Below are 57,671 nucleotides of genomic sequence, written 5' to 3'. Positions count from 1 at the left end.
GCGCCGGGCCGGTGTTCGGGGTGTCGACGGAGCCGCTGATGGCGAGCATCGCGGCACCGGAGCCGTCCGGGGCGGACCTGAGGACCTGACCGAACGCGCGCACACCGTAGGTGTAGCCCTTCTCCTCGCGCAGGACGCGGTCCAGACGCGAGGTGAGGGTGCCGCCGAGGCAGTACGTGCCGAGCACCTGGGCGGGCCACACGCGGTCGTGCCGGTCGGCGCCGACCCGGCCGATGAGCAGCTGTGTCTGCACGGCGCCGGGACGGTCGACGATGATCACGCGCCCGGTGTCGTCGGCGGTCACCGGCGGCACGGGGCGGGGTTCGGCCTTGGAGCCGGTCCAGGCGCCCAGGGTGTCGCCGAGCAGCGCGTCCAGGTCGATGCCGGTCAGGTCGCCGACGATGACCGCGGTGGCCGTGGCGGGCCGGACATGGCGGTCGTAGAAGGCGCGTACGGCCGCCGCGTCGATCTTCTCGACCGTCTCCTCGGTGCCCTGGCGCGGGCGCGACATGCGCGAGGTCGCCGGGAACAGCTCCTTGGAGAGTTCCTTGGCGGCACGGCGGGAGGGGTTGGCCAGCTCGTGCGGGATCTCGTCCAGGCGGTTGCGGACCAGCCGCTCGACCTCGCTGTCGGCGAACGCGGGCGCCCTGAGGGCGTCGGCGAGCAGACCGAGCGCCTTGGGGAGACGGGAGGCCGGGACCTCCAGGCTCAGTCGCACGCCCGGGTGGTCGGCGTGCGAGTCGAGCGTGGCGCCGCAGCGCTCCAGCTCGGCGGCGAACTCCTCGGCGGAGTGCTTGTCGGTGCCCTCGGAGAAAGCCCGCGCCATGATCGTGGCGACGCCTTCGAAACCGGCCGGCTCGGCCTCCAGGGGCGCGTCCAGGAGCACCTCGACGGCGACGACCTGCTGGCCGGGGCGGTGGCAGCGCAGGACGGTCAGGCCGTTGTCGAGCGCGCCGCGCTCGGGGGACGGGAAAGCCCACGGCTTGGCCTCGCCCGCCCGGGGCTGCGGGTGGAACTGCATCGTGGCGAGCTCGGTCACTTGGCCGCCTCCTCGTTCTGGTCGGTGGCTTCCACCGTGGCTTCGGACTCGGGGTCTTCGGGGAAGTCCTCGTCCTGGGTGTGCTCCGCGGACTCGGGCGAGAGCGGCTCGTAGACGAGCACCGCGCGGTTGTCGGGGCGCAGGCGGGCCTTGGCGACCTCCTGGACCTCCTCGGCCGTCACCTCCAGGACGCGCTGGACGGCGGTGAGGGCGAGCTGCGGGTCGCCGAAGAGGACGGCGTACCGGCACAGTTCGTCGGCGCGGCCCGCGACCGTGCCGAGCCGGTCCAGCCACTCGCGCTCCAACTGGGCCTGGGCGCGCTCCATTTCCTCGGCCGTGGGGCCCTCCGCGGCGAACCGGGCGAGCTCCTCGTCGATGGCGGCCTCGATGACCGGCACCTCGACGTCACCGGAGGTCTTCACGTCCAGCCAGCCCAGGGAGGGCGCTCCGGCCAGCCGGAGCAGGCCGAATCCGGCCGCGACGGCCGTACGGTCGCGCCGTACGAGCCGGTTGTAGAGGCGGGAGGACTCGCCGCCGCCGAGGACGGTGAGCGCCAGGTCGGCGGCGTCCGCCTCGCGCGTGCCGTCCTGCGGCAGCCGGTAGGCCGCCATCAGGGCGCGCGCCGGCACCTCCTCCTCGATGACCTCGCGCAACTGCTCACCGATGATCTCGGGCAGCGAGCCGTCGCGGGGCTCCGGCTTCCCGTCGTGCGGGGCGATGGACCCGAAGTACTTCTCGATCCAGGCGAGCGTCTGCTCCGGGTCGATGTCGCCGACGACCGAGAGGACGGCGTTGTTGGGCGCGTAGTACGTGCGGAAGAACGCGCGCGCGTCCTCCAGGGTCGCCGCGTCCAGGTCGGCCATCGAGCCGATCGGCGTGTGGTGGTAGGGGTGGCCCTCCGGGTAGGCGAGGGCGGTCAGCCTCTCGAAGGCCGTGCCGTACGGCACGTTGTCGTAGCGCTGCCTGCGCTCGTTCTTGACGACGTCCCGCTGGTTCTCCATGGACTCGTCGTCGAGGGCGGCGAGCAGGGAGCCCATCCGGTCGGCCTCCAGCCAGAGGGCGAGTTCCAACTGGTGCGCGGGCATGGTCTCGAAGTAGTTGGTGCGCTCGAAGCTGGTGGTGCCGTTCAGCGAGCCGCCGGCGCCCTGCACCAGCTCGAAGTGCCCGTTGCCCCTGACCTGACCGGAGCCCTGGAACATCAGGTGCTCGAAAAGGTGAGCCAGGCCGGTACGTCCCTTGACTTCGTGGCGCGAGCCGACGTCGTACCAGAGGCACACCGCCGCGACCGGGGTCAGGTGATCCTCTGAGAGCACCACGCGCAGGCCGTTGGCCAGGCGGTGCTCGGTCGCTGTCAGGCCCCCGGTGCCTGCCTGGTCTGTGGCCGTGTGACCCATGGGCATGTACGTCCCTTCGCCTCGCGGATGCGGTGCTTCGAACCGCGGTTTTCCTGCCGGTCCTGCCACTGTATGCAAGCGTGCAGATCGTCGGCGAAGTTCCCGGGCGACGTACGCCCACAGCGGATCGCGTAGCCTTCCGCCACGCCGGGAACCTACTTCGACGCCAGGTCCTCGTCCGCGTTGTCAGTGCCGCGGTCCACAATGGTCGCGTCAGAACCCGTTCACGCTTCAGCGCGAGCAGCCAGAAAAGAGGAGCCGGCAGCGATGGCCCGCCGCAGCACGAAGACCCCGCCGCCCGACGACTCGTTCGAGGAGCGCATCCTCGACATCGACGTCGTCGACGAGATGCAGGGCTCCTTCCTCGAGTACGCGTACTCGGTCATCTACTCCCGAGCCCTGCCCGACGCCCGCGACGGCCTCAAGCCGGTCCACCGCCGCATCGTCTACCAGATGAACGAGATGGGGCTGCGCCCCGACCGCGGCTATGTGAAGTGTGCGCGCGTGGTCGGCGAGGTCATGGGCAAGCTGCACCCGCACGGCGACGCGTCGATCTACGACGCCCTGGTACGCATGGCCCAGCCCTTCTCCATGCGCGTGCCGCTCGTCGACGGCCACGGCAACTTCGGCTCGCTGGGCAACGACGACCCGCCGGCCGCCATGCGGTACACCGAGTGCCGGCAGGCCCAGGCGACGAGCCTGATGACGGAGTCGATCGACGAGGACACGGTCGACTTCGCACCCAATTACGACGGCCAGGAGCAGGAGCCGGTCGCTCTGCCCGCGGCCTTCCCGAACCTGCTGGTGAACGGCTCGTCGGGCATCGCGGTCGGCATGGCGACGAACATGCCGCCGCACAACCTCGCCGAGGTCATCGCGGCCGCCCGGCACCTGATCCGCTACCCGGGCGCGGACCTCGACGCCCTGATGAAGCACGTTCCCGGCCCGGACCTGCCCACCGGCGGCCGCATCGTGGGCCTCTCCGGCATCCGGGACGCGTACGAGACGGGCCGCGGCACCTTCAAGATTCGTGCCACGGTCGAGATCGAGACCGTCACCGCCCGCCGCAAGGGCCTGGTCGTCACCGAACTGCCCTTCACGGTCGGCCCGGAGAAGGTGATCGCCAAGATCAAGGACCTGGTCGGTTCGAAGAAGATCCAGGGCATCGCCGACGTCAAGGACCTCACCGACCGCGAGCACGGCCTGCGCCTGGTCATCGAGATCAAGAACGGCTTCGTGCCGGAGGCCGTCCTGGAGCAGCTGTACAAGCTGACGCCGATGGAGGAGTCCTTCGGCATCAACAACGTCGCACTGGTGGACGGCCAGCCGCTCACCCTGGGCCTCAAGGAGCTCCTGGAGGTCTACCTCGACCACCGCTTCGAGGTCGTGCGCCGCCGCAGCGAGTTCCGCCGCACCAAGCGCCGCGACCGGCTGCACCTGGTGGAGGGCCTGCTCACCGCGCTCGTCGACATCGACGAGGTCATCCGGCTGATCCGCTCCAGCGAGAACAGCGCGCAGGCGAAGGAACGCCTGATGGAGCGCTTCTCGCTCTCGGAGATCCAGACCCAGTACATCCTCGACACGCCGCTGCGCCGTCTCACCAAGTACGACCGCATCGAGCTGGAGTCGGAGAAGGAGAAGCTGAACGCGGAGATCGCGGAGCTGACCCGGATCCTGGAGTCGGACGCGGAGCTGCGCAAGCTGGTCTCCTCCGAACTGGCCGCGGTGGCCAAGAAGTTCGGCACCGAGCGGCGTACGGTCCTGCTGGAGGCCTCGGGTGCCCCGGCGGCCGCCGTACCGCTGCAGGTCGCGGACGACCCGTGCCGGGTACTGCTCTCCTCCACTGGCCTGCTGGCCCGCACGTCGAACGGCGAGCCCTTCCCGGAGGACGCCGACGCCCGGCGCACCAAGCACGACGTGATCGTCTCGGCGGTCCCGGCGACGGCACGCGGCGAGATCGGCGCGGTGACCTCCTCCGGCCGCCTCCTGCGGATCAACGTCGTCGACCTTCCCCAGCTGCCGGAGACGGCGTCGGCGCCGAACCTCTCCGGCGGTGCGCCCCTGTCGGAGTTCCTCTCCCTGGAGGACGACGAGACGGTGGTCTGCCTGACCACGCTGGACGAGTCCTCCCCCGGCCTGGCCCTCGGCACCGAACAGGGCGTCGTCAAGCGTGTGGTCCCCGACTACCCGTCCAACAAGGAGGAGTTGGAGGTCATCACGCTGAAGGAGGGCGACCGGATCGTCGGCGCGGTCGAGCTGCGCACCGGTGAGGAGGACCTGGTCTTCATCACGGACGACGCGCAGCTGCTGCGCTACCAGGCCTCGCAGGTCCGGCCCCAGGGCCGACCGGCGGGCGGTATGGCGGGCATCAAGCTCACCGAGGGCGCGAAGGTGATCTCCTTCACCGCGGTGGACCCGGCGGCGGATGCGGTCGTGTTCACGGTCGCGGGCTCGCGCGGCACGCTCGACGACTCGGTCCAGACGACGGCCAAGCTCACCCCGTTCGACCAGTACCCGCGCAAGGGCCGCGCCACCGGCGGCGTGCGCTGCCAGCGGTTCCTGAAGGGCGAGGACTGCCTCTCCCTGGCCTGGGCGGGTGCCGTCCCGGCCAAGGCGGCCCAGAAGAACGGCACCCCGGCCGACCTCCCCGAGATCGACCCGCGCCGCGACGGCTCGGGCGTGTCCCTGCCGAAGACGGTGGCGGTGGTGGCGGGCCCCGTCTAGGCCGGCGGCTCCACGAGATCCTCTTCCGGATCCTGTACGTAGCGCAGGACGCCCCACATACCGTGCTCGTCGGCGGTGTGCGGGGCGTCGCTGTTGCACGCCTCGAGTTCCTTGCCGAGGGCGGGCGCGTCGATGCCGGAGCCGATGAGGACCAGCTGGGTGAGGCGGGCGTCGCCCGGCGCCCAGGGCTCCGGGTAGAACCGGAGGAAGCGCCCCACCGCGTGCACGGCGTAGCGGTTGTGGACGTCGTACGCCCCGAAGTCGACGTACCCCTTGATCCGGTACAGCCCCTCGGGCCTGCTGTCGAGGAACTCCATCAACCGGCGTGGGTCCAGGGGCACTTCGGAGCTGAAGGACAGGCTGTCGTAGGCCGCGTGCAGATGATCGGCGTGGCCGTGCTCGCCATATTCCTCATGTTCACCGTCTTCGCCGTGTTCGTGCAGGTCGTCGAAGGACAGCTGCCCGATGCGCTCCTCGCTGGGCCTGCAGTCGAAGAGGAACTCGGGGTCGATGCGGCCGTAGGCGGCCGGGACGACGGCTGCGCGGTCCACGAGGGAGCGGACGACCCGGAGGACGCGCTCTGCGTCCGGCACCCGGTCGATCTTGTTGACGACGGCGAGGTCGGCAAGGGCGAGATGCCGGTCGACCTCGGGGTGCTTCACACGCGTGTCGTCGAACTCGGCGGCGTCGACGACCTCGACGAGGCCGCCGTAGACGATCCCCGGTTGCTCGCTGGCGAGCACCATGCGCACGAGTTCCTGGGGCTCGGCGAGGCCGCTGGCCTCGATCACGATGACGTCGATGCCGGCGGAGGGCCGGGCGAGCCGCTCGAGGTAGAGGTCGAGCTCGCTGACGTCCACGGCACAGCACAGACAGCCGTTTCCGAGCGAGACGGTGGAATCGCCGAGCGCTCCGGCCACCGCCATGGCGTCGATCTCGATGGCGCCGAAGTCATTGACGACGGCTCCGATACGGCTGCCGCCGCTGTGATGGAGGAGGTGGTTGAGGAGGGTGGTCTTGCCGGAGCCCAGGAATCCGGCGAGTACGACGACCGGGATCTGCCGGGGGCTGTGGCTCGGCTGACTCAACGTGCGACCTCTCTGACACCGACGCGTGCACCGGATCGCGCTCCCGGCGCACGAACGAGAATTGAATGCCGGACCAGGATACGAGCCGGAATAATCACCGCGAAGTGAACGATTGTTAGCAGCACTTGCGGGGCAGACGTTGGGCAAGGCGCCGGAGCGTGCGACCCTCGCTTCCCTCCGTGCGCCTCCTCTCCGCCTCCCTGCCGACCAGAGCCGCTCGGCACCCTGGGAGACGGCAAGCGCCGCCCACCGCTCGCCGGTCCCCATCAGTCGACCCGCACCCCGACGACCGGCGGACGGCCGCCTGACTCGGGGGTTGACATGGCCACACAGAAGCGTGGAGCACGATGGGGGGCGATCGCCGCGGCAGGCATGGGCCTGGCGTCGGGAGCGCTGGGGACCCTGGCCGTGCAGCGACAGGTCATCGAGTCGCTGCGGGCACGCGTGGAGCATCTGGAGCAGTCTGCGCAGGCCCAACGTGACGTCAACGTCGCTCAGCAGCAGCGCCTCCACTGGGAACTACTGAGCAAGGCCATGGACGACCCCGAACTCGCCGAAGTGCTCGACACCTACGACACACCGGTCTCCGCCAAGAGGCAGCGTCAGTTCCTCTTCGCCAACGCCCTCTACACCAATGCTCTCTGCTACTACCGCATCGGCAACATCAGCCGTGCTGAATTCTTCGGATTTGTCCGAGGCGCCCTGCAGAATCCAATCTTCAGGGAGTACTGGTACGCGACTCGACCTCACCGGGCCACACTGCTCGACACATCCGAGGAGGCGGAACTCGGACGCATGGTCGATGACCTCCTGCAGCAACTCGAGGAGACGGACAGCGAGGAGTGGTGGGTGGTCGGCGAACCCCCTGCCGACTAGCACCGGCCGGACTCGCCATCGGACGGAAAGTTTCGTCCGCCGATACACCTTTCCGGATGCATCACACAGTCGGGCGATAACGAACTGGCAAATTCACGCGTTTCCCCTGGTGCCAACAGGGTTGACTGCTCCGCGATCGCGTCAAGGGTCGACCCCCATTGAACCGTCGCTCCATGCCGCTCGTTCGTCGAGGCAGCAGCCCCACAGGGTCGCATCGCACCGCGCAGCGCGCAGGCGCCCAGGCCTTGAGACCAAGGGGAAATTGAACAGTGAGTCAGATCATCCGTCGGCTAGGCACTCCTCCGAAAGCTCGGGGGAGTGTGACCGGACAGAATTGCCCGGACATCTTCGAGTTGGCCGACGGCAACTTCGCCGTCATCGGAACCGATGCCACGAACGGACTGGATGCCCAGCTTCCAGCCGGTACACCTCTCACCAAGGACGACCGCATCGTCGTGGTCACGCGCGAAACTCTGATTCACGCCAAAACCGACATTCCCGTTGGCGTGGGAAGCTCTCGTATGTCCAGTGCACGTATTCACACCGGGCATTCGCAGGCCGACGACGCCAGGCCGGCGCCCACACCTGTAAACAGGAGAGGCCAGGACCAGGTGGAAATCGTACGACGACTCGGCACGCCGCCCCGGCAACGCCAGTCAGCACCGAGCATGAGCGCAGGAACCTGCCCGGACATCTTCGAACTCAGCAACGGCGACTTCGCCGTCATCGGCGAGGAGGCCACCGAAAGGCTCGACAGGGAACTACCCGCCGACGCCTCCCGGGCCGACTACGAGCGCATCGTCGTCATCAGCCGTGAAACCTTGATCGAGGCGAAGAAGGACATCCCCGACGCCTGATCACGTCATCCGCCACGTCTACTTGGGCTCGGTGCGCGACATCGCCGAGCCCTTTGCACGTCAGGGGATGGACGGATCCCTCAGGGCACCCGGGCCTTTCAGCCTTCAGACCATCACGGGCACCGCCACCGGCGCCTCCGCCCCCACATACCGCGCCACCGGCCGGATGATCTTCGAGTCCTCCGCCTGTTCCAGGATGTTCGCGCTCCAGCCCACCACCCGCGCCGCCGCGAACGTCGGGGTGAACATCTCGCGGGGCAGGCCGCACAGTTCCATGACCACGCCCGCGTAGAACTCGACGTTCGTGTGGAGTTCGCGGCCGGGCTTCAGTTCCGCCAGGATGCTCTCCACGTGACGCTCGACCTCCACGGCGAACTCCACTCGCGGGCCGCCGAAGCTCTGGGCCACCTCGCGGAGCATCCGGGAACGAGGATCCTCGGTACGGTACACGGGGTGGCCGAAGCCCATGATGCGGTCGCCGGCGAGGACGCGTTCACGGATCCAGGGGTCGATGCGGTCCGGGCTGCCGATCGCGTCCAGAGTGTCCAGCGCGCGGCTGGGCGCACCACCGTGCAGCGGACCGGAGAGCGCCCCCACGGCTCCGACCAGGCACGCCGCGACGTCCGCTCCCGTCGACGCGATGACCCGCGCCGTGAAGGTTGATGCATTGAAGCCGTGATCAATGGTTGAGATCAAGTACTGCTCGACCGCCCTGGCCTGCTTCGACTCCGGCACCGAACCCGTCAGCATGTAGAGGTAGTTGGCCGCATAGGAGAGGTCGTCCCGGGGCTCCACCGGTGCGAGACCGCGGCTCAGCCGGTGCAGCGCCGTGAGCAGGGTCGGCACGGCCGCGGCCGCCACGAGGGTGTCCTGACGGCGGGCGGCCGCGTCGACGTCGTACACCGGCCGGAAGCCCTTCGCCGCACCGAGCAGCGACAGCGCGGTGCGCATACCGGCCAGCGGGCCCGACCGCCCGCTCGCCGCCGCAATGGCGGGCAGGGCGGCCCGCACCTCGTCGGGCAGCCGCCGCAGGGCGGCCGTTTCGGAGATGAACGCCGCACGCTGCGCCTCGTCCGGCAGTTCGCCGTGGACCAGGAGATGCCAGACGTCCTCGAAGCCGCGGGTCTGCGCGAGTTCGACGGCCGAGTACTGGCGGTAGTGGTAGAAGCCCTCGAGCCCCCGGACGTCCCCGATCTCGGTGTCGGTGACGACGACGCCGGCGAGCCCCCGCGGCACGTCGACGGTGGCGGCGGATGACCTGTTGACGGACATGATTCCTCCCTGGACTTGATTCAACTGTCGATGATTGACTAAATCTCTGTCAATATTGATTGAATCAATGCTTTCGATCCATGCGTCGTGATGCGGATACGGTGACCCCATGCGCGATCAAGACCCCTCTGCCGGTCACGCCGAACGCCGGCTGACCACCAAGGAAGCCGCCGAACTGCTGGGCGTGAAGCCCGAGACCGTGTACGCGTACGTGAGCCGCGGCCAGCTCAGCAGCCGCCGCGTCCCCGGCGGCCGGGGCAGCACCTTCGACGCCAAGGAGGTGGAGGCACTCGCCCGGCGCAACAGACGGGAGAGCAGCGGGACTTCACCGTCGGGCGGCGAACTCTCCGTGCGCACGCGCATCACCCTCATCGAGACGGACCGCTACTTCTTCCGTGGCGTCGACGCCACGGAACTCGCCACGCGCCACTCCTACGAAGAGGTCGCCGAGTGGCTGTGGACCGGCCGGCTGCGCCCCGGCACGGTGTTCACCGCACCCGAGGCCCCCGTCGCCCTGGCCCGCCGCGCCGTCGACACGCTGCCCGAACACACCGGACCGACCGACCGGCTGCGGGTTGCGGCGATCGCCGCCGCGGTGGCGGACCCGCTGCGCTTCGACCTCTCCGAGGACTCCGTGCTCGGCACTGCGCGCACGCTCATCCCCACCCTGGTCGCGGCCCTGCCGCCGGCCCGGCGCGGCCACCGTGACGAGGGCCCGCTGGCGCACCGCCTGTGGGCTCGGCTGACCGGAGTCGACCCCGACGAGGCCTCGCTGCGTGTGCTGGACACCGCGCTCGCCCTGCTCGTCGACCATGACCTCGCCGCCTCGACGCTCGCCGTGCGCGTCGCCGCCTCGGCCCGCGCCCACGCCTACGCGGCCGTCTCCGCCGGGCTCGGCGTGCTGGAAGGCCCCCTGCACGGAGCGGCCAGCGGCCTCGCCCACCGGCTGCTGCTCGACGTGCTCGACGAGGGCAATGCGGCCCCCGTCATCGCGGAAGAGCTGCGCGCGGGCCGCCGTATCCCGGGGCTCGGTCACCGGCTCTACCCCGGCGAGGACCCACGCGCGCGTGTCCTGTTCGGCCTCCTGGAGGAGATCCCCCGCGCCGCACCCGCCCTGGCCGCGGCCCGCGACATCGTGGCCACCACCGCCCGCCACACTCCGCTGCACGCCAATGTCGATCTGGCCCTGGCCGTGCTCACCGCGTCCTCGGGCATGCCCTCCACCGCGGGCGAGACCGTCTTCGCCGTGGCGCGTACGGCGGGCTGGATCGCTCATGCGCTCGAGGAGTACGGGGAACGCCCGCTGCGCATGCGGCCCAGTGGCCACTACGTCGGCCCGAAGCCGCCCCAGCCGCTGCCGTAGCTGGATCGGCGCCTGTCGGCGCGCCGGACACGGATGCGCCCGGAAGTCGCGGTGAGCCAAGTCAGGTTAGGCTCACCTCTGTGAGTACGTGCTCAACCGTCTCCCGGGAGCTCGACGAGCCCCTCTCGGGAACCGCGGCCACCGCGAGGACCTGGCTGCTGCTGGAGCAGCCGGGTCCCTGGGGCGCCGAGGCGCTCACTTCGAGCCACCTCGATCCGGCACTCGGACGCGCCCTGGAGGCGGCCGCCGAGGGCACGGGCGTACGTATCGCGCTGATCCGACGCCCGGGACGGCACGCCGACTGCGGCACTCCCACCATGCGGCAGGTGTACGCGGCCCACACCGCACCCGGCCACGCATGGCTGCGCTCCGCAACGGTCCGCGATCCGCGGGCCCTGCTCGACCTCGACTTCACCGCGCTCGGCAGAGGCGCGCACCACACCTTCGACACGGCGCTCGATGCCCGACCGCACGCCGGTGCTCCGCTCGCCCTCGTCTGCACCAACGGCAAGCGCGACCGCTGCTGCGCGCTGCTCGGTCGCCCGCTCGCCGCCGAGCTCGCCGCCACCGAGGTGGAGGGCGTCTGGGAGGTCACCCATCTGGGTGGCCATCGCTTCTCGCCCACACTGCTCGTCCTTCCATACGGCTACGCGTACGGACGTGCAGAGGCCCACGCGGTCAGGGAGGTCCTGCACGGCGTCCAGGAGGGACGGATCGTCGTGGAGGGCTGCCGCGGACGGTCCGCCTGGGAACGTCCCGGTCAGGCGGCGGAGCTGGCCGTGCGCTCGGCCGTACGGGAGTACGCGGCGGACGCCCTGAGCGTCGTACGAACGGACGGGGCCGCGCCGCGCTGGCAGGTGACCGTCGCTCACGTGGACGGACGCCGGTGGCGCGTCGAGGTGGCCCAGGGTGCGGCCCTGCCGCCCCGCCCGGAGAGCTGTGGGACGTCGATTCTCGGTTCACCTGCGCGGATGGAGGTCTTGGCGGTGCACGAGCTGAGCGTGACCGCGCTCGCGAGTTGACCGTCCGCTCCATACGTCGGCCGCTCGGCTCAGCATTGATCAAGAGATGCATGTCACGCCCCCTACGGCGGCTCCGGCACGTCCACGTACCGTCGTGGGTATGAGCCCCACTCCCCCCGCCCGCCGCCTGCGCCTCGGTCTGCCGAAGCGGGTGTTCTCGCAGGTGCTGCTGATGCAGGTGGCGATCGCCGCGGGAGTCGCGGTGCTCGCGACCGGACTGTTCCTGGCTCCGCTGAGCAAACAGCTCGACCAGGAGGCGATGCGCCGGGCGCTGGCCATCGCCGAGACCACCGCGCAGGACCGGCATATCGCCGAGGGAGTCCTCCACACCCCGCCGACCAGGAACGGCCCGGTGCAGAAGGAGGCGGAGCGCATCCGGCGGGCCACACATGCCGAGTACATCGTGGTGCTGGACCGGAACAAGGTGCGCTGGTCGCACCCCACGGCATCGGAGATAGGCAACATTGTCTCCACCGACCCGCGGGACGCCCTGGCCGGCAAAGAGGTCATGGAGATCGACAACGGCACCCTGGGCCGCTCGGCCCGCGGCAAAGTGCCCCTGCGCGACGGCCACGGCAAGATCATCGGAGCGGTCTCGGTCGGGATCAAGTACGACAGCGTGCGGGCCGACCTCATCGGCGCGATCCCTGGACTGCTCGCCTACGCCGGCGGTGCACTGGCCGTCGGTGCGCTGGCCGCCTGGCTGATCTCGCGGCGGGTCCAGCGGCAGACCCGTGACCTGGCCTTCTCGGACATCTCGGCGCTGCTCGCGGAACGCGAGGCGATGCTGCACGGCATCCGGGAGGGCGTCGTCGCCCTGGACCGGGCCGGTCGGATACGCCTCCTGAACGACGAGGCGCACCGGCTGCTGGGCATCGATGCAGAGGCCGTCGGCCGGTCCCCCGACGAGGCGCTCGGCGAGGGACGTACGGCCGACATCCTGGCCGGCCGGGTGGCGGGCACCGACCTGCTCACCGTGCGCGGCCAGCGCGTCCTGGTCGCCAACCGCATGCCCACCGACGACGGCGGCGCCGTGGCCACCCTGCGCGACCGGACCGAACTGGAGCAGCTCGGCCGGGAACTCGACTCGACCCGCGGCCTGATCGACGCCCTGCGCGCCCAGGACCACGAGCACGCCAACCGCATGCACACGCTCCTGGGGCTGCTCGAACTGGAGATGTACGACGACGCCGTGGAATTCGTCGGAGAGGTGGTCGGAGACCACCGGGTCACGGCGGAACAGGTCACCGAGAAGATCCAGGACCCGCTGATCGCCGCTCTGCTGGTCGGCAAGGCGACCGTCGCGGCCGAACGCGGTGTCGCCCTGTGGGTCTCGGACCGGACGCGGCTCCCGGACCGGCTGATCGACCCCAGGGGGCTCGTCACGATCGTAGGGAACCTGGTGGACAACGCGCTCGACGCGGTCGCGGGCACCCTCCACGCGCGCGTGGAGGTCGAGTTGCGCACCGAGGGCCGTACCGCCGTCCTCAGGGTGCGCGACACCGGGCCCGGAATCCCGGCGGAACAACACGAGTTGATCTTCACTGACGGGTGGTCCACGAAGGAGCCGCCCGCACACCGCAAGCGCGGCATCGGCCTGTCCATGGTGCGCAGGCTCGCGCAGCGGCAGGGCGGCAGCGCGACGGTGGGCGAAGCGGACGGCGGCGGGGCGGAGTTCACCGTCGTCCTCCCGGAAGCGCTGACCGAGCCGGCACCGGAGCCGGCCCTCACGGCAACCGCGGACACGACCGTCAAGGAGGAGCCGCGATGATCGAGGTCCTGGTCGTGGACGACGACACCAGGGTCGCCCAGGTCAACGCCGCCTACGTCGAGAAGGTGCCGGGCTTCCACGTGGCCGGTGAGGCGCACAGCGCCGCCGAGGCACTCCGTCAGCTGGAGACGCTGCCCCGTCTGGACCTGGTTCTCATGGACCACTACCTGCCCGACGACACGGGTCTCGCGGTCGTCCAGGAGATGCGCCGGCGTGGCCACCAGACCGACGTGATCATGGTGACGGCGGCCCGTGACGTGTCGACCGTGCAGGCCGCGATGCGGCACGGCGCGCTGCAGTACCTGGTCAAGCCGTTCGCCTTCGCGGGCCTGCGCGCCAAGCTGGAGGCTTACGCGGAGCTGCGTCGCACACTCGACGGCGGCGGCGAGGCGGAGCAGGCCGAGGTGGACCGCATCTTCGGTGCCCTGTCGGCCTCTTCGGAGCCGGGGCTGCCCAAGGGCCACTCCCCCACCACCGCGGAGCTCGTACGTCAGTCCCTGATGAGCGCCGAAGGCCCGCTGTCGGCCCAGGAGATCGCCGACCGGACGGGAGTGAGCCGCCAGACCGCCCAGCGCTATCTGAAGCTCCTGGAGCGTACGGGACGGGCCCGGCTCACCCTGAAATACGGCGACGCGGGCCGCCCTGAACACCGTTACGTGTGGGCGACCCGCGCCTGAGGGCACGGCCGGTGGGGGCGGGGAAGGGGCCGTGCCCCTTCTCTGCATACGGATTCAGCCCGCGCCTTCTCTACCTTCTCCACGAACTCGGTGGTGAACGTCTTGCCCAGACCAGGCCGCCGAGCCTCTCCGGGGAACCCTCCGGGGTCCGCATGCCGAGGAGGGTAAGGTCGGTCCCGCGCCGGTGGCGACGGCGTGAGGTCGCTGCTTTTTGCTGCTGGAGGCGTTGCCGACCGTGTCGTCGGCGCAGGCTGCGAGCGAGGACAGCGTGAGCACGTCGACGGCGGGTCGTGAACGAGGAGTCTGCCCTACGACGATAAGGGCGGCGCTCCCTACGCGGCCCCCGCCCCCGTCAGCGCCCGCACCTCGGTCTCCGCGTGTTTGGCCTCGTCGGGGGCCTCGTCGGAGGTGACCGTGCCGAGCCAGCCGGCGAGAAAGCCCATCGGGATCGACACGAGGCCGGGGTTCTGCAGCGGGAAGTACTGGAAGTCGACGGCCGGGAACAGCGATTCCGGACTGCCCGAGACCACGGGCGACAGCACGACCAGGGCGAGCGCGGGGACCAGCCCGCCGTACACGGCCCACACGGCGCCGCGAGTGGTGAAGCCGCGCCAGAACAGCGAGTAGAGCAGCACCGGGAGGTTCGCGGACGCGGCGACTGCAAAGGCGAGGCCCACCAGGAAGGCGACATTGAGGTCACGGGCCAGCAGACCGAGGGCGATCGCGACCACGCCGATACCGATCGAGGCGACGCGCGCCACGGCCACTTCCCTGCGCGGCTCGGCACGGCTGCGCCGCAGTGACGCGTACAGGTCGTGGGCCACGGACGCCGAGGAGGCGAGCGTGAGTCCGGCGACCACCGCAAGGATCGTGGCGAAGGCGACGGCGGCGACGACCGCGAAGAGAACCGTTCCTGCGGTGGAGTTCGCGCCGCCGCCCAGAGCGAGCGCCAGGAGCGGAACGGCTGTGTTCCCGGCCGCGTTCGACTCCCGTACCGCATCCGGTCCCACGATCGCGGCCGCCCCGAAGCCGAGGACGATCGTCATCAGGTAGAAGCCGCCGATGAGCCCGATCGACCAGAGCGCCGAGCACCGCGCCGCCCGGGCGGTGGGCACCGTGTAGAAGCGGGACAGAATGTGCGGCAGCCCTGCCGTGCCCAGCACCAGGGCCAGCCCCAGGCTGATGAAGTCCAGGCGGGCGGTCCAGTCCCCGCCGTACTTCAGCCCCGGAGCCAGGAACGCATCGCCGTGACCACTGCGCGCGGCCGCCGTCAGCAGCAGCCGGTCGAAGTCGCCGTGGAACCGCAGCAGGACGAGTACGGTCAACGCGACCGTACCGGCGAGCAGCAGTACCGCCTTGACGATCTGGATCCAGGTGGTGGCCCGCATCCCTCCCAGCGACACGTAGATCACCATGAGCGCGCCGACACCGATGACGGTCCAGGCCCGCGCCGCCGTGCTCGAGTCCCCGAGCAGCAGCGCGACCAGGCTGCCCGCCCCGACCATCTGCGCCACCAGATACAGGACGGACACGGTGACCGAGGAAGTTCCCGCCGCGATCCGCACGGGCCGCTCGCTCATGCGTGCCGCGACCACATCGGCGAGCGTGAACCGCCCGCAGTTGCGCACGAGTTCGGCGACGAGGAAGAGCACCACCAGCAAGGCGACGAGGAAGCCGACCACGTACAGCAGTCCGTCGTATCCGAACAGCGCGATGAGCCCTGTGACGCCCAGGAAGGAAGCAGCCGACATGTAGTCGCCCGCGATGGCAAAACCATTCTCCATGGGAGAGAAAAGACGCCCGCCCGCGTAGAACTCCTCCGCCGAGCCCTGCCGGTTGCGGCTCACCCACGTCGTGATCGCCAGCGTGATGGCGACGAACACGCTGAACAGAAACAGCGCAAGCGTCTGATGGCCCCCCGTCACAACGCACCACCTCCCACTCCCCGCGTCAACTCCTGTGTGTTCCAGCGCAGTTCGAGCGCGGCCCGGTCGCGGCGCAGCCGAGCATGCCGGGCGTAGGCCCATGCGAACAGGAAGGTGCTGAGGAACTGCCCGAGCCCGGCGAGCATCGCCACGTTCATGGCGCCGGCCACGGGATGCGCCATCAGCCCGGGCGCGGTGGTGGCGGTCACGAGGTATGCCACGTACCAGACCAGGAAGACAGCGACTCCCGGCACGACGAACCTGAGGTATCTGCTGCGCACTTCCCGGAACGCCGCGCTGCGCTGCACCTCGAGATACACGTCGGCCGCAGCGGCAGTCCCGTCCTCGCTCGGCGGACTTACAGGCCCGGCCTCGGGTACGGCACCTCCGACGCCGTCCGACTCGCCCCATCCGGAGGCAAGCGCGTCGTACCACGGGTCGTACCTCGCACCTCCGGAAGCCTCTGCAGGGGACGAGTCGTGATCGCGGTGCCCGCCCGAACCATCGGCGCCACCCCCGCCTCCGCAGGGACGGCCATTGCTTGACTGCATGCCCAAGGATGGACAGAACGGATAGATCCCCGACTCTGCTTCTCCGCGCTCTTCACCCCATCAGGTGACTCATCCCGCCGGTGGCCGCGCGAGCCCCTTCGCATACGCGTAACGCACCGCCTGGGCACGGTCCTTTAGCCCCGTCTTGGCGAAGAGGTTGTTGATGTGAGTCTTCACGGTCGCGGTGGAGACATGCAGCTTACGGGCGATCTCCTGGTTGCTGAGGCCGTCGGCGATCAGCAGCAGCACCTCGGTCTCGCGCGCGGTGAGCCCGTCCGGCGCTTCCGGCACAGCCGGCGGCTGCGGCTCCGGGCCGGACAGCCGCTCCAGCAGCCGCCGCTGGATGCTCGGCGACAGCCCGGCATCCCCGGACAGGACGCTCTGCACGGCCCGTACGATCTCGTCCCCGCCCGCGTCCTTGGTGAGATAGCCCCGCGCCCCGGCCCGCAACGCCGGGAACAGGGACTCGTCATCCGCGTACGTCGTGAGCACCACGACCTGCGTCCCGGGATACTCCGCGCGAATGCGCCGGGTCGCCTCCACACCGTCGCAACGCGGCATGCGCAGATCCATCAGCACCACGTCCGGGGCGAGTTCCGCCACGAGTTGCACGGCCTCGTCCCCGTCCCCCGCGGCCCCGACGACCTCGACCCCGGGCAACAGGCCCAGCAGCATCACGATGCCCTCACGCACCACGGTCTGGTCGTCCGCGACCACCACGCGCGCGGGCCGCTGCTCCGCCCCTTCCGTCATACGGGCACCTTCAGCGTCACCGCGAACCCCTCCTCGTCCGGCCCGGCCTCCAGCGAGCCGCCCAACAGCTCGGCACGCTCGCGCATGCCCAGCAGACCGTACCCGGCGCCCGCCCCGGCGAGTTCGCCCGGCGTGCCGCCGGAGTCCCGTACATCCAGCGTCACTTGATGGTCGCTGTAATCCAGCCGCACCCGCACCTTGGCCCCCGGCGCGTGCTTGCGCGCGTTCGTCAGGGCTTCCTGCGCGACCCTGCGCACGGCCTGGGACGCCTCTGCGGGCAGCTGTCTGCGCTCACCCGTAATGGTGACCTCGGCACCGGCCGACGTACCGACCAGCTGGGAGAGGAAGTCCTCCAGCGGAGTCAGCTCCCCGCGCAGCGCCGAGAGCGCCTGCCGTGTCTCGTCGAGTCCGTCACGGGCCATCCCCCTTGCCGCCACCACCCGCTCCAGGATCTGGTCCCGGCCGGCGCCTCGCTCGATGAGCAGCCGGGCTGCCTCCAGGTGCACGAGTTGGGCCGAGAGGCTGTGCGCCAGCACGTCATGGATCTCCCGTGCGATCCGGGCCCGCTCCGCGAGCGCCGCCGACTCTGCCTCCGCGGCCCGGGCGGCACGCTCCTGGGCGAGCAGGCGCTGAGCGCTGCCACGGGCTTCGGCGTCGAGGCGCAGGACGTAGCCGGCCAGGGCCAGGCCCGCCGTCGTGGCCGCCGTGGTCAGCCACACGTCGTTGCTGACCGCGGCGTAGGACGCGAGGGCCACGGACGCCGTCGGCAGGGCGGCCGCCAGCGGCAGCCGTTCCAGCGCGGTGACGGCGCAGCCGCACCACAGGACGAGGGCCGGCCCCCGGAAGCCCAGGGCCTGCGCTCCGACGGCCAGTCCCAGGAGCGCCAAGAGGATGCTGAGAGAGGGCCAGAGCCGGTGCTGGAACGTGGTGCGGTACAGGGCCCAGGCGAGCACCCCCGCCACCACCACGCCGAGACCACCCACGACCGTCACCCAGCCGTGGACCCGGCTGCTGTTGAAGGCGCCCCACAGCAGGATGGCGAGGGCGAACAACCTCACGGCCCAGGCGAGCATGCGCCGAGGCCGCGAGATACCTGCCCGCCCGAGCGCCTCCCGGGAGGGCCAGCGCATCCAGGCGTTCTGCGTCACACGCGCTCCTTCCGCACAGGGCGGACCATGAAGTCACCGTACGCCGTGCCCCGACCGTCCGCGGTCGCCACGGACTGCGCCCGCCAGACCAGGATCCCGGAGCGGACCAGCAGGGTGGCCGCGAGGGCGACGAGCAGGGCGGAGCTGTCCTGATGGACTCCGAAGAGCATGCCGAGCGCGAAGAGGCCGACACGCAGGGCGATACCGGCGATCCAGACCATCACGCTCGCCTTGGTGCTCTTGCTCCACACGGTGCCGTCCGGCTCCGCCCATATTCGGGTCGTCCAGGCCCATCCGGCCCCGGTGCCAAGGCCGACGAGCAGCTCGGCGCCGAGCAGGACGACCGACTCCGTGCGGTGGTGGGCGTCGAGGATGCCGGGTTCACGCAGGGCCACGAAGGCAAGGATCACGGGCAGCAGCCACCAGCGCCTGCCGGCGCCGATCTGCTGCGCGCGGAACTGCCGCACGACTACGAGAACGACGACAGCCGCGATCGCCAGCGCGTTGACGAACCCGGACATCAGAGCCTCCGTGAGCGAAGAGGGGAGTCGCCAGCGAGTGCTGTCGACGCCTTCGACGCTACGGAAGTTCGCAGGTCAGCAGATCGGAGCAGGGGTGGATCGTGGGTGGATCCGTACACGGCTGTCGGCTCCACCCACGGGTGGAGCCGACGTACGACGACCGTGGCCGACCCGGGCAAGGGTCCGCCCCGGACCAGGCCCAGCGGCTACGCGTCGATGCGCGACCGGTCCAGCGTCGCCGCCGAGCTGGAGATGAACTCCTTGCGCGGTGCCACGTCGTTGCCCATCAGCAGATCGAAGACCGTCTCTGCGGAGTCGAGGTCGGAGAGGTTGATCCGGCGCAGGGTGCGGTGTCGCGGGTCCATGGTGGTCTCGGCCAGCTGGTCGGCGTCCATCTCACCGAGGCCCTTGTACCGCTGGATGGAGTCCTTGTAGCGGATCCCCTTGCTCTGGAACTCCAGCAGCTTGTCGCGCAGTTCACGGTCCGAGTAGGTGTAGACGTACTTGTCCTGGCCCTTCTTCGGCTGGACGATCTCGATGCGGTGCAGCGGCGGCACCGCGGCGAAGACCCGGCCCGCCTCGACCATGGGGCGCATGTAGCGGTGGAACAGCGTCAGCAGCAGGGTCCGGATGTGCGAGCCGTCCACATCGGCGTCGGTCATCATGATGATCTTGCCGTAGCGGGCCGCGTCGATGTCGAACGTCCGGCCCGAGCCGGCTCCTATGACCTGGATGATCGCGCCGCACTCGGCGTTCTTGAGCATGTCGGTCACGGACGACTTCTGGACGTTGAGGATCTTGCCGCGGATCGGCAGCAGCGCCTGGAACTCGGAGTTCCGCGCCAGCTTGGCGGTGCCGAGCGCGGAGTCCCCCTCGACGATGAACAGCTCGCTGCGGTCCACGTCGTCACTGCGGCAGTCGGCCAGCTTCGCAGGCAGCGACGAGGACTCCAGGGCCGTCTTCCGGCGCTGGGCGTCCTTGTGCTGGCGGGCAGCGATGCGCGTCCGGGCGGCGGCGACGGCCTTCTCCATGACCACACGGGCCTGCGCGGCGGCATCCCGCTTCGTGGAGGTCAGGAACGCCTTGAGTTCCTTGGAGATCACCGTGTTCACGATGCGCCGGGCCGCGGAGGTGCCGAGGACCTCCTTGGTCTGGCCCTCGAACTGGGGCTCGGCGAGGCGGACGGTGACCACCGCGGTGAGGCCCTCGAGGGCGTCGTCCTTGACGATGTCGTCCTCGGCGACGCGCAGCAGCTTCTTCGCGCGCAGCACCTCGTTCATCGTCTTGGTGACCGCCTGCTCGAAGCCGGCGACGTGGGTGCCTCCCTTGGGGGTGGCGATGATGTTGACGAACGACTTCAGGGTCGTGTCGTAGCCGGTGCCCCAGCGCATCGCGACGTCCACGCCGAGTTCGCGGGTGACCTCGGTGGGCGTCATCTGGCCGTGGTCGTCCAGGACCGGGACGGTCTCCTTGAAGGTGCCCTGGCCGGAGAAGCGGAGGACGTCGTTGACCGGCTTGTCGCTCGCCAGGTACTCGCAGAACTCGCTGATGCCGCCGTCGAAGCGGAAGGACTCCTCACCCTTGCTGCCGCCCTCGCCGAGCCCGAACTCGTCCCGGACGACGATGGTCAGGCCGGGCACCAGGAACGCCGTCTGACGCGCACGCTGGTGGAGGTTCTCCAGGGAGAGCTTGGCGTCCTTGAGGAAGATCTGGCGGTCGGCCCAGTAACGCACGCGCGTACCGCTGCGGGTCTTGGGGATCCGCTTGGCCTTGCGCAGCCCACTGGTCGCCTCGAACTTGGCCTCGGGGCCGTTCCCGGCGAAGGCACCCGGCACGCCGCGGCGGAAGCTGATCGCGTGAGTGTGGCCGCCGCGGTCCACCTCGACGTCCAGGCGGGCCGACAGGGCGTTCACCACGGAGGCGCCCACACCGTGCAGACCGCCGGAGGCCGCGTAGGAGCCGCCGCCGAACTTGCCGCCGGCGTGCAGCTTGGTCATGACGACCTCGACGCCGGAAAGACCGGTCTTGGGCTCGACGTCGACGGGAATGCCCCGGCCGTTGTCCCGGACCTCCACCGAGCCGTCGTCGTGGAGGATCACCTCGATGTGGTCGCAGTAGCCCCCGAGAGCCTCGTCGACAGAGTTGTCGATGATCTCCCACAGGCAGTGCATCAGACCGCGGCTGTCGGTGGACCCGATGTACATGCCCGGGCGCTTGCGCACGGCCTCGAGCCCCTCGAGGACGAGCAGGTGCCGCGCGGTGTAGTTGGAACCGTCCCGGTCTGCTCCTGCCAGCAGCGCTGTGGACGGCACGGACGTCTCGGCGGTCACGCGGTTCGCTCCTCGCTGAATTTCAGTTGGTGCCCTGGTGGGTAAGGGCCCGGCTTCGGTCGCCGTCAAGAGGGTACCGAGGCCTGGTAGAGCCGTTGTAACGCCACCCTCGTCTGGAGTTAAGACTAGTCCACGGTCGCATACATGTTCGATCCCTCGATGGAGTGAAGTACATATCACGTTCCCTTCGAGGCATGAACCATTTAGGCTCCGGGCACGTCCTCATGAACAACCGGCAAGCCAGCCGGGAGGACCTGACATTGACAGACCGCGCGAACCCGTACGACACACAGACACGCAATACGGCACATTCGCCGCCAACCGGCAGCAGACAGCCGGCCTCGAAAGATTTTTTCGAGGAAAAGCCCGGGGCGGGAACGTTTTAGGGCTGGTTGGATGTTGACCCTGGTACGACAGCTCGTCGAGCTAGAGAAGAGGCGACGTGACTACTGTTCTGACCCCCGCGAGCCCACTGACGGCCGCCGATCGCTGCGACCGCTGTGGCGCGCAGGCCTACGTGCGCGTTGTCCTGCTCAGCGGCGGAGAACTGCTCTTCTGCGCCCACCACGGCCGCAAGTTCGAGCCGGAACTCAAGAAGATCGCCGCTGAGATACAGGACGAGACGGAGCGGCTGACGTCCGTTCCGGCATCCGCCTCCGAAGAAGAGCGCTGATACCTCGCACATACGACGAGCCAGCCCCGGCACAGGCCGGTACGGGCGGCGCGGCCCCTGCTTCAGGGACCGCGCCGCCCGCGCTCGTACCACCCCGGATGCCGTCCGGGCACCGTCAGTGGGCCCTGCCCCTGCTCAGCGGGCCCATCCCGCGTAGGGCCTCGGAGACGCGCGCATAGACGCCTGGGCTGCCCGCACGACCGCAGCCGCTCCCCCAGGACACGAGTCCGATGAGCTTCCCCTGGGCGACAAGGGGCCCACCGCTGTCCCCCTGGCAGGCGTCGTGGCCGCCTCCCGCCTCCCCGGCGCACAGCATGCTCTTGGCCTGGTACGTGCCGTCGGTGCTGCCCGGATACGCCTCCTGGCACCGGGCGTCGGGCAGCACGTGCACGCGTGTCGCCCGCAGACTGTGCGCGTAGTCGCCGCCGCCGGTGAGATCGCCCCACCCGGAGACGGTCGCGCTGGTGCCCGGCTTGTACGCAGGATCGCCGGCGGCCGCCATTGCGATGACCGAGCTGCGCGGCAGCGGTCTGGCGAGAGTGAGCACGGCGAAGTCCTCGGCGTTGCTGTCGCTGTCGAAGGTCGGACTCACCTGGACGTCACGTACCGGGATCTCCCGGCCGCGGTCCGAAAGCAGGTCCGTGCGGTTCGCGATGACCTTGAGGTCGTGGACGCGCTCCGGCGGTGCCCCCAGGACGTCCTCGCCCATGCAGTGGGCCGCGGTGAGCACGGTCGTACGGCCGATGGCCACACCGCCGCAGAACTGCCCCGCACGCGTACCCCCGAACCGGTCACGGCTGGAGAGCGCCACCGTCCACGGGCTCTCGGACACATCGATCGGGAAACTCCCTATGACAACGCTGTCGGCGGCCACGGGGGCAGTGGAAAGCAACGGTATGGCGGTCGCGGCGGCCACAAGGGCCAGCGGCCGGGCCAGCGCCCGGACAAAGGGACGACGCATACGAGCTCCTCACTCTGGGATGTCGTGGGAGACCCAGAGTGATCCAGCCCGTCGCACCCCGCACCTGCGCGACAGCACGAGAAGGCCCGGTCCTCCACGCGGGAGGACCGGGCCTTCACTGTCGTACGACGGCGACCTAGTCGAGGTAGTCGCGCAGCACCTGAGAACGCGACGGGTGGCGCAGCTTCGACATGGTCTTGGACTCGATCTGGCGGATGCGCTCGCGCGTGACGCCGTACACCTTGCCGATCTCGTCGAGGGTCTTCGGCTGACCGTCGGTGAGACCGAAGCGCATCGAGACGACGCCCGCCTCGCGCTCGGACAGGGTGTCGAGCACGGAGTGCAGCTGCTCCTGCAGGAGCGTGAAGCTGACCGCGTCGGCCGGGACGACCGCCTCGGAGTCCTCGATGAGGTCACCGAACTCGCTGTCGCCGTCCTCGCCCAGCGGGGTGTGCAGGGAGATGGGCTCGCGGCCGTACTTCTGGACCTCGATGACCTTCTCGGGGGTCATGTCGAGTTCCTTGGCCAGCTCCTCCGGAGTGGGCTCGCGGCCCAGGTCCTGGAGCATCTGGCGCTGCACGCGCGCGAGCTTGTTGATGACCTCGACCATGTGCACCGGGATACGGATGGTGCGGGCCTGGTCGGCCATGGCGCGGGTGATCGCCTGACGGATCCACCATGTGGCGTACGTGGAGAACTTGTAGCCCTTGGTGTAGTCGAACTTCTCGACCGCGCGGATCAGACCGAGGTTGCCCTCCTGGATGAGGTCCAGGAAGAGCATGCCGCGGCCGGTGTAGCGCTTGGCCAGGGAGACCACCAGACGGAGGTTGGCCTCCAGGAGGTGGTTCTTGGCGCGGCGACCGTCCTCGGCGATGATCTCCAGCTCGCGCTTGAGCTTCGGGGCCAGCTTGTCGGCGTTGGACAGCTTGTCCTCGGCGAACAGGCCGGCCTCGATCCGCTTGGCGAGCTCGACCTCCTGCTCGGCGTTGAGCAGGGGGACCTTGCCGATCTGCTTGAGGTAGTCCTTGACCGGGTCGGCGGTGGCGCCGGCCGCGGCGACCTGCTGGGCCGGCGCGTCGTCCTCGTCCTCGTCGGAGAGCACGAAGCCCGCGCTCTCGGCGCCCTCGGGCTCGTCGGCGCCCTTGGGGGTGTCCTCGAGCACCTCCTCCTCGAGGACCTCGGCGTCGTCCTTCTTGGCGCTGGTCTTCTTGGCCGCCGTCTTCTTGGCGACGGTCTTCTTCGCGGGCGCCGTCTTCTTGGCGACCGCCTTCTTCGCAGCGACCTGCGCGGCGTCGTCCTCGACGGGCGTGTCGGCGGCGGGCGCCTCGGGGGTGGCGGTGGCGGTGGCCTTCTTGGCGGTCACCGTCTTCGCCGCGACCGTCTTGGTGGCGGTGCGCTTGGCCGGACTCTTCGCTGCGACGCTCTTTCGGGTGCGCTTGGGCTCCGCGGCACTGACCATCAGCGTCACACCCTCTTCCTCGAGGATCTGGTTGAGGCTGCGCAGTACGTTCTTCCACTGAGTGGCCGGAATCTGGTCAGCTTCGAAGGCCCGACGCACATCGTCGCCGGCGATCTGCCCCTCAGCCTTTCCCCGCTCAATCAGAGCCATGACAGAGACGGACTCGGCGATCTCCGGCGGGAGCGTACGGGATGTGCTGGCCGACACGAACAACCTCTCGGAACGTTGGAAAACGGCTTCCGGCCCCGTCCAGGACGGACAGGAGCCGACCGCCGGCTTGGGGATTGGGCCGACGGCGCGGGCGGGACCGGGAAGATGCACAGCGCCGCAAACGGCGTCCGTATTCCCTCCTCGGCTGTCACCTCTTAGGTCATCGCGCTGTTTCCCCGAGCGTTACGCCCAATCTGCGTGGTCCGAATCACACCCTGTAAGTACCTAAACGCGCCCAGAAAGGGACATACAGGGTCACCCGTGGGTGAGATCGGGGCTTTCCCAAGGTCTCTGCGGCCCGTGGCGCCGTCGGACCCCGCAGGATCCCGGAGATCCTGCGGGGTCCGACGGAGGCGGTTCGGCGGCCGGGCCATGCCCCAGGAGGGGGAGGCATCTCCCGGCCGCGCCGCCCGCGGGATGCGGTCAGTGTTCGCGCGGCGCGGGCACCACGCGCTCCACCTCTGGGTGGACGGTCAGCAGCTGGCGCATGGCCGACTCGGCTGCCGTGCCGTCCCCGGTACCGAGGGCGTCGACGATCCTGCCGTGGTGCGCCAGCGACGTCTCGTTCGGCCGGTCGCAGCCAGTCACCGGGCCGCCGGAGACCTGGAGGGCGGCCGAGACGATCCCGGAGAGGTGCTCCAGCATCCGATTGCCCGCAACCTGGATCAGCAGGGAGTGGAACTCGGCGTCGGCGCGGGAGAAGGTGATGGCGTCACCCTGCCCCATGGCGTGGCCCATGATCTCCACCATGTCGGCGAGCCGCTGCTGGACGTCCTCGCGCCCGTGCCCGGCGGCGAGGCGGGCGGCGAGCGGTTCGATCGTCCAGCGCAGTTCGCTCAGCTCGCGGCGCTGGTCGTCGCGCTGCGGCCCGAAGGCGCGCCATTCGATGATGTCCGGATCGAGCAGGTTCCAGTCGCTGACCGGGCGCACACGCGTACCGACGTTCGGGCGAGCGCTGACCAGGCCCTTGGCCTCCAGGACCCGGAGCGACTCACGGACGACGGTGCGGGAGACCTCGAAACGCTGGCCGATTTCCTCGGGCACCAGCGGACGGTCGGCGCCCAGATCGCCCGAGACGATCATCTGGCCGAGCTGCTGGACGAGTTGGCCGTGCAGCCCGCGTCCGCGGCTGCCCGCGGCGCGCCGGCCCACGCGGCCCAGCTCCGGGTCCGCGCTCTCCCAGGCGGGGGCTCCGACGCGGTCGACCACATGGGCCTCGGCGTAGGGGTAGCGGTCGAGATCGCCCGGGCCGGCCAGACCGGAGTCGGCGGAGCGGGCGGCGGTCATCATGGTGTGCGCAAGGGTACTCACGGATCCTTTGTCGGCGCCGTCTCCAACTCCCTTGAGGTCTTTGGTGAAAAGCACACGAAAGGGTGATCGCTCACCCCGTCGCAATTGACGCCTTATCGGAAAGAAATGGGCTTTCCCCAGGGAGTTGCGCACAGGGTAGGGCGAAAGCGCGCGGACGGTTGTCATCGGACCCTGCTGCGCAGGGTGGTGAGCAGATACGCGCAGAGCAGAGCGGTCAGCGACAACGTCAGGGCACCGCCGACGGGTTGGGCGATCACCCTCGCCGCGGCCCCCAGATAGCGCTCTCCCCCGAAGGGCCACTGCAGCAGGAACACCTCCCGCAACCGCAACGGAAGCCCGGCCGCCATCCGCACGGACGATCCCGCCAAGGCCTTCTGTACGAGCGGAACGACGACGACCGGTACGGAGACCACGGCCGCGAGTCCTGCCGTGGTGGACCGGAAGACGCCCGCGGCCAGCACGCCGGCCCAGGCACATCCGACGACCAGACCGAGCCAACTCGCGCCGAGTGAGAGCCAGTCCATGGGAACTTGCATGAGTTCCCGTCCGTAGACGATGTAGAGCACCTCGGCGTCGCAGCCGACCGTGAGGAAGGCCAGCATCAGCGCGGTGACCGTGGCGACGACGAGTTTCGCGGCGAGCAGCCCCAGCCGACGGGGCACGGTGCCGCGATCGGCCGCCAGCGCGGGATGGCGGAACTCGTCGCCGAAGGCCAGCGCGCCGAGGAGTCCCGCACCGAGCGCGGCGGGCGGCAGCGGCAGCTCGCGCGGCCACGCGGCCAGCAGGCGCGCCTGCGGGGTGTGTCCGATCCGGGCCAGGACGACGGCGGCGAGGGCGGAGACGACGAGTACGACGGCCCCGGTGACGAACCCGGTGCCGATGCCGGCGGCGCGACGGATCTCGTAGCGCAGAGGACGCAGGGGGCTGGGAGCCGGGCGGACGGAGATGGAGGGCGGAAGGGAGGGCGGGCTGTCGAGGGTGCCTGCTTCAGCCGGACGTACGCCCGGCGTCGGGACATGCCCCGACGTCACATGTGACGGGGGTGCGTGGACGGGTGCCTTCGGCGCGCCGACCTCACCGGGCGCGTCAGCCGGGGACTGCGGTTCGGGGTGCGCCTCGCAGGACGCATCGGCCGGCGTCGGGGAGGTCGGTTCGGCGCCTCGCTTCCCGGGCGTGTCAGCCGGGGTCGAGCAGTGCGCCGCCACGGTAGGTCCGAGGGCCCCGTCCGAGGCGTGTGGCTCGTCCGGCACCTGCGGCCCGTCGGCGGACTCCGGCCCGTCGACCGGGGGTTCCACCGCTCCGGGCCCCATGTCGCCGATTTCGTCGGCGAGTTGATGTACGAGGATGCCGTGACGGAACGCGGTCTCTCCGACCTCGGCGCAACTACTGCCGTAGACGGAGAGGCGGTTGCCGCCCTCGTGTACGACTTCGACGGAGCGGTGGCCGGTGCGGGCTTCCTTGGTGAGCAGGGCGGCGAGGCGCACCACGTGCGGGCTGCGGACGGCGACGCGGGGGCGCAGCCGGGTGCGGGCGAAGTCCTCCGCGTCCTGGTCGGCGACGAGCCTGCCCCGCTCCAGCGTGACGACCCGGTGGGCGCTGCGCGCCGCCTCCTTGGGGTCGGCCGTGGTGAGCAGGACCGTACCGCCCTGAGCGGCATGCGCGTGCAGCATGCCGTACAGCCAGCGGGCCTCGCGGGGGGAGAGACCGCCGGCGGGTTCGTCGAGCACGAGCGTGTGCGGGTCGGACAGCAGGGCGCAGGCCAGGCCGAGGCGGCGGTCCATGCCGCGCGAGAGGGTCCCGAGGCGTTCGTCGCGCAGGCTGACGAGGCCGACCACTTCGAGGACCTCGTCGGCGCGGCGGGCGGGAACTCCTGCGGCGGCGCACAGCATGCGGAGATGGCCACGGACGGTACGGGCCGGGTGGCCCGGTACATCACCCAGGAGCACGCCGACTTCGCGCGCCGGATGGGCCATGCGGTGCAGGGGGCGGCCCTTGAAGTAGGTGATGCCACGGCCCTGTTGGAGTTCGAGCATGAGTTTGAGTGCGGTCGTCTTGCCCGCCCCCGGCGCCCCGAGCAGCGCAGTGACGCGGCCTGCGCGCACGTCGAACGAGACGTCGTCGACCGCGGGCGGAAGCTCCTTGCGGGGATTGCTGGTCAATCCGTAGGCCTGGATCACCCGAAGCAAGATAGCGCGCTATGTCCGATTTTTCTGGTATGGCGTGGCCTGCTCTGCCGGCCATGACCAGTCCGCCCGGAACCGTGCCCTCACACTTCGGGGCGCAGCATCGGGGGGTTGAGCAGTGTGGCGCCGCCGGCCCGGAACAACTGGGCGGGGCGGCCGCCCTGGCGTGTGGTGGTCCCGCCGGTGGGGACGAGGAACCCGGGTGTGCCCGTCACCTTGCGGTGGAAGTTGCGCGGGTCGAGGGCCACGCCCCACACCGCTTCGTAGACCCGGCGCAGCTCACCGACGGTGAACTCGGTGGGGCAGAACGCCGTGGCGAGGGACGAGTACTCGATCTTGGAGCGGGCCCGCTCCACGCCGTCGGACAGGATCTGGGCGTGGTCGAAGGCGAGAGGCGCCACCGGTTCGCCGTCCCGGCCGTAACCGCCCTGCTGCAGCAGTTCCTCGACCGGCGCCCAGCGCGCATTGCTGGCGTCGCCGCCCGCTCGGGGTGCGGGCAGGTCGGGGGCGAGCGCCAGGTGGGCGACGCTGACCACGCGCATCCGCGGGTCCCGCTTCGGATCCCCGTAGGTCGCGAGTTGTTCCAGGTGCGCGCCGTTGTCCTGGGCGGGAACTGCCGGGTCGTGGGCGCGCAGCCCGGTCTCCTCGGCCAGCTCACGTGCGGCTGCCTGTGCCAGATCCTCGTCGGCCCGTACGAAGCCGCCGGGGAGCGCCCAGCGCCCCTGGAACGGTGGCTCGCCCCTGCGTACCGCCAGCGCGCACAGGGCATGGCGGCGCACGGTCAGCACGACCAGGTCCACGGTGACGGCGAAGGGCGGAAATGCTGACGGGTCGTAGGGCATGCGGCGATCATAGTCGTCTGCCTGACGATAAACACTCCTTTCGTCGGCCGCTTCGACGGCTGATCCACTTCGGTCCTGTATGAGGCGCAGCCCCTGGTTCCGGGTGCTGTGCGGTGGTACGTCGCCCCAGGTCATACTCCTAATTGCAGTCCGTCGGCGGCCTCCTCGACCATGGCGAGGCCAAGGCGGCTGACCCGTACGGAGAAGGGAGCCCCGGCGATGCGAAGCCCCCTCAGAACGATCTCGCCCAGGGGGGCACTGTGCATGGGCCGCAGTGTGATCGTCCCCGCGGGAGCGTCCGGACGGATACCCGCGAGAGTCACCAGCAGCAGCACACCGGCCGCCGCCGCGGTGGCGGCCGGACGACAGGCCGCCGGGTGCGGGAGGGGAGCGCTCCCCGCGGTGCGCTGCTCGCCTGCGTACATCTCGGGCAGCCGGTGCCCGAAGCTCTCGGCCGCCGCCAGGGCGCCTCTCAGCAGCGAACCCGCCTCCTTCTCGTAGCCGGCGGCGGCCAGGCCTGCGACCGCGATCGCCGTCTCGTGGACCCGCACGGCGCCGCTGCGGTGGCCGAACGGGTTGTAGCCGCCTTCCTTCGCGCCCAGTCCGCGCAGCCCCCAGCCCGAGTCCATCGCCGGGCCGCCGAGCAGGCGGGCGAGCTGTTCGGTCTGCACCTTGTCGAGCAGCCCGGGGGCCGGCTCGCCCCCGCCGAGCAGGCCGGTGTCGAGGAGATGGGCGGCGGCAGCACCCAGGTACGGCAGCGGAGTGCCGTCGGGGGCCCGAGCGGCGGCCGGCCTGCCGCCACCCCGGTCGTCGACCCAGAAGTCCTCTCTGAACTCCGCCCGCAGCATCTGGGCCCACTGACGCAGCTCGGCGCCGCCCGGCCTCCCGCAGCCATCGAGCAGATCGGCCCCCAGCAGGGCCGCACGGTGGGCATGGGCCTGCGTCTCGCAGCGGACGGGACCGCCGGGATGCGGGTCACTCAGGTAGGTGCCCTCGCCGACGGTCGTCCGCAGCCAGGCCAGACAGCGCTCGGCGGCCGGCAGCAGTTCCTCCGTCTCGGTGTCGGGAAGGCCCCAGCGGCGGGCCTCCGCGAGGAGCGCGGGGAAGAGCAGCGTGGCTTCCGTGCCGGTACAGCCTGGCGGCAGATGGATGCCCGCGTCCCGTCGCGGCCCGGGGATCATGCCGGACTGCGGCCCCACGCCCCGGAGTTGGGTGCGGGCGAGGCTGCGCAGCGTGCCTGCGGCGAGCCGGGTACCGAGGGGCAGCGTCATCCGCGCCGCCGCCAGTGCCTCGGCCGGGGCCGGGCCGCAGCGCCAGGGGGCTCCTGCCGCGAGTTGTATGTCGGAAGGGTGGGCGGGGTCGTGCAGGAGCAGGGCATGGAGGTCCTCGACGCTCGTCCGCAGCAGTGGCTGGACCCTGGGGTCGTCGCCGGACCCCCTGGCGGCGGCAAGGGGGCTCGTGGCCGTGCGGCGCACGGTCCGGACAGGGCCCGCTCCGTCCGGCCGTACCCGCAGCTCCACGCTGGTGCTGCCGCCGGGGGACAGCTCGAACTCCCAGCGCAGCAGCCCAGCAGAGGCCAGTGCGTCCGCGGGCGGCGGATCTGCCGTGACCGACGAGTTCCCGGTGGTACCGGACCAGCGCAGGCCCGAGTCGTGGACACTGGCGGGCAGTTCGGGCCCAGCGGTGCCGGATGCGATGGCGCCCAGGTCGGCCAGGTCCGTGCCGAGGGCGACTTCGAGAGGCACACGCAGGGGGCGCCGGGCCGCACTGTGCACGGTGATGCGCTCCGTCCCGTCCGCATGGCGAATCCGCTCGACGACGAGGTCCGGGTCCGGGCCGGAGTGCGGCGAGGCCCGCAGCGTGCCCACGAAGCGGGCCCGGTCGGCCGAGGTCATCCGGGCTTGCACCGCCAGCGGTTCGCGCCCGGCCACGCGGACCTGGCAACGGGAAAGCACGCGTCGGCCCGCCCGGTAGAACCCTTCCAGCCCCTGACCGGTCATCTGCCCGTCCTCGGCCGAGATGGCGAGCCCCGGGAGCGCGACGCAGATCATGGCGGTGTGCGTGGACGGCAGTTCGACGGACCGGCGGGGCGTCGGCGGCGTGGCGGCTCGGGACGGTGGAGTTGCTCCCGGGGGCGAGAAGGTGGACGGGCGGGGCGTCTGACCGGGGGATGAGGGCAGGATCCGACCCTGGCCCGGGGGTGACGGCCGTGCGTGTTGCCGGCCTGGAGTGGCTCGGGGGGCCGGGTGGGGTCGGCCGATCCGGGCGGGGGCTGATCCGAGGGCGTCGGCCTGGACGCAGAACGGTCCGGCTCGGTCGGCTCGAGTGCACAGCCCCCGGGGTCGTGCGGGCGACCGCCGGTGAGGCCCTGGTCGGTCGACCTGCCAGGGAGTCGGTCCTGACAGGTCGCCCCGATGGCGAGCCCGGGTCGTTCCGCCGCCCCGGGCGGGTACCAGTCCTGGCCGCTCGGTGCAGAGGCGTGCGTGCTGTCGGCCGTCGAAGGGGCGTCGCGCCGGGCGGCACGGTCCGCGTGGGTCAGCAGGGAGGCGCCCGCCCCGGGAGACAGCGTGGGCCGGCTTGCGCCGGAGGTGTCGTCGCCGGCAGCGGAGGGCGGAGTCGGCTGATGCATGGGGCGGCTTCTTCTGCGCTCGGTGCACCTCGGGCGTATGCGGCGCCGGGTGAGAGGAGTCGGACGGACATGGACTGTGTGGCGGCCCCACCCATCCAAGTGTTCCGCCACTCAGGTGAACGGAAGAGCAGTCCTTCGGGTCACGCCCGCGACAGGCCCGCCCGGATGGCCGGCGGTGACGCTGATCCACGCCGGCGAATTCTGGTTGCGGCGTGCGGAGCGCCCCGCAGTCGGTGTCGGTCCGCCCGCCCAGGCCAGCCCTCGCCCCGCAACTGCTCACGACTGCTCCTGTGTGCCGTCGCTTCCGGGACGCAAGCTTTCGGGGCACTGGTCGCCGCGGCGCGCGCGGCCCTTCTCGGGGGTACCCGGGCGAGCGCGGCCAGTCCGTGCGGAGCCGGGGCGGGTGCCGCTTGTCACTGCCGTCCGCGGGCGCGGGGCGCTCGTGCCACTCCCCCGGTCTTCCGCCCTCGCCGAGCGGGAGTGGCTGCGGACCGTGCCGCTGGAGCGGACACGGCGTCGGGGGCGGGAAGCCTCCTCCGACCTCGGATCCGGCACCGATTGCGACACGGATTCCGACTCCGACACAGACTCCGATCCCGAGACCGATGCCGAGACCGATCCCGAGACCGATCCCGAGACCGATCCGGAGACCGATCCGGAGACGGATCCCGAGGCCGATTCCGACAGCAACCCCGACTCGACGGCCTGGACCGTCACCGGCTCTGCGGTTCCCGCTTCGCCGTGCGACTGCTCGGCTGCCGTCCGCCCTCGGTCCTGTCGCTCCGCTCGCAGGCACCGGCGGATCGACTCCGGGTCCAGCCCTTCGTTGCAGGCCTGGTGCAGCAGGCGGGCGAAGAGGTAACCCGGATCCGCGCCGAGTGCCATGGCGAGGGCTTCCCGGGCCTCCAGGTCGTCACCCGTGGACCAGGCGACCCAACCGGCCAGTGTCAGCGGAGCCGCCGCGTGTTCGCCGTAGGGTCCGACGCACCTGCGGGCCAGGGCCCGCCAGAGCCGGAGTGCGAGCGCGGCCTCCTCGCCCTCCATCCACTCGGCCGCGCGGTCCCGGGTCGCACGGTCCTGCAGGCCGAGAATCAGGGTCGCGGCTTCGTCGTGTGCGAGCAGTTCGTCGTCGCGGAGGTCCGCGGTGAGCGTGCCGGACACGGGCCGTGCGCCGGCCAGACGGCGCATGATCTGCGCGGACAGCTCCAGTGTCTCCTCGGCGACACCCTCACGGCTGGCTTCGTCGAGAATCCTGGGGACCAACGCCATGCTCGCGGCATCCAGGGCACTCTCCTGCTCCAGGGCTGCCGCGGTCTCCCAGGGCTGCAGCCTGGCCCGCAGTTCGCGCAGAGTGCCCCGTACCTGCAGGCCGGCGTAGGTGGCAGCGGCTGCCAGCACTGAGGTGCCGGGCAGGCCCATGGGCAGGCCTTCGGGCGGACAGCACGCCGCGTTCCCGCAGCAGTACGACCAGAAGCGGCCATCCGAGATGCACAGCGCCTCGATCACCGGTACGTCGAGTTGTCCGCACTCGACGCGCAGTTTCTGGGCCAGGGGACGCAACCGCTCCATGACCTGCCGACCTGTTTCCCCCTTCGCCGGTTCCTGGCAGAGGTACGCGACCATCTGTTCGGGCCGGGCGCCCCTGCGCTCACTGCCGGTGACCAGTCCGTGGGCCAGTTGCTGGGCGACGGAAGCCCAGTCGTCGGCACTCGCCGGAATGCCGAGCCGGGCACGGCCGCCGAATCGGCCGCGGCCGTCCCGGTCGTGCAGGGCGACCAGGACGATACTTTCCTCGGGCCGGTACCCCAACAGATAGGGCAGGGCATCGGCCAGTTCGGCCGGGGTGCGCAGCGTGACCTGGTGCTCGGGGCCATGACTGTCGTAGGCGGTGCAGTCGACGTGGTCCGGGCGGCCCGGGCGCTCCTCGTGTGCGTCTTGTGCACCGTACGTACCCTGCGTGTCGCGGCCGCCGTGGTCGTCCGAAGCGGCCGGGCCGACGTGCTTTTCCGGTCGGCCGGGGTCGTCGTGTCCGTCGTGGTGCTCGGCGCCGTCACGTGCGGCGGCCTTGCCGTTTTCAGGGGATCCAGTGGTTTCGCCGTGGTTCGTCATGCGCCGACGATCTCGCGGATCGCTATGTTCCGGTTTCCCCTGTGGATAAGTCAGGCCAGGGACACGTCAAGGGCCTCGCTCCTCCACAGGCCTGGCCGGGCTTGTCGGTGGCGTCCTGTTTGATGGGATGCATGGAGCACACGAGCAACGCGGAACTCCGGGCGGCCGCCGACGCGGTCCTCGCCCGCCTCGTCGGGGACGCCACAGGAGCGGCCCGGCTGCGCGAGGACCAGTGGCGGGCGATCGAGGCGCTGGTCGCCGACAGACGCCGGGCGCTCGTCGTGCAGCGCACGGGGTGGGGCAAGTCCGCGGTCTACTTCGTGGCGACGTCGCTGCTGCGGGCCCGGGGCAGCGGGCCCACGGTCATCGTCTCCCCACTGCTCGCCCTGATGCGCAACCAGGTCGAGGCGGCAGCACGGGCCGGTATCCATGCGCGGACGATCAACTCCTCGAACACCGAGGAGTGGGACACCGTTCAGGACGAGATCGCCGCTGGTGAGGTCGACGTCCTGCTGGTCAGTCCGGAGCGCCTCAACAACCCGGACTTCCGCGATCAGGTGCTGCCCAAGCTCGCCGCCGCCACCGGGCTCCTGGTGGTGGACGAGGCGCACTGCATCTCCGACTGGGGGCACGACTTCCGTCCGGACTACCGGCGGCTGCGGACCATGCTCGGCGATCTGCCGCCGGGCGTCCCGGTGCTCGCGACCACTGCCACCGCCAACGCGCGCGTGACCGCCGACGTCGCCGAGCAGCTCGGCACCGGGGGCTCGTCGGACGCCCTGGTGCTGCGGGGCCCGTTGGACCGGGAGAGCCTGAGCCTGAGCGTGCTGCGGCTTCCGGACGCCGCACACCGTATGGCCTGGCTCGCCGACCACCTGGGCGAGTTGCCGGGTTCCGGGATCATCTACACGCTCACCGTGGCCGCGGCCGAGGAGGTCACCGCCTTTCTGCGGCACCGTGGTCACACGGTCGCTTCCTACACGGGCAGGACCGAGAACGCCGACCGTCAGCAGGCCGAGGACGACCTCCTCGCCAACAGGGTGAAGGCCCTGGTCGCCACGTCCGCGCTGGGCATGGGGTTCGACAAACCGGATCTCGGATTCGTGGTGCACCTCGGCTCACCGGCCTCGCCCATCGCCTACTACCAGCAGGTGGGCCGCGCCGGGCGCGGGGTCGAACACGCCGAGGTGCTCCTGTTGCCGGGGAAGGAGGACGAGGCGATCTGGGAGTACTTCGCATCGCTCGCCTTCCCGCCGGAAGACCTGGTGCGCCGCACTCTCGACGTCCTCGCGCGCGCGGACAGGCCCTTGTCGCTGCCCGCCCTGGAGCCTTTGGTGGAGCTGCGCCGCTCCCGCCTGGAGACCATGCTCAAGGTTCTCGACGTGGACGGGGCGGTCAAGCGGGTCAAGGGCGGCTGGATCGCAACGGGACAGCCGTGGACGTACGAGGCGGAGCGGTACGACTGGGTCGCGCGGCAGCGCAGGGCCGAGCAGCAGGCGATGCGGGAGTACTCCTCGACGACCGACTGCCGCATGGAGTTCCTGCAGCGCCAGCTGGACGACGAGGGCGCCAAGCCCTGCGGCCGCTGCGACAACTGCGCGGGCGCGCGGTTCACCACGGACATGTCCACGACCGCGCTGGACGCGGCACGTGTCGATCTCGGCCGGGCGGGCGTCGAGGTGGAGCCACGCCGAATGTGGCCGACCGGCCTGCCGGCGATCGGCGTCGACCTCAAGGGACGCATCCCGGTCGGTGAACAGGCCGCTCCCGGGAGGGCGTTGGGCCGCCTGTCGGACATCGGCTGGGGCAACCGGCTACGGCCGATGCTGGCGCCCCAGGCCCCAGACGGTCCAGTGCCGGACGACGTGGCGAAGGCCGTTGTGGGCGTGCTCGCCGACTGGGCCAAAGGGCCCGGGGGATGGGCCCCGGGAGCAGCCGACCCGCAGCCGCGCCCGGTGGGCGTGGTCACGGTCTCCTCGCGCACCCGCCCCCGGTTGATCCACTCCCTGGGTGCACGTATCGCGGAGGTCGGCAGACTGCCGTTGCTCGGCTCCGTGGACTACACGAGCGACGCGGCCCACGTCTCCCGGAGCAACAGTGCACAACGCCTGAAGGCACTGGCCGGCACACTGACCGTGCCGCCCGCCCTCGCCTCCGCACTCGCCGAGGCGGCGGGTCCGGTCCTCCTGGTGGACGACTTCACCGAGACCGGCTGGACGCTCGCGGTCGCAGCCCGCCTGCTCCGACGTGCCGGTGCGCAGGGGGTGTTGCCACTCGTCCTGGCCGTCCAGGGCTGACCGCGGCACCGCACGCCGCTCGGCAGCCGCACCTCGAGCCCCTCTGCTCCAACGGTGCACTAACTCGAGGTGAACGGTCGGCGCATGCGTCGTGACGCAACGTACTGGGTAGGGATATACACCGCACACCGCCGCGTTTCGGTCAGTGGCCCCAATTGCTCGTTGCCGCATCCAAGTTCGACAGGAAGAATTGAACTCCGCTCCCCGCACGGCTCGTCCGTGGTCCGGTAGGGCTCTGCTGCGGCGTGCGCTCCCCTGAACATGACCCCGCCCCCGTGTGGGCGCGTAGCCGAAGGGAGGACCGTGACCTTCGGATTCGCTCCGTCCTCGGCGGCATCCACGTCGACGTCTGCCGACCTGTCCGCCGCATCCGCCAACCCTCTCACCCGCATGCTCGAACCCGCGGAGTGGGCCGCCGCCGGAATCCCTCTGCTGCGCAATCCCCGAGAGGTCGTCAGCGGACTCCATGCCCGGCATCACCCAAAACCCGCGACCGCGGTGGTGGCCGTCCTCGACCCGGACGAACGCCTGTGCGCGAGCGCCTCGTTCACCCGCCGCCCGGCTCCCGCCGACGGCTGGATGTTCCGCAACACGCTGCTTGCGCAGCTCCGCCGGGTCATCCCGCACGACCTGCGGCGCCGCACACCGGTGCGCACCGCGGTGCTGCTCTACTGCCGTGAGGGCGACGCGCGTTGGACCGAGGAGGACGGCGCATGGATGTGGGGCCTGCGTGACGCGTGCACACTGCACGGGCTGCGCTGCGGGGCGTACATCACGCTGACCCGGGACGGCTGGCAGGTGCTCGGGGAGGGCCGTGGCGGGCGCCGCCCCAACGCGGACTCCTCACCGGAGCCCTTCGGGATATCCGAGGCGCCGCCTCTGCTGCCCCGCACCGGCGGTGCCGCCTCGGAGGTCCTGCGCCGCGCCGCAGCCCGATAAGAACACCGACGGGTCACGCCCGACCGACAGCAAGCTCCCTTCGTACGCCGGCTTCGCAGCGCACCGGACGAGGGGAGTTGCACACACGCCGGTCAGGGCCGCCCGTCGGCACTCCGAGCAATCACCGCCGCATGCTTCGGGAGGCGTTCGCTGCGAGAACGACGGACGCCCGTCCAACGCGCCAACGCTTCCCCTCGTCCGTCACGTCCCAGGAGCAGGTGGGAGCGCGCGCACCGGGCGCCCCGGCCGTATCTGCGCACGCCGAAACACCCACTGTGCCGATGCCGCCACAGCGGCGTCCTCGCCGCTCCGGTGTTCCCGTGGACGTACCGGAACAGGCTCAGACGCCCGCGCCCAGCACCGAGTTGATCTGCTGCGGGTCGCCGCAGACGATCAGCAGGGCTCCGGCCCGGGTGAGGGCCAGCGGAAGGGCGGTGGCGGCTGCTGCGTCGGAGCCGCCGTTGACGGCAACCACGACCACGGGGCGCGAGGCGGCGCGATCGGCGACAGAGGCGTCCGCGTAGAAGACGTCGTCGCCCGCGTCGTGCTGCGCCCAGTAGGAGGCTTCACCGAAGGACAGCTCGTGGGCGGCCCACGGGTGCTGTTCACCGGTGGTGATCACCAGTACGTCACCGGGGGCGCGACCCGAGTCCAGGAGCAGGTCCACGGCTTCCTCGGCGGCGTCGAGTGCGCCCTCCACCGAGGCCGGGATCAGCTGGATCTGCGGGGTGGCCGAAGCAGTGACGGCGGCAGGGGCGGCCGGGACCGAGGGTCCGGGCGTGGCGACGGCCACGTCACGCGACGCGCGCTGCACCGGCGGTGTGGGCCGGAGCGGACCAGGACGACCGGGACGCGGCGGAGCCGCGGGACGGGGACCGGGTACGGGGCGGGGGGTCGGCGCGGTGCGGCCGCTGGCCGGCGTGGCGCGGGGACCCTGGGCACTCTCGTGAATCTGAGGCTCCTCGGGAATGAGAGGCATGGGCTGATATTTATCAAACGTTGGTGCGGCTCGCGTCGGCGGGTGGCACATGAGCGCGAGCGGATTCGTCAGAAGTCGAAGCCGAGCTGACCTTCGATTTCCGGAACGCCTCCGTCCGCCCAACTGCGGACCTTCTTGAGATGTCGCCACTGGGGCAGCGCATCAAGATACGCCCACGACAACCGGTGGTACGGGGTGGGTCCCCGCTCCGCCAGTGCGGCCTTGTGCACGGGCGACGGATACCCGGCGTTGTCCGCAAAACCGAAGTCTGCATGGTCGATACCCAGTTCGGCCATCATTTTGTCGCGCTGGACCTTGGCGATCACCGAGGCCGCCGCGACCGCCACGCACGACTGGTCGCCCTTGATGACCGTACGGACCTGCCAGGGCGAGCCGAGATAGTTGTGCTTGCCGTCGAGGATCACCGCGTCGGGACGGACCGGCAGAGCCTCCAGGGCGCGTCCCGCCGCCAGGCGAAGGGCTGCGGTCATGCCCAGCTCGTCGATCTCCTCCGGCGAGGCGTGCCCCAGCGCGTACGAGGTCACCCACTTCTGCAGTTCCACGGCAAGCACAGTGCGCCGCTTGACGGTGAGCAGCTTGGAGTCGGTGAGGCCCTCGGGAGGCCGACGCAGTCCTGTGATCGCCGCGCAGACGGTGACGGGGCCGGCCCACGCACCGCGCCCCACTTCGTCGACCCCGGCAATGATCTTCGCTCCGGTCGTGGCGCGAAGGGAGCGCTCGACGGTGTGAGTAGGTGGTTCGTACGGCATGGCGCCCTCAGCCTACGCCCCGCGGATCACCCGGCGACACCCCGGCTCCCACTCCCGCTTCAGGACGGCGACCCTGTGCACTCAGTCGACGCCCGGTCGCAGCAACGGAACCATCAACTGGTCGATCATCTCCTCGAGATCACGATCGTCCCATTCGCTTCCGCGTAGCTTGGAGCGGTACATCATCACGGCCGGGATGACATCGAAGACATAGCTGTTCGCCGCGTCGGGCCGCACCTCATTCCGCTCTATTCCACGCGTGATGACCTCGCGAAGCAGCTTGATGGTGGGCTCCACGATCCCCTCGAAGATCACGCCATGGAAGCGCTCCGCCTGAATCGGGTCGCATTCGTGAATCACGGAGCGGACCGCGAAACCGGGTCGCGAGAACATCGCCTCACGCGCCTGCCGGCACAGCGCGAGCAGATCTTCACGCACGCTGCCGAGGTCGGGTGCCTCCTCTATGCGCGGGAGCCCGGCCTGCAGGGCGTCAGCGACCAGATCCTCCTTGGACGGCCAGCGCCGGTAGACGGCGGCCTTGCCGGTCTGGGCACCGGCAGCGACGCCCTCCATGGTGAGGCCGTTCCAGCCGACGGTACTGAGCTGTTCCAGGGCGGCATCGAGGATCGCGCGTTCGAGTACGGCGCCGCGCCGACGGAGGGAGGCCGCCTGAGCGGGGGCGGCCTTCCAGCGCGAAGTAACCATCTGTGTATCTCCAGCGAGCAGGGGGAGCGGAGTTTTCGGGGGCGGGAGAGCACCAGGCGGCAGCAACGGGGGATTCGCCACCTGACACCAATTTAAGTGAACGCTTGCGTTCACTATCGGGGACTCACTACGGTTGACGCGACAGTGAACGCGAGCGTTCACTAACGCATTTGTGGGGGACCCATAGTGACAACCTCTCAGTTGATCAAGGAACAGAAGCCAGGTGCGGCTCGCCGGGAGGGGCATCCCGGCATTGCGCTCGCAGTCATCGCGGCCTGCCAACTCATGGTGGTACTCGACGCGACGATTGTGAACATCGCGCTCCCGCACATTCAAGACGCTCTGAAGTTCAGCACGACCGACCTCACCTGGGTCGTCAGCGCCTACACGCTCACCTTCGGCGGCCTGCTGCTTCTGGGCGGCCGTGCCGGTGACATCCTCGGCCGCCGCCGGGTCTTCATGACCGGCATCGTGCTGTTCACCTTCGCCTCGCTGCTCGGTGGACTCGCCCAGGAACCCTGGCAGTTGTTGGCCGCACGCGTTCTGCAGGGCATGGGTGGCGCCATTGCGTCGCCCACCGCGTTGGCGCTCATCACCACCACGTTCCCCGAAGGCCCCGAGCGCAACCGGGCGTTCGGCGTCTTCGCCGCGGTCTCCGCGGGTGGCGGCGCCATCGGTCTGCTGGCCGGCGGCATGCTCACCGAGTGGCTCAACTGGCGCTGGGTGTTCTTCGTCAACCTGCCGATCGGCATCCTGATCACCCTGCTCGCGCCGCTCTACATCAGCGAGTCCGAACGACACACGGGCCGCTTCGACATCGCGGGGGCCGTGACCTCGACGGCAGGCATGGCCTCCCTCGTCTACGGCTTCATCCGCGCAGCGGACGACGGCTGGCGGGACAGCCTGGCCATCGGCTCCTTCGCCGCCGCCGTGGTCCTGCTGGTGGCCTTCGCGCTCATCGAGTCCCGGGCCAAGGAGCCGATCACTCCGCTGCGGATGTTCGCCGACCGCAACCGCTCCGGCACATACTTGATCATGTTGAGCCTGGCCGCGGCGATGTTCGGGATGTTCTTCTACATCGTTCTCTTCGTGCAGAACGTGCTGGGGTACAGCCCGATCCGAGCCGGTCTCGCGTTCCTGCCGGTGACCGTCGTGATCGCGCTCGGCGCCGGGCTGTCCCAGCGGTTCCTGCCGGTACTGGGGCCCAAGCCGTTCATGCTCACCGGCTCGGCTCTCGCGGTGATCGGACTGGCCTGGCAGACCCTCATCAGCTCCGGCAGCTCGTATGCCGGCGGAGTGCTCGGTCCGATGCTGGTCTTCGGCTTCGGCATGGGCCTGAACTTCGTGACGCTGACGGTCACAGCGGTCTCCGGCGTCTCCCAGCACGAGGCAGGTGCGGCCTCCGGACTGCTCAACGCCACCCAGCAGGTGGGTGGTTCGCTCGGCCTGTCCATTCTGACGACGGTGTTCGGGTCGGCCAGCAAGGACGAGGCGCAGAAGCAGCTGCCGAAGTTCCTCGCGAGCGGTTCGGCGGAGCAGAAGGCGGAGTTCGCCAAGACGCACCAACTGCCCGGAACCTGGGGACACGAGGTGCTCGCCCAAGGAATTTCCATGGGCTTCGTGGCAGCCGCGGCCATGGCCGTGCTCGCCTTCGGCACCGCCTGGTTCGTGATCCGGGTCCGCAAGAGCGACCTGGAAGCACTCGCCGGCACGGCGGGAGCGACGGTCGGCTGAAACAACTGCTCCCGCATGGGGCCGCGGAGGGCCGGACCGAGTCCGGGGGACCGACGGCGAGGACGTCGGTCCGGCCCTCCGCACACGTTCCGCAGGGCACAGCAAGCTCAGGGTGGAAAGCACCGCCCACACGACCACGAACTGCACGACCACCCCCGGACCTTTCGCACGTCAGATGCAGTACACCCGCTCCTGCGTCACACGGCTGATGTCACAACAACGGACGTACGGTCACGCAGAGTTCCCGGCGAGCACAGAGAGTTTCCAGAGGCGTCTCCCGGCAAGCTGCACAGACCCGCTGAGGGTTCAGACCGACGGTGTCCGGACGGTCGGCACCCAGTCCGGCAGTGCCTCCGTCAGCCCTGCCCACTCGGCAGGTGGCAGGCCGCCCTTCCCGGCGGCGAGCACCCCGCCCACGATGGCGCAGGTCGTGTCCACGTCACCACCCACCTGCGCGGTCGTCCAGAACGCCTCCTCGAAGTCGCCGAGGGCCCGCGCGGCCGACCAGAGCGCGAAGGGCACGGTGTCATGGGCAGACGTACGCCGTCCGCAGCCCAGTACGGCCGCGACGGTGCCCGCGTCGGCGTAGTCGAGCATGTCCCGTGCGCGCCGCAGGCCCGCACCGACGGCGCTCTTCGGGACGAGTGCGACGACTCGGTCGAGGAGTGCCTCCGGGCTCGGCGGGCCGTCGGGGGCGGCGACCAGCGCGGCGGCCGCCGCAACCGCCATGGAGCCGACGACGGCCTCACGGTGCTGGTGTGTGGGATACGCGGAGATCTCCGCCTGATGCGTCGCTTGTTCCGGGTCGTCCGCGTACCAGGCGCCCAGCGGGGCGATGCGCATGGCCGCTCCGTTGCCCCAGGAACCCTGTCCGTTGAAGAGCTCGGCGGCCAGCTCGCGCCAGTCGCCGCCCTCTCGAACCAGCCGCAGCAGACGGTTGACCGCAGGACCGTACCCCCGGTCGAAGTCATGATGGTGGGCGAAGGACTGCGCCAGGGCGTCCTGGTCGATGCGGTGGTGGGCGGCCAGGACCGCGACCACGGAGCAGGCCATCTCCGTGTCGTCGGTCCACTGCCAGGGCCCTGGCGGCAGCTCGCGACGCTTCAGCAGCGGATAGTTCGCCGGTACGAAGAACTGCGAGCCCAGTGCATCCCCCACCGCCAGTCCACGCAGGCTGGCCACGGCGCGGTCCAGGCGCCCGTCGGAAGAGGAGTCAGGGGTCATCGCTCTGCCACTCTATCCGGTGATCCCGTACGGTTCCGGATCTCGCCAGCGTTCGAAAGGCCGGTCAAGTACGTACTTGCCGTCGTCCCCGAGAACGAGCATCCGCATCTCCGCGTTCCCGGGATTCGACAGCGACTCGAATTCCGCAACCGTCCAGTGGAACCAGCGCATGCAGAACAGCCGCATGGCCAGGCCGTGGGTCACCAGCAGCACGTTGGACGGGTGGTCGGGGGCCTCGAAGCTGCGGTACAGGCTCTCCAGGAAGCCGCCGACCCGGTCGTACACGTCGGCACCGGACTCCCCCTGGGCGAAGCGGTAGAAGAAGTGGCCGTAGGCGTCCCGGTAGGCCTTCTGGAGGCGCACGTCGTCGCGGTCCTGCCAGTTTCCCCAGTCCTGTTCGCGCAGCCGCGGCTCCTCCCGCACCCGTATGAGCTCGGGATCGAGATGGAAGGCGCGCAGGGTCTCATGCGTGCGGCGGTACGGCGACACGTACACGCTGACGCGCTCACGGCCGAAGACCTCGCGCAACCGCTTGCCGGTCTCCTCGGCCTGCTGCCAGCCCCGCTCGGTCAGCGCGAGCGCATGGTCGGGCTCCCGCTCGTAAACGGTGTCATCAACATTGCCCGTTGACTCTCCGTGCCGGACAAGGACGATGCGCCGTGGTCGTGCCATGCCAAAACCCTAGATCGAGTGACGGCCGATCGAGCACTCGTACGGCCTCCATACGGCGTAGGTCACACACTTCCTGCACCACTGGCCACGCCGAGCCGCTCGATTAACGCGTCCAGTTTCCAAACCGACGCGTCAGACCGTCCAGGTCGGCTCCAGCTCGATGATGTCGCCGGTGAGGGCCGCCACGTCCGCCTCCGTCTGGGCCCGTAGGGCGAGCCGCTCCACGCGCTCCGTGCGGTACTTGCCGTGTTCGGCTGCCGATCGCCACATGGACAGCACCAGGAACTCATGGCCCGGCGCCTCGCCGAACAAGCCCCGGATCATGCCGGGAGAGCCGGCCATGGCCGGGTTCCAGACCTTCTCCTGCATCAGCGTGAAGTGCTCGGCCCGTTCCTCGTGCACTCGGCAGAGTGCGACCCGCAGCAGGTCGGCGTCCGTGAACCGCGGTTCAAAGCCGGTCTTCACGTCGAAGCGGTAGTCGAAGAGCTTGACCTGGGCATCCTTGAAGGTGCCCGACTGGGCCGCCGCAAGCCGATCATGGGAACGGGCCATGAAGGAGTCGTAGAAGGCACGGCTCTCCCAGAAGGCAAAGATGTGGGCCACTCCTGTGCGTCCCCGGCTCCAGCCACCGCCTTGTCCCCGAAACCCCGGCTCCCCCAGAAGCCCCGCCCACTTTCGCTGCCCCCGCTCGAAGCCGCGGCGGTCCACCACGGTGCAGCGAATCCACTTGACCAGCACCGCGCCATGGTAAGGCCACGGAGCGTGGCGCCGGTCACGCTCCGGCGGACAGCTCCGGCGCACACCTCCACGCGCGCGTGGCAGGATGGACAACAGGCCCAGTCCGTCGCGCAGTTCGGGCCGGACAGGGGCACACGGGGAGACGGGGAAGGGGAGGTCCGGTGACGGGCATCAACAAGGGGATCCGCAAGGTCGAGGTCGCGCTCAAGTGGGACCCCAGTCCGGCGGGACAGGCGGCCACCGATCTCGACATCGTCGCGGCCACCTATCCGGTGGGCGACGCGTACGGCGATCCCGCCTATGTGGTGCACTTCGACAGCCGTTCCCCGGACGGCACGATCTACCTCAACCGGGACAGCAAGGACGGCAAGGGCTTCGGCTGGGACGAGGTCATGACGCTGGAGCTGGAGCGGCTCAGCGAGCGGTACGCGCGCGTGGTGGTCGGCGTCGTCATCCAGCAGCGCTCGGCGCCCCGGACCTTCGTCGGCGTGATCAACCCGGGGCTGCGCATACGGGAGGGCTACACCGTCCTGGCCGAGGACGACTTCGGCGACGTCCTCGGGGCCACGGCGGCGACCGTCGGGGAGTTCATACGCGACGAGTCCGGCGAGTGGACGTTTCGTCCCGGGATCCACGGCTTCGAGGACGACCCGGCGACGTTCACCCGGGACATGGGCCGGGCGCACCAGCCCTGACGGCCGGTCAGCGGGCGGTCCATCCGGGGACCGTCGGCAGGACCTTCTCGGCGACGCGGAACAGGGCCGCGTCGTCGGGCGTCGCGAAGTCCTGGCGCCAGATGGCGACTTCGAAGTAGCCGCCGCCGTCCTTGGCGTCCCGGGCGACCAGCAGGCTGCGGGCGATACCGCCAGAACCGCTCTTGGCCGTGCCGCCTCCGAGGTTGAAGCTCAGGGCGACGGTCCGGTCCGAGTAGACGACCGCCGGATGTCCGAGCACCGTCTTCTTCTCCGCACCGGTGCCCAGCAGGTCGGCCATGTCGGCCACGCCGAGATCGTCGTCGGATGCCGAGAGCCTCAGGGAGTACGTCTTCAGGTCGACGTCCGCCTCGGGGGTGGTGGTTTTCGTGCCGTCTGCCGAGGTGATCGTGCTCTCGTTGCCGTCGGCGGTCTCCGCGTACTCGTCCGGCGTGCCGAGCAGCACGGGCAGGTCCGGGCGGTTGAGTGCCGTGCACAGCCGGGCCCCCGAGACCGGCTTCGACGGCTTGCTGTCGTGCGTGGTCGTGCACGTGGCCGGCCCGCGGTCGGCGGACGCCTTCGAGTCCAGGTCCAGCGCCCACAGGAGCCCTGCGAGGCCCCCGACCACCACGATCGCGGCGATCACCTGAGCCGCCGCGTTCACGGGCTTCCCGGGCTCGCTCGTTGCTCTTTTGGAGTCGGCGAAATCGTCGACCATGTCCCCCACGTTCCCCACCCTGCCGTTCGCGCCGGTCGTGCGCGGGGGGAGCCTAGCCTGTGATCGTCCCGCGGGGGAACAAGTTTTCGCATCGGGGTGCAAAGCCGAGGGCGGCGGAGCCGTGAAACGCTCCGCCGCCCTCGACAGCTTGTCTTCGGTACCGGCGTCAGCTGCAACCGCTGGTCGAGCCGCAGCCCTCGCAGATGTAGCAGGAACCGGCCCGCTGCATCTTCGTACCGCAGGAGAAGCACAGCGGGGCGTCGGCCTGGATGCCCAGCTGCATCTCCACCAGCTCGGCGCTGGTGTGGGCCTGCTTCGGGGCGGGCTTGGCCGCCTCGACCTCGGCACGCGGCGTGGCGACGGCCTTGAGCTCCTGGGCGCGCGGAGCCGACTGGGCGAGGCCCTCGACGTCCACCTCGTCCTCGGAGGGCTCGTACGAACCGGTCTCCAGGTGACGCTGGCGCTCCTCGGCGGAGTGGATGCCGAGGGCGGAGCGCGTCTCGAACGGCAGGAAGTCCAGCGCCAGGCGACGGAAGATGTAGTCGACGATCGACTGCGCCATCCGCACGTCCGGGTCGTCCGTCATACCGGCCGGCTCGAAGCGCATGTTGGTGAACTTCGAGACGTACGTCTCCAGCGGCACCCCGTACTGGAGGCCGACCGAGACGGCGATGGAGAAGGCGTCCATCATGCCCGCGAGAGTCGAGCCCTGCTTGGACATCTTCAGGAAGACCTCGCCGAGACCGTCGTCCGGGTAGGAGTTGGCCGTCATGTAGCCCTCGGCGCCGCCGACCGTGAAGGACGTCGTGATGCCGGGACGGCCCTTGGGGAGGCGCTTGCGGACCGGGCGGTACTCGATGACCTTCTCGACCGTCTCGCGGATGGTCGCCTCGGCCTTCTCCGTGACCTCGGCCTTCTCCTTCTCCTTGGTCTTGGCGGAGAGCGGCTGGCCGACCTTGCAGTTGTCGCGGTAGATGGCGAGCGCCTTGACGCCCATCTTCCAGGCCTCGAAGTAGATCTCCTCGACCTCCTCGACGGTCGCCGACTCCGGCATGTTGACCGTCTTGGACAGGGCGCCGGAGATCCACGGCTGGATCGCGGCCATCATGCGGACGTGGCCCATCGCGGAGATGGAGCGCTCGCCCATGGCGCAGTCGAACACCTCGTAGTGCTCGTGCTTGAGGCCCGGGGCGTCGACGACATTGCCGTGCTCGGCGATGTGGGCGACGATCGCCTCGATCTGCTCCTCCTGGTAGCCCAGGCGGCGCAGGGCCTGCGGGACCGTGCCGTTGACGATCTGCATCGAGCCGCCGCCGACCAGCTTCTTGAACTTGACCAGGGCGAGGTCGGGCTCCAGGCCGGTGGTGTCGCAGGACATCGCCAGGCCGATGGTGCCGGTCGGAGCGATGACCGACGCCTGGGAGTTGCGGAAACCGTTCTTCTCACCGAGGCGCAGCACGTCCTGCCAGGCCTCCGTGGCGGCGGCCCAGACCGGCGTGTCCAGGTCGTCCATACGGACGGCGACGGCGTTCGCGTCGGCGTGCTGCTTCATGACGCGGTTGTGGGCACTGGCGTTGCGGGCGTAGCCGTCGTACGGGCCGACGACCGCGGCGAGTTCGGCGGAGCGCTTGTACGACGTGCCGGTCATCAGGGAGGTGATGGCACCGGCGAGGGCGCGGCCGCCGTCGGAGTCGTAGGCGTGACCGGTCGCCATCAGCAGGGCGCCGAGGTTGGCGTAGCCGATGCCGAGCTGGCGGAACGCGCGCGTGTTCTCGCCGATCTTCTGCGTCGGGAAGTCCGCGAAGCAGATGGAGATGTCCATCGCGGTGATGACGAGCTCGACGACCTTCGCGAAGCGCTCGACCTCGAAGGACTGGTTGCCCTTGCCGTCGTCCTTCAGGAACTTCATCAGGTTCAGCGAGGCCAGGTTGCAGGACGTGTTGTCCAGGTGCATGTACTCGCTGCAGGGGTTCGAGCCGTTGATACGGCCGGACTCCGGGCAGGTGTGCCAGTGGTTGATGGTGTCGTCGTACTGGATGCCCGGGTCGGCGCAGGCCCAGGCGGCCTCGGCCATCTTGCGGAACAGGGCCTTGGCGTCGACCTCTTCGATGACCTCGCCGGTCATCCGCGCGCGCAGGCCGAACTTGCCGCCCTGCTCGACCGCCTTCATGAACTCGTCGTTCACACGGACCGAGTTGTTGGCGTTCTGGTACTGGACGGAGGTGATGTCCTCGCCACCGAGGTCCATGTCGAAGCCCGCGTCGCGCAGGGCGCGGATCTTCTCCTCTTCCTTCACCTTGGTCTCGATGAAGTCCTCGATGTCGGGGTGGTCGACGTCGAGGATGACCATCTTGGCGGCACGGCGGGTGGCACCACCGGACTTGATGGTGCCGGCGGACGCGTCGGCGCCGCGCATGAAGGAGACCGGGCCGGAGGCGTTGCCGCCCGAGGACAGCAGTTCCTTGGAGGAGCGGATGCGGGAGAGGTTCAGGCCGGCGCCGGAGCCGCCCTTGAAGATCATGCCCTCTTCCTTGTACCAGTCGAGGATCGACTCCATGGAGTCGTCGACGGCCAGGATGAAGCAGGCGGAGACCTGCTGGGGCTGCGGGGTGCCGACGTTGAACCACACGGGGCTGTTGAAGCTGAAGATCTGGTGCAGGAGGGCGTACGCCAGCTCGTGCTCGAAGATCTCGGCGTCGGCGGGCGAGGCGAAGTACTTGTAGTCCTCGCCGGCCTTCCGGTACGTCTTCACGATGCGGTCGATGAGCTGCTTCAGGCTCACCTCACGCTGCGGGGTGCCGACGGCACCGCGGAAGTACTTGCTGGTGACGATGTTGACCGCGTTCACCGACCAGAAGTCGGGGAACTCCACGCCGCGCTGCTCGAAGTTGACCGAGCCGTCGCGCCAGTTGGTCATGACGACGTCACGGCGCTCCCAGGCCACCTCGTCGTACGGGTGCACGCCGGGGGTGGTGTGGATGCGCTCGATACGCAGTCCCTTGGTCGCCTTGGTGCCCTTGGCGCGGGAACTCCGTGCCGGACCGCTCGCCGTCTCTGTCATGCCGCCTCCCTGTACGGGCTAAAACGCCCTGAAGTGCCCCGATGTTCCCGTGGCACGGTGTTCTGTCTGGTGTTGCGGGCATCTCGCGCTGCCGCCCGCAACAGGTCTTCGATGGCCGCCGTCCGGCCGGAATCGGGGCCTCCGCCCGGTTCCGGCCCGCCGATCAGTCGGCGGCGTGGGCGGGCTCGGGGACCTGAGCAGTCCCTCCGGGCCCGCAGTCTTCTTCCTGGCCCCCCGCGACAGCGTCCTCGCGGTCGTCGTTGTCCGCGGCGACGGGTCGCCTCTCCTCCCTGAGTTCCGTGATCGCTGCCTCGAAGTCCTCGAGCGAGTCGAATGCCCGGTAGACGGAGGCGAATCGCAGATACGCGACGAGGTCGAGCTCCTGCAACGGGCCGAGTATGGCCAGACCCACGTCATGGGTGGTCAGTTCGGCGCTTCCGGTGGCCCGCACCGCCTCCTCGACCCGCTGGCCGAGCTGGGCGAGTGCGTCCTCGGTGACAGGCCGTCCCTGGCATGCCTTGCGCACACCATTGATGACCTTGGTACGGCTGAAAGGCTCGGTGACTCCGGACCGCTTGACCACCATGAGCGAGCACGTCTCCACGGTCGTGAAACGACGGGAGCAGTCCGGACACTGGCGGCGCCTGCGGATCGACGTGCCGTCGTCGGTCGTACGGCTGTCGACGACACGGCTGTCGGGGTGCCTGCAGAAGGGGCAGTGCATGAACTCCCAACCCTCCTCACAGCAGACTCAATAGCCTCGCTGGGCCTCATGGGCCCCTCGAAGCAGCCCCAAGCATAGGCGATCGCCAGGAGCCTGAAGACCCGGGGGACCACAACTTCTGGGCTGCTGCTGCAATCCAACCACTACATGTGGGGATTGGCCCATGCATGCACTCCCTACGCGCGTGTCGCGCAGGTATTGGCATGTGCCACGCGACCGGTGCGGCGCACCGGCTCCGCGGGTGCACAGCCGTACCGTTACGGCAGATGCGGAGATACCGTGGGCGCCGCAGGGAGGCGACGTGGGGCTCCCGCAGAGATGGAGACCTGTGCCCGGTTGACGGAATGCCGGATGGCAGACTGGGGCAGGAACCCACGAGGTCAGCACTCCGGCGGTGAAGAGTACAACAATGGGCCCTTTTGTCCGCCAGGTGCCGCGTTAGCTATACACCCAGACGCATGATCAAGTACGGCGATCCGCGTTTTTTCACTCGAACGTGTGTTTGGCGCAACCTTTCGAAAGCAACTACCGTTGTCCAGCAGGGAGACCATCGAGAGGGGCCGACGTGACCACCACCGCAGACAGTGCCACCATCACTGCCCAGGACCGCTCCCAGGGCCGACTCGAGCCGGTGCATGCGATGAACGAAGCCGTGAATCCCGAGGGGCCCAAGCGCTCCCTGCCAGGCCGACCTCCAGGCATCCGGGCGGACAGCTCGGGCCTCACCGACCGGCAGCGCCGGGTGATCGAGGTCATCAGGGACTCCGTACAGCGGCGCGGCTACCCGCCGTCGATGCGGGAGATCGGCCAAGCGGTCGGCCTCTCCAGCACCTCCTCGGTCGCACACCAGCTGATGGCACTGGAGCGCAAGGGCTTCCTGCGCCGCGACCCGCACCGCCCGCGCGCGTACGAGGTGCGCGGCTCCGACCAGGGCGCCTCCGTGCAGCCCACGGACACCGCCGGCAAGCCCGCCGCGTCGTACGTCCCGCTGGTCGGCCGCATCGCGGCCGGTGGCCCGATCCTCGCCGAGGAGTCGGTCGAGGACGTCTTCCCCCTCCCCCGCCAGCTGGTCGGCGACGGCGAGCTGTTCGTGCTGAAGGTCGTCGGCGACTCCATGATCGAGGCCGCGATCTGCGACGGCGACTGGGTCACGGTGCGCCGCCAGCCGGTCGCCGAGAACGGCGACATCGTCGCGGCCATGCTGGAAGGCGAGGCCACCGTCAAGCGCTTCAAGCGCGAGGACGGCCACGTCTGGCTCCTCCCGCACAACGCGGCGTACGAGCCGATCCCCGGCGACGACGCGACCATCCTCGGCAAGGTGGTGGCAGTGCTGCGGCGCGTTTGACGGCTGCGGCGGGCGGTTCGTACAGAACCACCCTCTGACCGGGCCCCGGGACCCCTGCGCCGGTTCCGGGGCCCTGTGCTGCCCGCGCTCCGCCAGCGGGTGTGGCGCTCTGGGGGTTGGTCTGTCGCGGTGGCGCGACAGACCAACCCTCGCTCATTCGGCCTCTGACTTCTTCGCCGCCGCGTCGATCGCCGCCAGCGACTTCCGGACCTGGTTACGGTCCGTCGTGTACCAGAAGTCCGGCAGTGACGCCTTCAGATAGCTGCCGTAGCGTGCCGTGGCCAGTCGTTGGTCGAGTACGGCGACCACTCCGCGATCCCCCGAGGCCCGTACGAGGCGGCCGGCGCCCTGGGCCATGAGCAGCGCGGCGTGTGTGGCGGCGACTGCCATGAAGCCGTTGCCCCCGGCATCCTCCACCGCCTTCTGGCGGGCGCTCATCAGCGGGTCGTCGGGACGCGGGAAGGGGATCTTGTCCATGACGACCAGCTGGCAGCTGGGGCCGGGGACGTCGACGCCCTGCCAGAGTGACAGCGTGCCGAACAGGCAGGTCTTCGGCTCGGCGGCGAAATTCTTGATCAGCTCGCCGAGCGTCTCCTCGCCCTGGAGGAGGATCGGGAACTCAGGGATCCGGGAGCGCAGTTCCTCGGCGGCGAGCTGCGCGGCGCGCATGGAGGAGAAGAGGCCGAGGGTGCGGCCTCCGGCCGCCTGGATCAACTCCGTCAGCTCGTCCAGCATGTCGGCGCGGTCGCCGTCCCGCGCGGGGCGCGACAGATGCTTGGCGACGTAGAGGATGCCCTGCCTGGGGTAGTCGAAGGGCGAGCCGACGTCGACGCCCTTCCACTGCGGGAGGTCCTCACCCTCGGTGCCCTCCGGCGCGAGCCCGAGGGAGGCACCGACGCCGTTGAAGTCGCCGCCCAGCTTCAGCGTCGCGGAGGTCAGGACGACGGAGCGGTCCGCGAAGAGCTTCTCCCGCAGGAGCCCCGACACGGACATGGGGGCAACGCGGAGGGAGGCTCCGAAGCGGTCGTGGCGCTCGTACCAGACGACGTCCCACTCGGAGCCGTTGGTGATCCGTTCCGCCACGTCGTGCACCGTCTCGACGGAGGCCAGCGCCTGCTTGCGGACCGCGTCCTCGTCCTGGACGGACTTGTCCCGGGTCGCGCCGATCGCGGAGATCACCGTACGGCAGGCGTCGCGCAGGGCCATGAGCGCGTACCCGAGGTCCTCCGGGATCTCCTCCAGACGGCCCGGCAGGGCCAGCTCCATCAACCGCTCGAAGCCCTCGGCGGCGGTCTGGAGCTGGTCGGCAGCCTTCTCGTTGACCAGCTTCGCGGCGCGGCGGACCGCACGGTTGACCTGGCCCGGTGTGAGTTCGCCGGTGGCCACTCCGGTGACCCGGGAGACCAGCTCGTGCGCCTCGTCGACGATCAGCACCTCGTGCTGCGGGAGGACCGGGGCGCCCTCGATGGCGTCGATCGCGAGCAGGGCGTGGTTGGTGACGACCACCTCGGCGAGCTTGGCACGCTCGCGGGCCATCTCGGCGAAGCACTCGGCGCCGTACGCGCACTTCGAGGCACCCAGGCACTCCCGGGAGGAGACCGACACCTGCGCCCAGGCCCGGTCGGAGACGCCGGGGGTGAGGTTGTCGCGATCGCCGGTCTCGGTCTCGTCCGACCACTCGCGCAGCCGCAGCAGGTCCTGGCCCAGCCTGCTGGTGGGCGCGGCCGCCTCGAACTGGTCGAACAGCCCCTCCTCCTCGTCCTGTGGGACACCCTCGTGGAGCCGGTGCAGGCACAGGTAGTTCGATCTGCCCTTCAGCATGGCGAACTCCGGGCGGCGACGCAGCAGGGGGTGCAGCGCATCGACGGTACGCGGCAGATCCCGCTCGACGAGCTGGCGCTGCAGGGCGAGGGTGGCCGTCGCCACGACGACACGCTCCCCGTGCGCGAGCGCCGGCACGAGGTAGCCCAGCGACTTTCCGGTGCCGGTGCCGGCCTGGACCAGCAGATGGGAACCGTCGTCGATCGCCTCCGCGACGGCTTCGGCCATGGTCACCTGGCCGGGGCGCTCCGTACCGCCGACGGCAGTGACGGCAGCATGCAGGAGTTCGGGGAGTGAGGGCTTCGTCATAGCGCGACCACCCTACGACCCGGCACTGACAAACGGGTGATCAAGACGGGGACGAAGGGCGGGATCAAGACCGGCTGCTCCTCGGGTGAGGGTAGGAGTGGATCGCTCGGGAAGATCGGCTCGGGTGCCCTCGGGACCGGCGCCGTGGAAAACGGATGTGGGGCAGTGGGAACCGGATCGGCACGGGCGGTGTACCAGAAGTGATGATGCTGCGACACGGAGTCACAGCAGATCGCGCAGGGACCGGTCCCGGATCATGAGGGCGGCCCGCTTGGCGGGCAAGTCGACCTCGGCGGCGAACCGGAAACCGGCGCTCAGGAAAGCAGCGACGGAGGGGGTGTTGCGAAGGTCGGGTTCCGCAATGACGCGTGCGCAGGCGGGCCGCTTGTCCAGGGCGAGGTCGGCCGCGGCTCTGAGCAGGGTGCTGCCGAGCTTGCGGCCTCGATCGGCGACCCCGCCGATGAGGAGGTGCAGTCCGGTGTCATGAGGCCGAGCAGGATAGTGGCGGGCCACCGGGTCGAGGTCCGCGCGGTAGATCTCCCAGTAGCTCATCGGTGTGCCCTCCAGCACGCCGAGGCACGGAACACTGCGCCCGTCGCCGGAGAGCTGGGCCCGCAGATGGCTCTCGGTCCGGCTCGTAGGGCCGGCCAGCTCCCAGAACTCGGCGACGGCAGGGTCGTTCATCCAGCGGCTGATCAGCGGTAGGTCCCGCTCGACGTGCACGGGGACAAGGTGGAACACACCCGCGGGTGTGGCGACCGGCCCCCAGTCCGCCACACGGTCGAGGAGGTCGTCGTCGGCTCTGGTGACGGAGACGGGCGGTGCTGGATCTTCGCACCGGCTTCGTGGCTCCTCGGAGTCCGTTTCCGCTGCGAAGAGTGCAAGCAGTTCGTCGGGCAGCCGCAGGTCCAGTGTGTCCTCGTTGTCCGTGCCCGCACCGGTGCTGCTCTCGGCCGCAACGGGTCTCGAGTCGGCGCCGGACTCAGTGCCGGGGACGGTGGCTGCGTGTGCGCTGGCGTCGGTGGGAGGCACGGCGCCGCTCCTCTCAGTGGACGGGATGGGGCATGTTCCTCAGAAGCGAAGGGAGTTGACGGGGGTCGGCGGTCGCTTTCAGGAATGCAGGGGGTTGGCGATGGTGACGTAGACGGACTGGGTGTCGACCGGACCGACGAGTTCGTCGAGGCCGTGCAAACGGGTCAGCAGGTTGGCCTTGCAGCGCAGGACGGGTGAGTCCAAGAGGTGGGCAGGAAGTGACGTGCCCAACCGGGCATGGCCGGAGGCGACGTCGTTGAGGAAGTGGCGGAAGGCGGCGAGCAGCAGCTGTTCGTCGGCGAGGCGCTGGGAGCCGAAGGCACCGATGAGGCCGAACACGTTGTTGATCGCGAGGTAGTAGGCGAAGCGCTCGTCGGTGACCTCGTCGGAGACGAAGGTGTCGCTGTGCTCGCCGATACCGGGCAGCCGGGCGTCGAGCTGGGTGCGTCGGGACTCCCGGAAGTAGTAGCCCTGGTTGTCGCGGTAGCGGCCGCCGGCGGGCCAGCCGTCTGCGTCCAGCAGGAGCAGCGTGTTCTGTTGATGCGCCTCCAGGGCGATCCCCGCCTCCGCGTCCAGCCACAGCACGGGACGGACGACCTGCTGGAGGTAGCGCAGGAACCACTCGACGGCAACGGCCGCGCGGGGACGACCGGTTCGGCCCGCAAGGCGCGTGACGACCGTGGCCAGCCGTGACTGCAGGAGCGGCGGGCCGTCTTCCGGGCGGTGCGCTGCGCGCGCCGACTTGCTGCCTGCCGCGACCTGAGGCCGGGGTGAGACGAGGCCGGCGATGCAGGAGACGTCGTCGGACGGGCTGAACGGGTTGTGGCGGATCATCACGTCGAGTCCGGGCACGGGGCTGCCGTCCGGCGCGTCGACCGCGAGCCAGGCGGGGTCGCGAACGATGTCGAACCCGGGGTGGGCAGCCTGCCACTGCCTGGACAGGCCGCTGCGCAGCAGGCGGTGAACCTCGACACCTCGGTGCAGTTCCTTGCGGAGGTTCTCGCGACGGGAGTTGGTGATCCGCAGGGCCAGCGACAGTTTGAGCATGGCGGGAGAGCCGGTCCGGTGCACGGTGCGCACGGAGGAGGTGGGGTGCCAGGGCGAGCCGTGCGCTCCGAGATCACGGAGGAGCCCGGCGTCGAACAGGGGCGAGATGTCGGCGCGTTGCCGCACCTCGCGCCACTGCCAAGGGTGCAGCGGGAGGGCTGCGTAGCCCTCGGGCAGCGTCAGCTCGGCTTCGGCGAGCCGCGCCATGAGCTGGGGCGCGGGGACGGGACGGCCGCGCTCGGTCCAGGCGGAGTCCCAGGCAAGTGCAGAAGGGGCGACAGCCAGCCAGTGCAAGGGGAAGGAGCCGCGCAACTCGGGTGAGTACGACCGTGCCTCGGCCTCGGAGAGACCTTCGCGGCTCTTGGGAGTGGGATGCAGTGGGTGCCCGAGAACGAGTGCCTGCTCGGCAGCGAGGAAGAGGTCTGGTCCGTCGGAGGGGCGCTCCCGGCGTTCGCGGATGAACGTGACGGTACGGCGGAGGGAGTCGGCGACGCGGGCGACGAGGTCCGGGCCGGATGGGGAGGCGATTGGGGCGGGGGCCGATGACTGGGCGGTCCCGGGACGAGAGGCGCCGCTGGTCCTGGGGCCGGTGGTCGCGGGCTGGGCGGCCGTGTCGTTGCCACGGTCGGGCGTTTCTCTGGTCAGCAGTGCGGCGATGGTGACCGCGTCGGCCGGTCGGGCATGTGCCGGAGCGTTGGCGAGGAACGGGAGACCGAATCGGTGCCATCCCGTCGGGGACCAGTAGTGCACGGGGGCGAGGAGGGCCGTGCCGCTGGCGGGCAGGGGGATCCGGAGGGTGCCGTCCTCGGGGGCGTGGAGGCCGGCTTCGCGCACCCAGCAGCGCAGCAGGTTCTCGACCGCCGCGGCCTCGGCTGCGGTGTGCGGGTCGGGGTGCTCGAGGAGATCGGCGGCGGCGTGGCGCGGTCTCTCGGCAACGGGGGCTTTGCGCTGCTCCGGAACCCGGTCCATGGAACGACCGTCCCCCGGAGTTCCGCCCCCGGCCGAAGTCCGAGCCGGCCCCTGGTGCGACTCCCGCTCCGCGCCCCGCCCCGGCTCCGGTTCCCGGGCAGCCGCTCGTCCCTGCTGACGAGGAGCTGAGGGGGCCACCCGTGCAGGTGGAAGCTGCTGCGAGGGCGGTGCCTCGGCGGGGCCTCCCTCGGGGGCGTGGGTGCGGGCGTCGGATGCAGGGGTGGGGTTCAAGGCGGTCCTCGTGGGTGGTTCTGGTTCGTGCGGTGACGAACCTGGGCCTTACTGCGCTACCGGCGACGAAAGAGGAGGTATGGCCGTCCTGGTTTCAAGGGGTTCGCGGTGTTCAGGGGGTGCGAGGCGTGCGCAGGCATGGACGTCGGTCGCGACGGCATGGACGAGCGGGCACGCATCAGGTGCCGTGGTGGCCCGCGTGCTCGGCGCGCTCGCCTTGTCGTCGGCGCCGAGGGTCGGGTCCGTGCGCCCGTCGTATTCCAGCTGGTCGGCCGGAGCGGTCGCGGGCCGCCGTTTCCACGGCGTCGGCCAGACGGTCCAGCACGGCAGCCGCTTGTTCGTCGCTGATCGTCAGTGGCGGGAGGAGCCGCACGACGCTTGCATGGCGGCCTCCCACTTCGACGATGAGGCCACGTCGCAGGCACTCCCGCTGGACGGCGGCCGCGAGTTCGGGATCGGCCGGGCGCGGGCTGCCGGCGAGGGAATCCGGCACCACCGCCGGAGTCGTCCCGCTGTTGAGGGGCTCGCAATCCACCAAGTCATCGGGCCCGCCCCGGCGATGGTTGCGATCCAAACCCTCCGTCTCCCAACTCGGCCCAGCGGAACCTCCGTACAGCCCTCTGGACGTGCAAGAGGCCGAGTCCGGTCCCCCGCGCCCCCCACAATCCCCCTCCGCGTCCACGAGCTCCAGCCCGATCATCAGCCCCCGCCCCCGCACATCCCCGATGCAGGGAAACTCCCGCGCCAGGGAGCAGAGTTGGGTGATCATGCGGGAGCCGAGGGTGGCCGCCCGCTCGGCGAGGTGGTTTTCTCGGACGTAGGCCAGGGTGGCCGTGCCTGCGGCCATGGCGAGTTGGTTGCCGCGGAAGGTGCCAGCGTGGGCGCCCGGTTCCCAGACGTCGAGGTCCTCGCGGTAGACGACCACGGCAAGGGGGAGGCTGCCGCCGATGGCCTTGGAGAGGACCATCACATCGGGGGTGATGCCACTGTGCTCCACCGCCCAGAAGGCACCGGTCCGTCCGACCCCCGTCTGGACCTCGTCGGCGATCAGCGGGATGGAGCGGGCCGAGGTGATCGTTCGCATGCGCCGCATCCACTCGTCCGGCGCGGGGATCACCCCGCCCTCGCCCTGGACGGGTTCCAGGATCATCCCCGCGGGATGGCGCACCCCCGACTTGGGGTCGTCGATGACGGATTCGGTCCAGTGTGCGGCGAGTTCGGCGCCGCGGGGCCCGCCGACGCCGAAGGGGCAGCGGTAGTCCTGGGGATAGGGAAGGCGGGTGACTCGTACGTCCGAGGCGTCTCCGGATGCTTCGAGGGCTCCGGCGGTCATGCCGTGGTAGGCGCCGGTGAAGGCCAGCAGTCCGGTGCGGCCGGTCGCGGTGCGGACGAGCTTCAGCGCTGCCTCCACCGCGTCGGTGCCCGCCGGCCCGCAGAACTGCACGCGCGCATGGTCGGCGAGGCCACGCGGCAGGGTGTGGAACAACTCGGTGACGAAGGCGTCCTTGACGGGGGTCGCCAGGTCGAGGACGTGCAGCGGGGCGCCCGAGTCGAGCACTTTACGGATGGCCTCCAGCACCACGGGGTGGTTGTGGCCGAGGGCGAGCGTCCCGGCTCCGGAGAGGCAGTCGAGGTAGCGGCGGCCGTCGGCACCCTCGATGGTCAGCCCCCGGGCCCGGACGGGGACGATCGGCAGGGCACGCGCATAGGTGCGCGCCGCCGACTCGCGTGCCGACTGCCGCCGCAGGATCCCCTCGTGCGCGGCCCGGCCGGTCGCGGACACCTCACCGGCAGCAGGCCGCCCAAGGGTTCCCTCGGGCGCACTCCCGCCGCATGCAGACTCGGCCACGACTCCCTGTCCTCCCACCGGGGAACCGCACACGGACAGCAGAACCCCCACCGGTACCAACCCCCCACCGCTCACCGGGTTACGGGTTGCCTCAAGATCCTTTCCGTGACGGAACCGTTGCCGTTCC

Annotated in this window: 43 protein-coding genes and 1 pseudogene (1 of these 44 cut by a window edge); 14 read left to right on the top strand and 30 right to left on the bottom strand. The window is 70.2% G+C overall.

Features of this window, described 5'->3' with window-relative positions; translation table 11 throughout:
* Positions 1 to 1,039: the 5' portion of a M16 family metallopeptidase gene (locus ACFY1E_RS40670; RefSeq protein WP_389085697.1), read on the bottom strand. The gene continues 350 nt to the left of window position 1, outside the view; the window shows 1,039 of its 1,389 coding nt (coding positions 1–1,039); it begins with the start codon at positions 1,037 to 1,039; its stop codon lies off the left edge, out of view.
* On the bottom strand, positions 1,036 to 2,439 hold the full coding sequence (locus tag ACFY1E_RS40665; protein WP_389085695.1) for a M16 family metallopeptidase: 1,404 nt from the start codon (positions 2,437 to 2,439) through the stop codon (positions 1,036 to 1,038). The genes ACFY1E_RS40670 and ACFY1E_RS40665 overlap by 4 nt, the downstream gene beginning before the upstream one ends.
* Before the next feature lie 261 nt (positions 2,440 to 2,700).
* Between ACFY1E_RS40665 and ACFY1E_RS40660 the strand changes: the two genes are divergently transcribed.
* Positions 2,701 to 5,157 carry a DNA topoisomerase (ATP-hydrolyzing) subunit A gene (locus ACFY1E_RS40660; RefSeq protein WP_389085693.1) on the top strand — a complete coding sequence of 819 codons (2,457 nt, stop codon included), beginning with the start codon at positions 2,701 to 2,703 and terminating at the stop codon, positions 5,155 to 5,157.
* Here ACFY1E_RS40660 and ACFY1E_RS40655 read toward each other — a convergent pair.
* Positions 5,154 to 6,245 (bottom strand): CobW family GTP-binding protein, encoded by a 1,092-nt coding sequence (locus tag ACFY1E_RS40655; RefSeq protein ID WP_389085690.1) that lies wholly within the window; start codon positions 6,243 to 6,245, stop codon positions 5,154 to 5,156. The genes ACFY1E_RS40660 and ACFY1E_RS40655 overlap by 4 nt on opposite strands.
* Before the next feature lie 321 nt (positions 6,246 to 6,566).
* Between ACFY1E_RS40655 and ACFY1E_RS40650 the strand changes: the two genes are divergently transcribed.
* The 3 genes and pseudogenes from ACFY1E_RS40650 to ACFY1E_RS40640 all read left to right on the top strand — a co-directional run bounded on the left by ACFY1E_RS40650 (position 6,567) and on the right by ACFY1E_RS40640 (position 7,978).
* Positions 6,567 to 7,121 (top strand): DUF6082 family protein, encoded by a 555-nt coding sequence (locus ACFY1E_RS40650; RefSeq protein WP_389085688.1) that lies wholly within the window; start codon positions 6,567 to 6,569, stop codon positions 7,119 to 7,121.
* A 269-nt stretch (positions 7,122 to 7,390) separates the two neighbouring features.
* Positions 7,391 to 7,621 (top strand): annotated as a pseudogene (locus tag ACFY1E_RS40645) (hypothetical protein); the annotation flags it as partial.
* A gap of 111 nt (positions 7,622 to 7,732) precedes the next feature.
* Positions 7,733 to 7,978: a hypothetical protein gene (locus tag ACFY1E_RS40640; RefSeq protein WP_389085839.1), complete on the top strand. Its 246-nt coding sequence runs from the start codon at positions 7,733 to 7,735 to the stop codon at positions 7,976 to 7,978.
* A gap of 105 nt (positions 7,979 to 8,083) precedes the next feature.
* On the opposite strand, the gene ACFY1E_RS40635 is transcribed toward ACFY1E_RS40640, so the two are convergent.
* Positions 8,084 to 9,250 carry a citrate synthase/methylcitrate synthase gene (locus tag ACFY1E_RS40635; protein WP_389085685.1) on the bottom strand — a complete coding sequence of 389 codons (1,167 nt, stop codon included), beginning with the start codon at positions 9,248 to 9,250 and terminating at the stop codon, positions 8,084 to 8,086.
* 109 nt (positions 9,251 to 9,359) lie between these two features.
* On the opposite strand from ACFY1E_RS40635, the gene ACFY1E_RS40630 reads away from it, so the two are divergent.
* The 4 genes from ACFY1E_RS40630 to ACFY1E_RS40615 all read left to right on the top strand — a co-directional run bounded on the left by ACFY1E_RS40630 (position 9,360) and on the right by ACFY1E_RS40615 (position 14,083).
* A complete protein-coding gene (locus tag ACFY1E_RS40630) occupies positions 9,360 to 10,613 on the top strand; it encodes a citrate synthase (RefSeq protein WP_389085682.1) in 1,254 nt (417 codons plus the stop codon).
* Positions 10,614 to 10,693: 80 nt separating this feature from the next.
* Entirely contained in the window at positions 10,694 to 11,635 is a 942-nt protein-coding gene (locus ACFY1E_RS40625) for a sucrase ferredoxin (RefSeq protein WP_389085680.1), read from the top strand.
* Between the two features lie 100 nt (positions 11,636 to 11,735).
* A complete protein-coding gene (locus ACFY1E_RS40620) occupies positions 11,736 to 13,406 on the top strand; it encodes an ATP-binding protein (RefSeq protein ID WP_389085677.1) in 1,671 nt (556 codons plus the stop codon).
* Positions 13,403 to 14,083, top strand: coding sequence for a response regulator (locus ACFY1E_RS40615; RefSeq protein WP_266961505.1), 681 nt, complete (start codon positions 13,403 to 13,405; stop codon positions 14,081 to 14,083). The genes ACFY1E_RS40620 and ACFY1E_RS40615 overlap by 4 nt, the downstream gene beginning before the upstream one ends.
* Before the next feature lie 332 nt (positions 14,084 to 14,415).
* Here ACFY1E_RS40615 and ACFY1E_RS40610 read toward each other — a convergent pair whose 3' ends face one another.
* The 6 genes from ACFY1E_RS40610 to ACFY1E_RS40585 form a co-directional block, all read right to left on the bottom strand.
* Positions 14,416 to 16,008, bottom strand: coding sequence for a cation acetate symporter (locus tag ACFY1E_RS40610; protein WP_389085675.1), 1,593 nt, complete (start codon positions 16,006 to 16,008; stop codon positions 14,416 to 14,418).
* Positions 16,005 to 16,559: a DUF485 domain-containing protein gene (locus ACFY1E_RS40605; protein ID WP_389085673.1), complete on the bottom strand. Its 555-nt coding sequence runs from the start codon at positions 16,557 to 16,559 to the stop codon at positions 16,005 to 16,007. Before ACFY1E_RS40605 ends, ACFY1E_RS40610 begins: the two co-directional genes overlap by 4 nt.
* Positions 16,560 to 16,628: 69 nt before the next feature.
* Complete coding sequence (locus ACFY1E_RS40600; RefSeq protein WP_389085672.1) at positions 16,629 to 17,312, bottom strand: response regulator; 684 nt, start codon at positions 17,310 to 17,312, stop codon at positions 16,629 to 16,631.
* On the bottom strand, positions 17,309 to 18,460 hold the full coding sequence (locus tag ACFY1E_RS40595) for a sensor histidine kinase (protein ID WP_389085670.1): 1,152 nt from the start codon (positions 18,458 to 18,460) through the stop codon (positions 17,309 to 17,311). Before ACFY1E_RS40595 ends, ACFY1E_RS40600 begins: the two co-directional genes overlap by 4 nt.
* The gene (locus ACFY1E_RS40590; RefSeq protein ID WP_389085669.1) at positions 18,457 to 18,981 is read right to left on the bottom strand and encodes a DUF1453 domain-containing protein; all 525 of its coding nucleotides are present in this window, start codon (positions 18,979 to 18,981) and stop codon (positions 18,457 to 18,459) included. The genes ACFY1E_RS40595 and ACFY1E_RS40590 overlap by 4 nt, the downstream gene beginning before the upstream one ends.
* Before the next feature lie 206 nt (positions 18,982 to 19,187).
* Positions 19,188 to 21,311, bottom strand: coding sequence for a type IIA DNA topoisomerase subunit B (locus ACFY1E_RS40585; RefSeq protein WP_389085668.1), 2,124 nt, complete (start codon positions 21,309 to 21,311; stop codon positions 19,188 to 19,190).
* 442 nt (positions 21,312 to 21,753) lie between these two features.
* On the opposite strand from ACFY1E_RS40585, the gene ACFY1E_RS40580 reads away from it, so the two are divergent.
* The gene (locus ACFY1E_RS40580; protein WP_030945102.1) at positions 21,754 to 21,984 is read left to right on the top strand and encodes a hypothetical protein; all 231 of its coding nucleotides are present in this window, start codon (positions 21,754 to 21,756) and stop codon (positions 21,982 to 21,984) included.
* Between the two features lie 115 nt (positions 21,985 to 22,099).
* Here the strand turns inward: ACFY1E_RS40580 and ACFY1E_RS40575 are convergent, their stop codons facing one another.
* The 7 genes from ACFY1E_RS40575 to ACFY1E_RS40545 form a co-directional block, all read right to left on the bottom strand.
* On the bottom strand, positions 22,100 to 22,945 hold the full coding sequence (locus ACFY1E_RS40575) for a S1 family peptidase (RefSeq protein WP_389085666.1): 846 nt from the start codon (positions 22,943 to 22,945) through the stop codon (positions 22,100 to 22,102).
* A 136-nt stretch (positions 22,946 to 23,081) separates the two neighbouring features.
* On the bottom strand, positions 23,082 to 24,611 hold the full coding sequence (locus tag ACFY1E_RS40570; RefSeq protein WP_389085663.1) for an RNA polymerase sigma factor: 1,530 nt from the start codon (positions 24,609 to 24,611) through the stop codon (positions 23,082 to 23,084).
* 426 nt (positions 24,612 to 25,037) lie between these two features.
* Positions 25,038 to 25,925, bottom strand: coding sequence for a FadR/GntR family transcriptional regulator (locus tag ACFY1E_RS40565; RefSeq protein ID WP_351482512.1), 888 nt, complete (start codon positions 25,923 to 25,925; stop codon positions 25,038 to 25,040).
* Positions 25,926 to 26,086: 161 nt separating this feature from the next.
* Positions 26,087 to 28,102 (bottom strand): ATP-binding cassette domain-containing protein, encoded by a 2,016-nt coding sequence (locus ACFY1E_RS40560; RefSeq protein ID WP_389085659.1) that lies wholly within the window; start codon positions 28,100 to 28,102, stop codon positions 26,087 to 26,089.
* Positions 28,103 to 28,191: 89 nt separating this feature from the next.
* Entirely contained in the window at positions 28,192 to 28,950 is a 759-nt protein-coding gene (locus ACFY1E_RS40555; protein WP_030939512.1) for an NUDIX domain-containing protein, read from the bottom strand.
* A gap of 131 nt (positions 28,951 to 29,081) precedes the next feature.
* The gene (locus ACFY1E_RS40550) at positions 29,082 to 31,001 is read right to left on the bottom strand and encodes a glycogen debranching N-terminal domain-containing protein (RefSeq protein WP_389085656.1); all 1,920 of its coding nucleotides are present in this window, start codon (positions 30,999 to 31,001) and stop codon (positions 29,082 to 29,084) included.
* Between the two features lie 854 nt (positions 31,002 to 31,855).
* Positions 31,856 to 33,688 carry a DUF4192 domain-containing protein gene (locus ACFY1E_RS40545; RefSeq protein WP_389085654.1) on the bottom strand — a complete coding sequence of 611 codons (1,833 nt, stop codon included), beginning with the start codon at positions 33,686 to 33,688 and terminating at the stop codon, positions 31,856 to 31,858.
* Positions 33,689 to 33,819: 131 nt separating this feature from the next.
* Between ACFY1E_RS40545 and ACFY1E_RS40540 the strand changes: the two genes are divergently transcribed.
* Entirely contained in the window at positions 33,820 to 35,985 is a 2,166-nt protein-coding gene (locus tag ACFY1E_RS40540) for a RecQ family ATP-dependent DNA helicase (protein ID WP_389085651.1), read from the top strand.
* A gap of 303 nt (positions 35,986 to 36,288) precedes the next feature.
* A complete protein-coding gene (locus ACFY1E_RS40535) occupies positions 36,289 to 36,924 on the top strand; it encodes a hypothetical protein (RefSeq protein ID WP_389085649.1) in 636 nt (211 codons plus the stop codon).
* 340 nt (positions 36,925 to 37,264) lie between these two features.
* Here the strand turns inward: ACFY1E_RS40535 and ACFY1E_RS40530 are convergent, their stop codons facing one another.
* The 3 genes from ACFY1E_RS40530 to ACFY1E_RS40520 all read right to left on the bottom strand — a co-directional run bounded on the left by ACFY1E_RS40530 (position 37,265) and on the right by ACFY1E_RS40520 (position 39,378).
* Positions 37,265 to 37,903 carry a hypothetical protein gene (locus ACFY1E_RS40530; RefSeq protein WP_389085646.1) on the bottom strand — a complete coding sequence of 213 codons (639 nt, stop codon included), beginning with the start codon at positions 37,901 to 37,903 and terminating at the stop codon, positions 37,265 to 37,267.
* Positions 37,904 to 37,971: 68 nt separating this feature from the next.
* Entirely contained in the window at positions 37,972 to 38,673 is a 702-nt protein-coding gene (locus ACFY1E_RS40525) for a ribonuclease HII (RefSeq protein WP_389085644.1), read from the bottom strand.
* A gap of 81 nt (positions 38,674 to 38,754) precedes the next feature.
* Positions 38,755 to 39,378, bottom strand: coding sequence for a TetR/AcrR family transcriptional regulator (locus ACFY1E_RS40520; protein WP_389085642.1), 624 nt, complete (start codon positions 39,376 to 39,378; stop codon positions 38,755 to 38,757).
* Positions 39,379 to 39,564: 186 nt separating this feature from the next.
* Between ACFY1E_RS40520 and ACFY1E_RS40515 the strand changes: the two genes are divergently transcribed.
* The gene (locus ACFY1E_RS40515) at positions 39,565 to 41,112 is read left to right on the top strand and encodes an MFS transporter (protein ID WP_389085640.1); all 1,548 of its coding nucleotides are present in this window, start codon (positions 39,565 to 39,567) and stop codon (positions 41,110 to 41,112) included.
* Between the two features lie 306 nt (positions 41,113 to 41,418).
* On the opposite strand, the gene ACFY1E_RS40510 is transcribed toward ACFY1E_RS40515, so the two are convergent.
* From ACFY1E_RS40510 to ACFY1E_RS40500, 3 genes are all read right to left on the bottom strand, one after another.
* On the bottom strand, positions 41,419 to 42,336 hold the full coding sequence (locus tag ACFY1E_RS40510) for an ADP-ribosylglycohydrolase family protein (protein ID WP_389085637.1): 918 nt from the start codon (positions 42,334 to 42,336) through the stop codon (positions 41,419 to 41,421).
* Between the two features lie 12 nt (positions 42,337 to 42,348).
* On the bottom strand, positions 42,349 to 43,008 hold the full coding sequence (locus ACFY1E_RS40505) for a histidine phosphatase family protein (protein ID WP_344401721.1): 660 nt from the start codon (positions 43,006 to 43,008) through the stop codon (positions 42,349 to 42,351).
* Between the two features lie 132 nt (positions 43,009 to 43,140).
* Positions 43,141 to 43,746, bottom strand: coding sequence for a YdbC family protein (locus ACFY1E_RS40500; protein WP_099931779.1), 606 nt, complete (start codon positions 43,744 to 43,746; stop codon positions 43,141 to 43,143).
* Positions 43,747 to 43,907: 161 nt separating this feature from the next.
* Between ACFY1E_RS40500 and ACFY1E_RS40495 the strand changes: the two genes are divergently transcribed.
* A complete protein-coding gene (locus ACFY1E_RS40495; RefSeq protein ID WP_389085634.1) occupies positions 43,908 to 44,441 on the top strand; it encodes a TerD family protein in 534 nt (177 codons plus the stop codon).
* A gap of 7 nt (positions 44,442 to 44,448) precedes the next feature.
* Here the strand turns inward: ACFY1E_RS40495 and ACFY1E_RS40490 are convergent, their stop codons facing one another.
* The 3 genes from ACFY1E_RS40490 to nrdR all read right to left on the bottom strand — a co-directional run bounded on the left by ACFY1E_RS40490 (position 44,449) and on the right by nrdR (position 48,941).
* On the bottom strand, positions 44,449 to 45,156 hold the full coding sequence (locus ACFY1E_RS40490) for a DUF6215 domain-containing protein (RefSeq protein WP_389085632.1): 708 nt from the start codon (positions 45,154 to 45,156) through the stop codon (positions 44,449 to 44,451).
* A 166-nt stretch (positions 45,157 to 45,322) separates the two neighbouring features.
* Positions 45,323 to 48,217, bottom strand: a complete 2,895-nt coding sequence (locus ACFY1E_RS40485; protein ID WP_389085629.1) for a vitamin B12-dependent ribonucleotide reductase — start codon at positions 48,215 to 48,217, stop codon at positions 45,323 to 45,325.
* Positions 48,218 to 48,380: 163 nt separating this feature from the next.
* Positions 48,381 to 48,941 carry a transcriptional regulator NrdR gene (gene nrdR, locus ACFY1E_RS40480; protein WP_389085627.1) on the bottom strand — a complete coding sequence of 187 codons (561 nt, stop codon included), beginning with the start codon at positions 48,939 to 48,941 and terminating at the stop codon, positions 48,381 to 48,383.
* A 565-nt stretch (positions 48,942 to 49,506) separates the two neighbouring features.
* Here nrdR and lexA point away from each other — a divergent pair.
* Complete coding sequence (lexA, locus tag ACFY1E_RS40475) at positions 49,507 to 50,286, top strand: transcriptional repressor LexA (protein WP_115909488.1); 780 nt, start codon at positions 49,507 to 49,509, stop codon at positions 50,284 to 50,286.
* A gap of 153 nt (positions 50,287 to 50,439) precedes the next feature.
* Here the strand turns inward: lexA and ACFY1E_RS40470 are convergent, their stop codons facing one another.
* The 4 genes from ACFY1E_RS40470 to ACFY1E_RS40455 form a co-directional block, all read right to left on the bottom strand.
* Positions 50,440 to 52,416 carry an ATP-dependent DNA helicase gene (locus ACFY1E_RS40470; RefSeq protein ID WP_389085623.1) on the bottom strand — a complete coding sequence of 659 codons (1,977 nt, stop codon included), beginning with the start codon at positions 52,414 to 52,416 and terminating at the stop codon, positions 50,440 to 50,442.
* A 222-nt stretch (positions 52,417 to 52,638) separates the two neighbouring features.
* Positions 52,639 to 53,448, bottom strand: coding sequence for a GNAT family N-acetyltransferase (locus tag ACFY1E_RS40465; RefSeq protein ID WP_389085620.1), 810 nt, complete (start codon positions 53,446 to 53,448; stop codon positions 52,639 to 52,641).
* A 78-nt stretch (positions 53,449 to 53,526) separates the two neighbouring features.
* Complete coding sequence (locus ACFY1E_RS40460) at positions 53,527 to 55,464, bottom strand: IucA/IucC family protein (protein WP_389085618.1); 1,938 nt, start codon at positions 55,462 to 55,464, stop codon at positions 53,527 to 53,529.
* Positions 55,465 to 55,873: 409 nt separating this feature from the next.
* The gene (locus ACFY1E_RS40455; RefSeq protein ID WP_389085837.1) at positions 55,874 to 57,478 is read right to left on the bottom strand and encodes a diaminobutyrate--2-oxoglutarate transaminase family protein; all 1,605 of its coding nucleotides are present in this window, start codon (positions 57,476 to 57,478) and stop codon (positions 55,874 to 55,876) included.
* Positions 57,479 to 57,671 lie beyond the last annotated feature (193 nt).

This window comes from Streptomyces sp. NPDC001604 (genome assembly GCF_042893475.1).
Classification (GTDB): Bacteria; Actinomycetota; Actinomycetes; order Streptomycetales; family Streptomycetaceae; genus Streptomyces.
Note: the sequence above shows the minus strand (reverse complement) of the source record. Positions and strands in the feature narration are given on the sequence as shown.

Bases quoted from the DNA above. Each gene is read 5' to 3' on its own strand.
- ACFY1E_RS40550 (WP_389085656.1), bottom strand. From the start codon at position 31,001: ATGATCTGCGTCGCGCTCCCGGGGCTCGCCATCTCGGCCGAGGACGGG.
- ACFY1E_RS40650 (WP_389085688.1), top strand. From the start codon at position 6,567: ATGGCCACACAGAAGCGTGGAGCACGATGGGGGGCGATCGCCGCGGCA.
- ACFY1E_RS40615 (WP_266961505.1), top strand. From the start codon at position 13,403: ATGATCGAGGTCCTGGTCGTGGACGACGACACCAGGGTCGCCCAGGTC.
- ACFY1E_RS40510 (WP_389085637.1), bottom strand. From the start codon at position 42,336: ATGACCCCTGACTCCTCTTCCGACGGGCGCCTGGACCGCGCCGTGGCC.
- ACFY1E_RS40590 (WP_389085669.1), bottom strand. From the start codon at position 18,981: ATGTCCGGGTTCGTCAACGCGCTGGCGATCGCGGCTGTCGTCGTTCTC.
- ACFY1E_RS40620 (WP_389085677.1), top strand. From the start codon at position 11,736: ATGAGCCCCACTCCCCCCGCCCGCCGCCTGCGCCTCGGTCTGCCGAAG.
- ACFY1E_RS40490 (WP_389085632.1), bottom strand. From the start codon at position 45,156: ATGGTCGACGATTTCGCCGACTCCAAAAGAGCAACGAGCGAGCCCGGG.
- nrdR (WP_389085627.1), bottom strand. From the start codon at position 48,941: ATGCACTGCCCCTTCTGCAGGCACCCCGACAGCCGTGTCGTCGACAGC.
- ACFY1E_RS40485 (WP_389085629.1), bottom strand. From the start codon at position 48,217: ATGACAGAGACGGCGAGCGGTCCGGCACGGAGTTCCCGCGCCAAGGGC.
- ACFY1E_RS40470 (WP_389085623.1), bottom strand. From the start codon at position 52,416: ATGACGAAGCCCTCACTCCCCGAACTCCTGCATGCTGCCGTCACTGCC.
- ACFY1E_RS40660 (WP_389085693.1), top strand. From the start codon at position 2,701: ATGGCCCGCCGCAGCACGAAGACCCCGCCGCCCGACGACTCGTTCGAG.
- ACFY1E_RS40555 (WP_030939512.1), bottom strand. From the start codon at position 28,950: ATGCCCTACGACCCGTCAGCATTTCCGCCCTTCGCCGTCACCGTGGAC.
- ACFY1E_RS40635 (WP_389085685.1), bottom strand. From the start codon at position 9,250: ATGTCCGTCAACAGGTCATCCGCCGCCACCGTCGACGTGCCGCGGGGG.
- ACFY1E_RS40505 (WP_344401721.1), bottom strand. From the start codon at position 43,008: ATGGCACGACCACGGCGCATCGTCCTTGTCCGGCACGGAGAGTCAACG.
- ACFY1E_RS40600 (WP_389085672.1), bottom strand. From the start codon at position 17,312: ATGACGGAAGGGGCGGAGCAGCGGCCCGCGCGCGTGGTGGTCGCGGAC.
- ACFY1E_RS40520 (WP_389085642.1), bottom strand. From the start codon at position 39,378: ATGGTTACTTCGCGCTGGAAGGCCGCCCCCGCTCAGGCGGCCTCCCTC.
- ACFY1E_RS40575 (WP_389085666.1), bottom strand. From the start codon at position 22,945: ATGCGTCGTCCCTTTGTCCGGGCGCTGGCCCGGCCGCTGGCCCTTGTG.
- ACFY1E_RS40525 (WP_389085644.1), bottom strand. From the start codon at position 38,673: ATGCCGTACGAACCACCTACTCACACCGTCGAGCGCTCCCTTCGCGCC.
- ACFY1E_RS40545 (WP_389085654.1), bottom strand. From the start codon at position 33,688: ATGACGAACCACGGCGAAACCACTGGATCCCCTGAAAACGGCAAGGCC.
- ACFY1E_RS40530 (WP_389085646.1), bottom strand. From the start codon at position 37,903: ATGCCTCTCATTCCCGAGGAGCCTCAGATTCACGAGAGTGCCCAGGGT.
- ACFY1E_RS40630 (WP_389085682.1), top strand. From the start codon at position 9,360: ATGCGCGATCAAGACCCCTCTGCCGGTCACGCCGAACGCCGGCTGACC.
- ACFY1E_RS40605 (WP_389085673.1), bottom strand. From the start codon at position 16,559: ATGCAGTCAAGCAATGGCCGTCCCTGCGGAGGCGGGGGTGGCGCCGAT.
- ACFY1E_RS40460 (WP_389085618.1), bottom strand. From the start codon at position 55,464: ATGGACCGGGTTCCGGAGCAGCGCAAAGCCCCCGTTGCCGAGAGACCG.
- ACFY1E_RS40665 (WP_389085695.1), bottom strand. From the start codon at position 2,439: ATGCCCATGGGTCACACGGCCACAGACCAGGCAGGCACCGGGGGCCTG.
- ACFY1E_RS40540 (WP_389085651.1), top strand. From the start codon at position 33,820: ATGGAGCACACGAGCAACGCGGAACTCCGGGCGGCCGCCGACGCGGTC.